Genomic DNA, 57,671 nt, shown 5'->3' with positions numbered 1-57,671 from the left:
TGTCGTGAACAGCCGCTCGGCCTCGATATTGGTCAGCACCGCCGTCGGCTCGTCGAGGATCAGGATGCGGGCATCGTTATAAAGCGCCTTGAGGATTTCCACCCGCTGCTGCTCGCCGACCGACAAGTCGCCAAGACGGGCATCCGGATCGACCGTGAGGCCGAAGCGCTCGGAAATCGCCAGGAGCTTCTTGCGCGCCGCCGATGTTGCCGAACGCCAGGACCACAGTCCCTCCGTGCCGGTCATGACATTTTCAAGCACCGTCAGATTGGGCGCCAGCGAGAAATGCTGGTGCACCATGCCGACCCCGGCGCGGATCGCTGCGCGTGGTTTTCCCGGCGGCACCTCCGCGCCCTCGATCAGAATTCGGCCGGCATCCGGCATGTAGTGGCCGAAAAGAATGCTCATCAGCGTGGTCTTGCCCGCACCATTTTCGCCGAGCAGGGCCACGATCTCGCCCTTCGCGAGCGCCATGGAAATATCGTCATTAGCGAGATTGTCGCCAAAGCGTTTGCTGACACCGATAATTTCCAGAACGGGCCCGGTCATGACGGCAATCCCGCCACCGGAAACCGGTGCTGCCATCGCCCCTCGGCCTCCAGGCGTGCGGCGAGCGACAGCAGGCGTGGCTCGTGGCTCATCGGCGCCATAAGCTGCACCGGCAGCGGCATGGCCTGTTGATCCTGTCCGAAAGGGAGCGTCAAAGCAGGAAAACCCGAAATATTGGCGAGGCAGGCAAGCGGCGCGAATGCCGCCATGCGTTCGAGATGCAGATCCGTGTCGGCATGATCGGATGGAAAGGAGCCGATCGCAAGCGGCGCGGAAGCAAGCATCGGCATCACGATGCAATCGACCCTGTCGAACAGCGCCCAGAGACGATGGCTCACCAGAACGGCATCGTTCAGCGTGTTCCAGAGCTTGGCGGCCGAAAGCGCCCGTCCTCGCGCCGCGAAAGCCTGCGTGAGAGACTCGGCCCTGCTTTCCTCAAGAGCCGCCATCTCGATGAGCGCGGCGAGGTTGACGGAAACGATATCGGCAAAGGCGCGGCCGCTGGCGGCGACGCTCCACTCGAACTCGGCCCGGGCCAGTGGAACGACCTCGTGTCCGTCGCTCTCGAGCGCACGCGCCGCGTCCTCGACGGCGGCGAGCCGATCGCTCTCGGTCGGATAGGCCGGCCCGGTATCGGTTAGCAGGCCGATGCGCAGACGGCCGTTGTCGATATCGGCAGGGGAGGGATCCGCAACAGGTCCGCGCGCATGACCGCTCAGCCTGTTGAAGATCAGCGCCGTATCGCGCACCGAACGGCAGACCGCCAATTCGCTCGCGATGCCGGCGAGGTGGTTGCCGAAGGATGGCCCGCCTGGCATGGCGCCGCGCGTCGGCTTCAGTCCGACAAGGCCACAACAGGCGGCCGGCACACGGATCGAGCCGCCGGCGTCGGTGGCATGGGCAATCGCGACGATCCCGGCCGCGACCGCTGCGGCCGCACCGCCGGAGGAACCGCCGGCGGTGCGGGCCGGATCGAGCGGATTGCGGCAGATGAGGCCGGTCGCCGGTTCGCTGGCGAGCGAAAGGCCGAATTCCGGGCTCGTCGTCAGACCGAACAGGCAGAAGCCGGCATCGCGGAACCGGGAAGCGAGATCGGAATCAGCTTGGCCGCCCTTTCGTTCGAAGAGGCGGGAACCAGCCGTCACCGGCAGCCCGGCAAAGGGACCGCCAAGATCTTTCGCCAAGGTCGGCACGCCAGCAAAGGGTCGGGCGGCAAAGTCGCCGGGCGCGCTCTGCCGCTCGCGCTCGCTGGCGTGTGCAGCGGCGCGACCCATGGCGGCATCGAGATAGGCGATCGCTCCAAGCGACTCATGCCGTGCAGCTCTCTTGAGAGAGGTCTGCATCGCTTCCGCAGCGCTCAGGCTGCCATGCCTTATCGCTGCCGCCAGTTCCGTCGCGTCGCCCTGCATGAGCCGATTACTTCGGCTCGTCCATCATCTTCGGAACCTCGAAGGTGCCGGCCTTGATCTCGGCGCGCTTGGCTTCCATCGCGGCCTCCGCTTCGGCGGGCGCGACGCCCTTGACGAAGACGATATCGCTGCCGCCTTCCTTCATCAGGCCGTAGGACGTGTAGTTCCGGCCGACCGGTTTTCCGGCGGCGACATCGGCGATCGCGGCATTCAGGATCGGGCGGAAGTACCACATGGCGTTGGCGAACACCGTATCCGGATAGCGCGGCGTGTAATCGATCAGCGAGCCGATCGACTTGATGCCGCGTTCCTTGGCGGCGTCGGCCGTGCCGATACGCTCGCCGAACAGGATGTCGGCGCCGGCGTCGATCTGGGCAAGACCGGCTTCGCGGGCCTTCGGCGGATCGAAGAAGGTGCCGATGAACGAGACGAGGTGTTTTGCATCCGGGTTGACGGCCTTGACCCCCGCGGCGAAGGCGTTGATCAGCATGTTGACCTCGGGGATCGGAATGGCGCCGACCGAACCGACGACATTCGACTTGGTCATCTTGCCCGCCAGCATGCCGGCCAGATAGGCGCCGTCATAGTTCCAGGTGCCGAAGACACCGAAATTGTCGCCGGCCTGCTCGCCGCTCGAACCCAGCACGAAAGCCGTATCGGGATAGTCGGCCGCGACCTGCCGGGCCTCCTTCTCCACGGCATAGGCCTCGCCGATGATCAGCTTGTTGCCCTGTTCGGCATATTCGCGCATGGCGCGGGGATAATCGGTGCCGGAGACGCCTTCGGAGAAGACATATTCGATGACGCCGTCCTTGGCCGCGTCCTGAAGGGCCTTGTGAAGACAGGAATTCCAGGCATTTTCGACCGGCGAGGCATGAATGCCCGCAACTTTCAACGGGGCAGCAGCCCTTGCGAGCGGGGCGAGGCCGCTGACGCCAAGCGCAATGCCCGATGCGATGACTGCCCGGCGTGAAATCAGGATGTCTTTGGTCATTGATTGCTCCCCTTTTTTTACCATTTGGTTCAAAAATCATAGCAACGCCCAAAAATGTGTCAAGCAAGGATTGAGCTTAAAAATCAGGCTGATCGACCGCCACGACCTGGCTGAAAGAACGAGATATGGCAGGGCTGCACGCCCGGCGCCGCCGAGCTCCTGGGGCCGAATCTGCAGGGCTTGGCGCGACGACTCCGGCAGGCTATGCATAGAACTATTGGGTTGGGGAAATTGAAATGGGTGAAGAAGAACACGCCTCGCGGCGGCCGATCGCGAGCCGGTCGTCGTCCTGGCCGATCGCGCTCGTCCGCCGCCTTCTCGTGCTGTTCGTCCGGATCATGGTCGGCGCCCGAAGCGAGTGGCGGGGCTGTACGCCCGACCCCCGCCGCCGCATCTATTTCGCCAATCACAACAGCCATGTCGATACCGTTGCCGTCATGGCTGCCCTGCCGTGGCCGGTGCGGCGGCTGACCCACCCGGTTGCGGCGCGCGATTACTGGGGAACGAGCGCTTTTCGGCGTTTCATTGCCGAGAAAGGCCTGCGCGCCGTCCTGATAGACCGCAAGCCTCTGCCCGACAGCAATCCGCTAGAGCCGGTCGAGCGCCTGCTCGAGGAGGGGCGCTCGGTCCTGATCTTCCCGGAAGGCACGAGAAGCGCCAGCGAGGATATCGCTCCTTTCCGCAGTGGCATCTATCGCCTTGCCTGCCGTTTCCCCGATGTCGATCTCGTGCCGATCCACCTCGACAATCTTCAGCGCATCCTGCCGAAGGGAAGCTGGCTCATCGTACCGATCACCTGCACGGCGCGCTTCGGCAAGCCGCTGCGCGTCGAACCGGGCGAAGGAAAGGACGCGTTCCTGGCCCGCGCCCGTGCGGCAGTCATCGAGCTAGCGGACGGAAAGCACATCGCATGACCAGCTTTTTCTCCATCGTGCTTGCCGCAATCCTCGGCCTGCTGGCGGTCGCCTCGGCCATCGGCTTCATCCTTCAACGGCGCGCGACCGAGCCCGGCTCCGTCGCGACCGTCCACAATCTCAATGCCCGAATCCGCTCCTGGTGGATCATGGTGGCGATATTCGGCGGCGCGATCCTGCTCGGCGATACCGCGGTGGTCGTCCTCTTCGCATTCCTGTCCTTCATGGCGCTTCGCGAATTCTGGACGCTGACGCCATCGCGACGCGGCGACCATCTGGCGCTGTTCCTGTCCTTCTTCGTCGTCCTGCCGGTGCACTACGTGCTGCTCGGGACACTCTGGTACGGCCTCTTTGCGATCTTCATTCCCGTCTATGCCTTCCTGATCCTGCCGGCGGTGGCGACTTTGACGGGCGACGTCAACGAATTCCTGGCGCGCACCGCCAGGGTGCAATGGGGATTGATGCTGACGGTCTATTCGATCAGCCATGCTCCCGCACTTCTGATGCTGCAGACCGGCACGCCCTCGGCCCTCCTCCTCGTCTATCTCGTCATCGTCGTGCAGCTCAGCGACGTCTTCCAATATGTCTGGGGCAAGCTTCTGGGAAAACACCGCTTCTCGCCGAACATCAGCCCCTCGAAGACGCTCGAAGGCCTCTTTGGCGGCGGCGCCTCGGCCATCCTTGTCGGAACGCTGCTCTATCGCCTGACGCCGTTCTCGCCTCTGCAAGCCGCAGCCATCAGCACCGTCATCGTCGTCGCGGGCTTCTTCGGCGGTTTCGTGCTCTCGGCGATCAAGCGCGACCTCAACGCCAAGGACTGGGGCTATGTGATCGAGGGTCACGGCGGCGTGCTCGACCGCCTGGACTCCATCACCTTTGCCGCGCCACTGTTCTTCCACATCGTCCGCTACTGGTACACCGTCTGAGGCGAATATCCGGAGGCTGCGGCCGATCGTTCAATGCCGACCGATGTCTTCCAGGCTCTCGAACAGCCGGCGCTGAACATCCCGCTCCTGCCTGCCGATGGCCGTCATCAACTGGCCCATCGTTCCCCGCAGGCCGTGCAATTCGTCCACCAGCTCCATGACGATATCGACGCCGGCTTCGTTGACGCCCATGTTTCCCATGAGGTCCAGGATTAGCCGGGCACGCGCGACGTCGGCGTCGCGAAATTGCCGTTGCCCGCCCGATGTCTCGGGGATCAGCCAACCCTGTTCGATCCAGAGGTCGAGCTGGTCGATGTCGATTTTCAAGTAAAGACGGAATTCGAGATCATCCATGATCAGGTCTCCATGTTCTTCCTCGGATCGTGTGGATTTGCCGCCGCCCATTCCTTCACCAGTAACGTCAACCGTTCGTCGGGATTGTCGGGCAGCACGATCTTCAAAGTGACATAGACGTCGCCGTGACCGCCGCCACGTTTGGCAGCACCTTTGCCCTTGAGACGCAGGACCTTGCCTGTATTCGAGTGCGGGGGCAGTGTCAGGTTGACCGGTCCCGAAGGCGTGGGCGCCCGGACCTTGCCGCCGAGCACGGCTTCATCGAGCGAAATCGGCAATTCCAAGCGGATATCGTCGCCATCGCGGGTGAAGAAGCGGTGAGGGCTCACGCGGATTTCGATGAGCGCATCGCCCGGCGGCCCGCCGCCAATGCCCGGCTCGCCCTTGCCGCGCAGCCGCAAGGTCTGGCCGTCGCGGGTGCCGGGCGGGATCTGCACGTCGAGCTGCGGCCCGCCCGGCAGCTTGATCTCGGTTCTGGTGCCGTTGACGGCCTCGAGAAAGTCGACCTCCAACGAGAAACGCCGGTCCTGGCCTTGGCTGCGCATCCTGCCGCTGCCGGAACGGCGCGAAAAGAAATTGGCAAAGGAATCGCTGGCATCGCCGAAATCGGCAAAGCCGGAACTGTTGTGATAGGGATTGTCGGCGCCGCTCGCCGAGGCATAGTCGCGGTAATAGCTGCGCTGCGCCCGTTCGGCGCCCGTCATGTCGATCTCGCCGCGGTCGAAGCGGCCACGCTTTTCCTCATCGCTCAAGATCTCGTAAGCGGTCGAAATTACCTTGAACCGTTCCTCCGCGTGTTTGTCGCCAGGGTTGAGGTCGGGGTGCAGTTTCTTGGCGAGCTTGCGGAAGGCGCTTTGAATGTCTTTTTGCGTCGCATCCCGCTTCACGCCCAGAAGCTCATAGGGATCCTGGCTCATGCATATCTCCAGTCAGGGCAGTCGATACTGCCGGTTGGCTTGGGAAAGATATAGGTTCTCAAACCGCCGCCGGGGAGGGGAGGCGGCGGAAGGTCAGAGTGACGCCTCGTCTTCCGCTTGAGACGTCAAGCGTTCGGCGTGATCGGGCCGCCGGTCGATGAGAACCGAGCATCCGGCGTGACGCACGACCTTCTCGACGATCGAGGAGAAGACGTAGTCGGTAATATCGCTGACATGCGATGACAGCAGGATGAGATCGGCCGAGGTCTCCCTGGCGACTGCGACCAGCGCGGAAGCGGCAACACCGATACGGACCTCGATCCTTGCCGGAATGCCGAGCTCCTTGCAGAGGGCTGCCAGTTTCTTTTCGGCATCGACGATGGCGGTCGTTTCGAATGGCTCGGGAAGCTCCGTCAGGTGACGATGCGGGATATTCTCGATGACATGCGTGACAACGATGCTGCCGCCGTCATCCACAAGTGCTGCAGCCCGGCGCAGAAGACGGTTTGCCGTTTGCCGGGAACCCATGCCGATGCCGCAGATGATCGTCCGATACATTGATTCGATATCCCCCAATGCGAAAGCTCGTACCCATCGTAGCCGCCGTCGACCGTCCCTGCTTTGACCGATATCAAGCAGAAATGCCGCGATATCGCAACGTCGCCCCCAGGACGTGGTCCTCTGTTCAGGATGAGCTTCGGGGCGGAACGTCGCAGTTGACGGCCCGGCCATCGGCAATAGCTTTAGCGGCATGTCGTCCATCATTGAGGTTCACATGCCGAATATCGCAATTATCGGATCGGGCGCGATGGGAAGCGCCGTCGCCAAACGGCTGATCGACCATGGCGCCGTGGTGCTGACTTATCTCGAGGGCAGGAGCGAGCCGACGATAGCGCGGGCAAAGGCGGCCGGCATGGTGCCGGTCGGCCGCCAGGAACTGGCGAAGGCCGAACTGATCCTGTCGATCGTTCCGCCGGCGGAAGCGCTCAATGTTGCCGAATTCGTCGCGGAGATATCGTCGGGGCTATCGGCGCCCGCGCCCTTCATCGACCTCAACGCCATTGCGCCGAAAACCATGCAGGCGCTGGCGGCACGGTTCGCAGGCAGCGGCGCGGAGGTGCTCGATGGCGCCATCATCGGCGGGCCACCGGTTGCCGGAAGATCAGGTCCGACCGTCTATGTCAGCGGCGATGGTGCTGAGCGAAGCAGGCTGCTCGAAGATTGCGGCTTGCGGATCCGCAGGCTCGACGGGCCGCTCGGCGCGGCTTCGGCGCTGAAGATGTGTTATGCCGGCATCAACAAGGGATTTATCGGCCTCGGCGCTTCGATGCTGCTTGCCGCATCCCGCTCAGGCGCTGCCGAAAGCCTGAAGGCCGAACTCGCCGAAAGCCTCCCCGACGTCGACCGCAAGCTGTCGAAATCGATTCCCGACATGTATCCGAAAGCCTATCGCTGGGTCGCCGAAATGCAGGAGATCGCGGACTTCCTCGGAGAGGATGATCCGGCGGCAACGATCTTCCGGGGCATGGCGAGTGTTTTCTCCAGGCTGGCGGAGGATGTGGAGGGCAGCCGCGCGCTCGTCGCACAGTTGGACGACATCCTCGCGCCTCCGGAAACAGGCAGCTGACAACATCGCTTTTCGCCGCCGGCGTGCGGCCGGTTCAACCGACGCCTATATCTTCGCGAAATCCTCGACCTGTGCCCTGATCGCGACTTCGGTCGGCAGCCGCTCCATCGAGCTTGCGCCGTAAAAACCGTTGCAGTCCTTGCAACGGGCGAGCACATAGGCCGCATCCGCGGGCATGGCGATCGGCCCGCCGTGGCAAAGCACGATGACGTCGTCGCGTACCGATCTTGCGGCATCCGACCACGCGGTGATCTTTTCCACGCAGCCGTCGAGCGTCAGCGCCGTTTCGGCGCCGATCGCGCCCCCGGTGGTCAAGCCGAGATGGCAGACGACGATGTCGGCACCCGCCTTGGTCATGGCAACCGCGTCGTCGCTGCTGAAGACGTAAGGGGTCGTCAGCATGTCCTTGGCGTGAGCGCGGGCGATGATGTCGATCTCCAGATCGAAACCCATGCCGGTCTCCTCGAGATTGGCGCGGAAGGTGCCGTCGATCAGCCCGACCGTGGGAAAGTTCTGGATGCCGGCAAAACCCATTGCCTTCAGCTCGTCGAGGAAGTGATCGGGCAGCATGAAGGGATCGGTGCCGTTGACGCCGGCAAGCACCGGCGTATGGCGCACGACCGGCAGCACTTCGCGGCCCATCTCCTTGACGATCTCGTTGGCATTGCCATAGGCGAGCAGACCGGCGAGCGAGCCGCGCCCGGCCATGCGGTAACGGCCGGAATTATAGATCACGATCAGGTCGATGCCGCCGGCTTCCTCGCTCTTGGCGGAAAGGCCGGTGCCGGCGCCGCCGCCGATGATCGGCCGGCCTTCGGCGATCTTGCGGCGAAGCTTCTTCAATATGTCGTTTCTGTCGATACGGGTCAAAACTCTCTCCTCAGGCATGGATCTCGTGGAAGCTCGCGACGAGCGCGGCGGCAAATTCCGGGCTGTTGATATGGGCATCGATCTCGACGAGACGCTTGTTCGGCGCATCGCGCCAACCGGTGCGGATGGCGGAAAACAGCGCCGCGTCGGCCTCGGGATCGTGGAACGGCTGGCCGGCGGCGTCGATTGCCGAAACGCCCTGAAGCGGCAGCAGGAAGCGGACCGGGCCTTGCATCCGGTTGAGCCGTTCGACGATGAAGGCGCCGATCCGGCTGTTTTCTTCCGGCGTGGTGCGCATCAGTGTCACCTGCGCATTGTGGACGTGGAGCTTGCGGTCGCGGAAGGCTGCCGGCACCGTTTCCCGCGCTCCGAAATTCACCATGTCGACGGCGCCGACCGAGCCGACATAGGGCAGGCCGGTGCGGATGATGGCGCCGAAGCGATCCTCTGTCGCCGGAAAGACACCGCCGACAAGGAGATCGGGAACCTCCGTCGTCGTCACATCGATCACGCCCTGCAGCAGGCCGGAATCGGCAAGCTTCTCCATCGACTGGCCGCCGACGCCTGTGGCATGAAAGACGTAGATTTCATGCGTCTCGCCGAGCATCTCGCGAACCTGGGTGACGCAGGAAGTGGTGACGCCGAACATGGTCATGCCGATGCCCGGCCGGTCGTCCATCGAGGCGGGAATGGGGTTGCGGGCCATGCCGGCCGCCGCATTGGCGGCATTGCCGATCACCTTGCGCGAGATCGCGTTCAGGCCGGCGACGTCGACGACCGAATACATCATCGTGAGGTCGTTCGGTCCGACATAGGGCGCCACATTGCCTGAAGCGACCGTCGAAACCATCAGTTTCGGCAGGCCGATGGGGAGCGCCCGCATCGCCTCCGTGACAAGCGCGGTGTTGCCGGTTCCGCCGAGGCCGAGCACGGCGCCGATATCGTCACGCGATTTCAGGAACGCCGTCAGCGCCTTGGCCATGGCAGAGACCGCCGTTCCGCGATCGGTCTGCCCGAGCACGGCCGCGGCACCCCCAGGATAAAATTCGGTGACGTCGCGTGCACGGATATCGGCGCCGGCGCCGTCCCCGAGCGTACCGACATCAACCAGTAAGGCATCGGCTCCAGCCGCAAGAACCACCTCCTTGGCGTAGCTCAGTTCTGCTCCCTTGGTGTCGCACGTGCCGACGATATAGACCTTTCCCATTGGTTTTCCTCCTCTTTTTGAGCCGTTTTCCGCTTATTTTCTATAAAGTTCCTGTTTTTGTATTTTCCATATTGTATATTCTTTAGCATATTGCATACTTAAATCACGAACGCCAGACGGAAATGGAGACCATGAACGCACCGCGCCACCTCACCCTTCGCGAGCGGATCTACGAGGAAATCGTTCGCCTGATCGTCTCCGGCGAACTGCCGAGCGGCGTCTCGATCGATGAAAAGGAATTGACGGAGCGCCTGCAGGTCAGCCGCACGCCGTTTCGCGAGGCGATCGGCACGCTTGCCAAGGAAGGGCTGATCGAGATCAAGCCTTATCGCGGCTTCTTCGTGCGCAGCTTCACGCCGAAGGAGATCGACGACCTCTATAATCTGCGCAAGACGCTCGAATGTTTCGCCGTCGAGCTCGCCGTTCCCGAGATGAGCGACCGGCATATCGCGAACTTCGAGCGCATCCTGGACGAGGCGGTGGCGGCACTGCGCCGCGGCGACATGGCGACTTACGGCATCCGCGACAAGGAATTCCACGAGACCATCGCCGAGCTTTCGGGAAGCGCGCCGCTGGTCGAAACGCTGGCGCGGCTCGCGCTGCAAATCCAGATCTGCCGCTCGATCGCCAATGAGAGCCGCGACCTCGCCGAAAGGGCGGCCGAGGAGCGCGATCAGATCCTGCAGGCTTTCAGGGCGCGCGACATTACTCGCGCCAAGGCCCTGATGCACGCGCATATCAGCGACGTCCAGCAGGCCGTCATGGCGCGCTTTCAAAAGGGTTAGCCGAATGCAGTGAAGGAGAGGGAGGTCTCCTTTTCAACAGTCAAAAAACGTGGCCGAGGAGAGGCCCGGAGGAGGGAGCAATGCTGAAGTTTCTTGCCCGCACAACGGCGCTGGCGGCGATGATCGCCGTAAGCTTGCCGGCGCATGCCGAAACCCTGAAAATGTGGGGTCCCGAGCAGATCACCGAACCGCTGGTCGCACAGCTCTGGAACGGCATCAAGGCCGATTTCGAGAAGGCCAATCCCGGTGTAACAGTCGAATTCATACCGCCGACCGGCACGATCAGCAACGGCGCGGTGCAGGCGGTCATCCAGTCGGATGCCGGCCCTGACGTCATCCTCACCAACTCCGGCATCGGCCGTATCAGCGTCGTCAAGAACGCCAAGCAGGTCATGCCGCTCACCGAGCAATATAAAAAACGCGGCTGGAAGAATGAGATCTATCCCTGGCTCTACACCGAGCTGAAGGGCCAGTTCGGCGGCGAAATCTACGAAGTTCCCGATGGGCTCGATGCTCTCGGCATCTGGTACCACAAGGATCTTTTCGAACAAGCGGGCTGGAAGATCCCGGCAACCTGGGCCGAGTTCGAGACGCTGATGAAATCAATCGACGCGGCCGGCCTGCAACCGATCGCCATCGGTCCGCGCACAACAGGCAGCGCCGGTCATCTCTTCGGCAACCTGCTGCAATCGGCAAGCGGCAAGGAGGTGATCGGCAAGGCGCTGCGCCGCGAGATCGCCTGGGACGATCCATCGGTCGCCGCCGGCGCCGTCCGGCTACAGAAGCTGGTCGAGGCTGGCTACATCAAGAAGGAGATGGCCGGTCTCGATCTCGACGGCGCCTCGCGCCTCTGGTTCAACAAGCGCGCGGCCATGTTCGTTGCCGGCCCCTGGTTCACCGCCAATGCCCGCAAAGCCGGTTATGACCTCACTAACGCAGGGTATGCGCCCATGCCTTCCGACATCAACGGTGCTGATATCCCGACCGGTGGCGTAGGCTGGAGCTGGCTGGTCCCGGTCAACTCAAAGCAGCCGGAGCTTGCGATGAAGTGGATCGACTTCATGCTGTCGGATGCGGTGATGAAAAAACGCGCGCAGGATCCGGCAAGCACGATGATCTATCCGCGTGAAATCCCCGGTGTCGAGCCGCCGACACCCGTGCTGAAGGACATCTTCGCGGCCGCGGCCGGCGGCGTCGGTTACAATCCGAGCGTCTATCTGCCAGGCCCCGTGCTCGACACCTACTTCCAGGTCATCCAGGGCCTCATCTCCGGCCAGATCGGCGGCGAGGACGGCATGAAGCAGATCCAGGCGAAAATGGCAGAGGCGAAATAGTGGTCATTCCAGAAACGCCCGGAAGCAAGGTCATGGCTCCTCTCAGCACTGCCCCTGCCGTGGCGGGACATACGGGCGGCAACCCCGCCCGTATGTCGAGACCACGAACGGCCGGTTCGACCTCAGCCGATGGCGATGCCCGCACCGCATTCTGGCTGATGGCGCCGGCGCTGGCACTTTATGCGGTCTTCACGCTGCTGCCGATCGCCGCCACCTTCTGGCTGAGCTTCAACAGCTCGGCCGGCTTCAATACATCAGCAAGCTTCGTCGGCGTCGATAATTACGCCAAGGCGGCCCAGGACCCGATCGTCTGGAAGAGCCTCGTCCATACCTTCCTCTGGCTGGCCTATCATGTGGTGATGGCGGGCGGGCTCGGCCTTCTGCTGGCGCTTGCCGTCAGCAGGCTGAGAGTGACGCAAGTCTTCTTCCGCACCGCTTTCTTCCTGCCGCATCTGGTCTCGCTCGCCGTGGTCGGCGTCATCTGGGCCAATATCTACGATCCGTTTTTCGGCCTGCTGAACACGGCCCTGACGCAGATCGGGCTCGGCGCCTTCACGCAAGGCTGGCTTTCCGATCCTGCGCTGGTGCTGTTCTCCGTCAATGTCGCAAGCTCGTGGCAGGGTTTCGGCCTTTACATGCTGCTCTTCATCGCCGGCCTGCAGAATATCGACCACTCGCTGTACGACGCGGCCGAAGTGGACGGCGCCAACGCCTTCCAGAAGCTGATCTATGTCACGCTGCCGGGGCTTCGCGAGGTGACCACCTTCGTCGTCTCGCTGGCGATGATCAACGGCCTGAAGGGCTTCGCCACGGTCTTCGTCATGACCAATGGCGGCCCGTTCTATCAGAGCGAGCTGATCACGACCTACATCTACCGGCTTGCCTTCCAGTCCCAGGATCACGGGCTTGCGGCGGTGCTCTGCATCCTGCTCAGCCTGCTTGCGATCGCCATCACCATCGTCTTCAACCGCTGGCGCGCGAGGCTTTCCCAATGAGTGTGCGCAATCGGGAATGGCCGGTGGCGCTGGCGCTGACCCCGGTCTTGATCCTGATCCTCGCCCCCTTCGTCTGGCTCTTGATTTCGAGCTTCAAGAGCGAGGCCGAGATCGGCCAGGCCGATCCCTTCACCTGGCCCGCCGACCTGATGTGGCGGAATTATCTCGACGCCTGGCAGATCGGCGGCTTCGGCGATCTCGTCGGCAACAGCCTCATCAACCTCGCCGGCGTCGTCGCCCTGTCGCTCATCACCTGCGCGCCGGCCGGCTATGCCCTTGCCAAGATCCGTTTTCCCGGCCGGGAATGGCTGTTCTATGCCTTCATCCTCGGGCTGACCGTGCCGGTCCAGGCGATCGTCATCCCGCTCTACCAGGTGCTCTTCGGGCTGAACCTCGTCAACACGCTTGCTGGTATCGTGCTGGTGCAGGTCAGCAACGGCATTCCCTTCGGCATCTTCCTGATGCGGAGCTTCTTCATCGGCGTGCCCGACGATTTGATCGAGGCCGCCAAGATCGACGGCGCGTCGCATTTCCAGATTCTCACCAAGGTCTTTCTGCCGATCTCGACGCCCGCCGTGCAGGCGCTCGTCATCATCAGCGCGCTCTCCACCTGGAACGATTTCTTCCTGCCGCTGATCGTGCTGATCAGCCCTGAGGTACAGACGCTGCCGCTCGGGCTGGTCCGTTTCGCCAGCACCTATGCTTCCGATTACCGCCTGGTCTTCTCGGGCACCGTCATTTCGTTCCTGCCGATCATTCTTTTCTACATCCTGATGCAGCGCCGCTTCACCGAGGGGCTGACGCAGGGAGCAATCAAGGGCTGACCATGTCGCATCACGTCCAGCGGGAAATCCGCTACAATTTCGAATTCGATCACCGTATCAAGGCCTGCTTCATCGGCGCCGGCGGCCATGCCTACCGCAATGTCTATCCGGCGCTGCGTTATGCGCCGGTGGAACTTGCCGGCATCTGCGATCTCGATCTCGGCCGCGCCGAGAAATTCGCAAAACTCTTCGGCGCCGGCAAAGCCTATACCGATCATCGCGAGATGCTGGAGCGGGAAAAGCCCGAACTGGTCTTTCTCGTCACCGCCTATCATCCAGACGGCCGTGTCCAGGCGACCGACCTGGCGCTCGACGCGCTGGCGGCAGGCGCGCATGTCTGGATGGAAAAGCCGACGGCGGCAAGCATCGGCGATATCGACAGGCTGCAGGCGGCAAGTGCGGCGGCCGGCCGCATGGTGATGACCGGCCTCAAGAAGACTTTCTTTCCGACGATCGAGAAACTCAAGGATTTGATCGGCTCGCCCAGCTTCGGCAGGCTGACCTCGATCAATGTCCGCTATCCCCAGAGCCTGCCGAGCCCGGAAGACCGCGCCGATCTCGTCAAGATGCAGAGCTTCCTCGATCATATCTACCATCCGGGCGCGATCCTCAATTTTCTCGGCGGCGAGATCGAGCGCGCGGGCTACGAATGGGAGGCGCTGACGGGCGCAAGCGTCACCAGCCTGCGCTTCCGCTCCGGCGCGATCGGCACGCTGCATCTTGCCGCCGGCCAATCGGGCGGCAGCATCTTCGAGCGGGTCGAAATCATCGGCGAGGGCGCCAACGCCATCGTCGAAAACGGCAGCCGTCTGACCTATTTCCGCAAGGCGGACCTGCCGTCCTATGGCCGCGCCGCAAGCTTCATCCAGCCGGACGAGAATGCCGCGCTGTTCTATGAGCCGGAGCATTCGCTCGGCCAGCTCTACAACAACAACCTCTTCTATCTCGGCTATGTGCCCGAGATCCTGCATCTGACGGATGCGATCCTTGCCGGCACGCCGATCACGAGGGGCACGCTCGAAATCGCCCGAGAGATCATGAAGCTCTTTGAATTCTACAGACGCACGGATGCCGGCGTCACCACCAATCTCTGACCGGAGGCACAGTCTTGAGCGAGACCGACATCATTTTCAGGAAAGCCGGCGGCGAATTCATGCCGACCAGCTGGGGCGAACTCAACTGGAAGATCACCGGCGACGGCACGCCCGGCGCCGAGATGACCTTCGGCACCTGCCGCATCAATCCCGGCGAGCGCAACCAGCTGCACTCGCATCCCGACTGCGAGGAGATCCTCTACGTCGTTTCCGGCAGTTGCGAACACAAGCTCGGTGATGCCCTTTATCGGCTCGAACCTGGCGACGCCATCCGCATCCCCCGCAATATCCGGCACTGGGCGCGCGCGCTCGGCAACGAACCGCTCTTCGCCCTGATCATGTTCTCCTCCGGCACCCGGACGGCGGTCAATCATGAAGGCGAGGGCGCGGCCTGAACGCCGTCTGAAAGGGAAGACATCATGGCGTCGATCGCGCTTCACAACATCCGCAAATCCTACGGCACTCTACCTGTCATCCACGGCGTCGACGTCGACATCGAGGATGGCGAATTCATCGTGCTGGTCGGGCCGTCCGGCTGCGGCAAGTCCACACTGCTGCGCATGATCGCCGGCCTGGAGACGATCTCGGACGGACGGCTTTCGATCGGCGGCCGAATGGTCAACGACCTGCCGTCGAAGGAGCGGGACGTCGCCATGGTGTTCCAGAGCTATGCGCTCTATCCGCATCTGACGGTGGCCGAGAATATGGGCTTTTCCCTGAGGCTGCGCGGCACGGCCAAGGAGGAGATCGGCCTCCGCGTGCAGTCCGCCGCCAAGATCCTGGCGCTGGAACCCTATCTCGACCGCCATCCGCGTCATCTCTCGGGCGGCCAGCGCCAGCGCGTCGCCATGGGCCGCGCGATCGTGCGCGATCCGAAGGTGTTCCTCTTCGACGAACCGCTTTCCAATCTCGACGCCAAGCTGCGCGTGGCGATGCGTGCCGAGATCAAGGAGCTGCACCAGAGGCTGAAGATTACTACCGTCTACGTCACCCATGACCAGACCGAGGCGATGACAATGGCCGACCGCATCGTCGTGATGCGCGACGGCATCGTCGAGCAGATCGGAACGCCGCTGGAGATCTATGATCGCCCGGCAACCACCTTCGTCGCCGGCTTCATCGGCATGCCGGCGATGAACCTGCTCAAGGGCCGTATCCAGGCCGACGCCCCTTCGATCTTCCGCACCGAAAGCGGCATCGCCATGCCGCTGTCCCTGCGTCCCGGCACGGCCGATCCCGGTGAAGAGTTGATCTACGGCATCAGGCCGGAACAGTTCGTCATCGCCGAGGAGGGGACGCCGGCAAAGATCGTGGTCGTCGAACCGACGGGGGCAGAAACGCAGGTCGTCGCCCGGATCGGCGAAGAAAACGTCAATATGCTGTTTCGCGAGCGCATTGCTGTCAGGCCTGGCGACACCATCCGTTTCACCTTGCGGGCGGCCGGTGAACATCTGTTTTCGGCCGCGACACGCAGGCGTCTTCCCGAAGCGGACGTTTTCCTCAAGCTTGCCAAGGCTCTGACGATTGCGTGAGGCCGCTCCAAACCTGTGACAAAACCGCCTCGCCTCTGCTATGTCAGGAAAAACGCGGCGCCCCCAACGGCGCCGCGCTCTGTCTGACCAATCCCAGGAGTTTTGAAGATGAGCGGTTCTCCCGACTATACGCCCCCGAAGGTCTGGACCTGGAACAAGGCCAATGGCGGCCAGTTCGCCAGCATCAACCGCCCGATCGCAGGGCCGACCCATGACAAGGAGCTTCCGATCGGCCGCCATCCGCTGCAGCTCTATTCGCTCGGCACGCCGAACGGCCAGAAGGTCACCATCATGCTCGAAGAGTTGCTGGCGCTCGGTCATAGCGGCGCGGAATATGATGCCTGGCTGATCAGGATCGGCGATGGCGACCAGTTCGGCAGCGGCTTCGTCGCCGTCAATCCCAACTCGAAAATCCCGGCGCTGATGGACCGCAGCGGTTCGAAGCCGATCCGTGTCTTCGAGTCCGGCGCCATCCTCACCTATCTCGCCGAAAAATTCGGCGCCCTCCTGCCGACCGAGCCGGCCGAACGCGCCGAATGCCTGTCCTGGCTGTTCTGGCAGATGGGAAGCGCACCCTATCTCGGCGGCGGCTTCGGCCATTTCTACGCTTACGCGCCTGTCAAAATCGAATATGCGATCGACCGCTTCGCCATGGAGGTGAAGCGTCAACTCGACGTGCTCGATCGTCGCCTTGCCGAAAGCGAGTATCTGGCGGGCAGCCAATATACGATCGCCGACATCGCCGTCTGGCCCTGGTATGGCGGCCTGGTGAAGGGCTGGACCTACGGGGCGGCCGAGTTCCTGCAGGTCGAAGACTATAAGAACGTGCTGCGCTGGGCCGACGCTGTCCACAGCCGGCCGGCGGTGCAGCGCGGCCGGATGGTCAACCGCCTCTCCGGCGAACCGTCGAGCCAGCTGCATGAACGTCACGACGCCAGCGACTTCGAAACCAGGACGCAGGACAAGCTGGCTGCTGCCGAGTAAGCAAGCGGCCTCAGCCTGTTGCAGAAAAAAATGAGGCTCCGCCGCCTTTACGGCGGCGGAGCGTTTACAGGCTGCCCGAACTCAGTTCTTGACCGTGTCTTCCAGGAAGAAGCGGCCGAGGGGGTTCTGGTAGAAGTTCTCGATATTCTTGCGCGAGACGTTGATATAGGGGCTGTAATAGAGGTCGATCCAGTTGACGTCGTCCTTGGCCATCTTCTGCAGGTCGACATACATCTCTTCGCGCTTCTTCGGATCGAGCTCCAGACGCGCCTTGGCGACCAATTCCTTCACCGCCTCGTTCTTGTAGTTGGTGGCATAGTTGTTGTTGGAATCATGGCCGAGAACGAAGGTGGTCTTCTGGTCCGGGTCGAGAATGTCGTTGGTCCAGTAGTTCACCGAAACGTCGTAATCGCCGGCAACGATCATGTCCCATTCCTGGCTCGGGTCGACCTTCTGCAGATTGGCGGTGATGCCGGCCTTCTGCAGCTGCTGCTGGACCAGCACGGCCGTCTGCTCGTCGACTTCGTCGCCGGCGCGGACCAGGTAGTTCAGCGTCAGGTCGGAGGCGCCGGCGGCCGCCAGCAGCTCCTTTGCCTTCGCCGGATCGTAAGGCCGCTGCAGATTATCGGCGTAATAGTAGAGCGCGCCCTTCGGAATATAGGAATTGGCGACCGTGCCCTGGCCGAAGGTGACGGTATCGACGATCGCTTTCTTGTCGATCGCCAGATCCAGCGCCTGGCGGACTTCCTTCTTGGCGAGCGCGCCGTGCGCGTGGTTGATCAGCAGATGATCCTCGCGGGTCGAGGCGTCGATATCGACATTGAGGTTCGGATCCTTCTTCAGTTCCTCGACGCGGGAGAAGGGCACGAAAATCGCCGTGTCCAGCTCGCCGGCCTGAACGTTCAGCATGCGGGTGTTGTCGTCGGGCACCGAGATCCACTCGACGCCGTCGAGCTTGACGCGATCGGCCTGCCAGAAGTTCGGGTTCTTCTTCAGGATGACACGATCGCCGCGCCGCCATTCGTCGACCGTGAAGGCGCCGGATGCGATCGGTTTTTCGCCATAGGCATCGGGACCAAGCGTTTCCATGCCCTTTTTGGAGATGACCGAGGCATTCGGCAGCGCCAGCGTCGAAAGGAACGGCGCCGATGGGTTCTTGAGTTTGATCGTCAGCGTGTGCGCGTCGGTCGCCACCGCCGTGTCGATCACCTTGTAGGAATCGCTCCACAGCGAGGCGGCGTCATCGCGGATGCGCAGCAGGCTGTAAGCCGCGTCTTCCGCCGTCAACGGCGAACCGTCGGAGAATTTCGCATCGCGGATCTTGAAGGTATAGGTCAGCCCGTCATCCGATGTGGTCCAGCTTTCGGCAAGGCCCGGCTCCAGTTTCGTACCCGTCTTGTCGACGCGGATCAGCACGTCGTAGACGTTGGAGAACACCCAGTTGTCGATGTTCTGGGCAGTCTTGATCGGATCGAACGTCGTCGAATCCTCGCGGCGGCCGATGGTGAGTACGCCGGCCGCCTCGGCATAGCTTGCGCTGAGGGTCAGGCCGGCGAGCAAGGCTGCAAGCCCGATTGATTTCCACCTGTTTGTCATGAATTCGTTCCCTTTGTGGTTATGGCACGCGTTTGATTGATTGAATCGGCATCGATTGCGGATTGTCGCCGATGCCCTGCAGCAGCGGCTTTTCAGGATCGATGTCGGGGATGGCGGCGATCAGCGCCGCCGTATAGGCATGTTTCGGCCGCGCGAAAACCTCTTCGGAGCGGCCCTCTTCGACGATCTCGCCGCGATACATCACCACGACGCGTTCGCAGAGATTGCGGACGATCGCCAGATCATGAGCGATGAACAGCAGCGTGAGGTTCATCTTCGCCGTGAGCTCGCGGAAGAGTTCGATGATCTGCGCCTGGATGGTGACGTCGAGGGCGGCGACGCATTCGTCGGCGATGATCATCTTCGGATCGACGGCGAGCGCGCGGGCGATCCCGGCGCGCTGGCACTGGCCGCCGCTCATGCTGCGCGGTTTGCGGCCGGCGAATTCGCGTTCGAGACCGACGAGATCGAGCAGCGCGTCGATGCGCGCCGGAATATCGGCCTTGGCGACCTTGCCCTGCACCTTCAGCACCTCGGCCAGCATCTGGCCGATCGTCAGCCGTGGATTGAGCGCATTATAGGGATCCTGGAACACCATCGCCGTTTCCCGCCTGAGCTTTGCCAAGCCCGCGCTTTTCTGCAGCGTAAGATCGACGCCGTCGAAGGTAACGTGACCCGAGGAAAGCGGCGTGAGGCCGAGCACGGCGCGGGCAAGCGTGCTCTTGCCGCTGCCGGATTCGCCGACGATGCCGACCGTCTCGCCCGGCATGATTTGCAGGCTGACGCCGGCAACAGCGCTGACCGTCTTGGCGCCACCCTTGAGCAGGCTGCCACCCGCCCTGAAGCGCACATGCAGATCGTCGATTTCGAGCAATGGCTTCGCCGGCGGGACCGCCTCGGCAGGCTCGAGCAGCGGTGCGGCTGCCTCGCCCGGCAGGGAAGGGTGGCTGTTGATCAGGTTGATCGTATAGGGATGCTGCGGCCGCGCCAGGATTGCCCGCTTCGGCCCCTCTTCGATGAGCTTGCCGCCGCGCAGCACGGCGATGCGGTCGCAGGTCTGGGCGACGATGCCGAGATCGTGGGTGATCAGAATGATCGACAGGCCGCGCTGGTCGCGAATGTCGATCAACAGCCGCAGGATCTGCGCCTGGATGGTCACGTCGAGTGCCGTGGTCGGCTCGTCGGCGATCAGGATTTTCGGATTGCAGGAAAGGGCCACGCCGATCATCGCCCGCTGCCGCATGCCGCCGGAAAATTCGTGCGGATAGCTGTCGTACTGACGCCTTGGGTCGGGAAAACCGACCTGCGCTAGGATGTCCGTCGCTGCCACGCGGGCCTCGCGGGCGCCGAGCCCCTGATGATAGCGGATGCCCTCGGCGATCTGGTCGCCGATGCGCATCACCGGATCGAGATGGCTGGTCGGGTTCTGGAAGATCATGCCGATCTCGCCGCCGCGCACTTTCAGCATCTCGCCATCGTCGACCCGCATGAGATCGCGCCCTTCGAGCAGCACGCTACCGCTTTCGATCTTCAGCAGCGAGGAGGGCAGCAGGCGCACCAGAGAACGGCAGAACAGGCTCTTGCCCGAGCCGCTTTCGCCGACGAGACCGAGGATCTCGCCGCGGCCGAGATCGAGTGAGATCGCATCGATGAGCGTGCGCGGGCCGGAATCGACATAGGCCTTGACTGTGAGATCGCGGACGGAGAGCACGGAGCCGCTCATTCATGCACCCCGAGCAATTCGCCGAGCGCGTCGCCCAGCATGCTGAAGCCGAAGGCCAGGCAGACGATGGAGAGGCCGGGAAACAGGGTGATCCACCAGGCTGTGGTGATGAAGCTCTGGCCTTCGGCGACCATGACGCCCCATTCGGCGATCGGCGGCTGAACGCCGAGGCCGAGATAGCTGACGGCAGCACCGCTGAGCAGCACCAGCGTCGCGTCGGACATCGAAAAGACGATCGAGCCGGCAATCGCGTTCGGCAACAAATGGCGGAACATGATGCGCCGGCGGCTGAAGCCGAGGCTGACGGCGGCAACGGCGTAATCGCTGCCCTTGAGCACCAGCATCTGCGCCCGGATCAGCCGCGCGTAGGAAACCCAGCCGACCAGCGCCATGGCGATATAGAAACTGCCGAGGCCCGGGCCGAGGATCGCGATGATCGACAGCATCAGCACCAGGAAGGGGAAGGCGAGAATGATATCGACGAGGCGCATGAACAGCGCATCGACGATGCCGCCGAAGAAGCCGGCAATGGTGCCGACCGTCGTTCCGATCAGGAAGGGGAAGATGACGCCGATCAGCGCCATCTGCAGGTCGAGACGCACGCCCCAGATGACGCGAGAGAGAATATCGCGGCCGAAATTGTCCGTGCCGAAGGGATGCAACAGGGAAGGCGCCTGCAGGCGCACGTCCGCATTCTGCAGGATCGGGTCGTAGGGCGCGATAAGAGGCGCACCGATCGCCAGCAGGACGAAGAACAGCAGCAGGCCGGCACCGACGGCAAGCATCAGCCGCCGGCCGAAGAACCGTCGCCAGCCTGAGGTTGCGGGGACGATCGCCTCGATGCTCATAGCCTCACCCTCGGATCGACGGCGACGGTGACGATGTCGGCGATGAAGTTGATCAGCACGGTGGCGCAGGCAAAGACCATGGCGACGCCCTGGACCACCATATAGTCGCGCGAGAAGATCGCCCTGACGAGCAGCTGCCCCATGCCGGGCAGCGCAAAGACGGTCTCGACCACAACAGTGCTGCCGATCAGCCAGCCGATGTTGACGGCAAGCAGGTTGATCGTCGGCACCAGCGAATTCGGCAATACGTGCCGCCAGAAGACGATGTTTTCGGGCATGCCGCGGGCGCGCGCCGCCGTCGCGACATCCGATTTCAGGGCTTCGATCATCGCCGCCCGCAGGCTGCGCGTCAGCACGGTCGAGAGCGACAGCGCCACCGTCAGGCTCGGCAGCACGAGATGAGACAATTTTTCACCGATCGTCGCGCCATAGCCGGAAACCGGCAGCACGCCGAGTTCGACGCTGAACAGGATGATCAGCATCAGCCCCAGCCAGAAGGGCGGAAAGCCGATGCCGAAGGTCGAGACGATGCGCACCGCATGGTCCGGCGCCCGGCCGGCATTACGCGCGGCGATCGCCGCCATCGGCACCGCGATCAGCACCGACAGCACGACGCTCGCGGCGACGAGGGCAAGCGTCGGCTCGATACGGGTGACGATCAGCTTCAGCACGTCGATCTTGTAGAGGATCGACTTGCCCATCTCGCCATTGGCGAGGTTTTTGAGAAAATAGACATATTGCAGCCACATCGGCTGATCGAGGCCGTATTGAGCGCGGATGCTGGCAAGGGCAGCCGGTGTGGCGCGCGTGCCGAGGATGTTGCGTGCGGGATCGCCAGGGATCAACCGTACCAGAATGAAGGTGATGACGCTGATACCGAAGATGACCGGCAGGAATTGCAGCGGCCGTGTAAGAACGAATTTATAGCGATGCATGACGGCGATCGCCCCTCTGTTCTCGTCGGCTTCGCTTCGCTTTGTCCTGCATCAGTGCGCCTTGTTCCGGGCGAGAAAATCGAGAAGTGCTGGATAATAATCCTGCGGGTTCTCATAGAACGGCATGTGGCTGGCATTGGCAAAGACCTTGAGTTCGGCATTCGGCAGCGCAAGCTTCATCCTGAGCGCGCAAGCCGGCGTCAGCTCATCATGCTCTCCCGTGGTGATGAGCACCGGCAGCGTCAGCCGCGGAAGATCGGGAATGCGGTTCCAGTCCTTGAGGTTACCGATATAGAGAAACTCGTTCGGTCCCTGCATCGTCGCGTAGGGCGCCATGTTCCAGTCGTCGAGCGAGCGGCGCACCGGCGCCGGCCATTCCGGCAGACGGCAGACATGGCGGTAATTGAGGATCGTGACTGCGGCGAGATATTCCGGGTGATTGTAGGTGCCTTGCGCCTCGTGCTTCTGCATCATCGAGACGGTTTCGGGACCGAGCGCTGCCCGCAGCCGTTCCAGTTCCGAGATCAGATGCGGCATATCGGCGACGGTATCTTCGAGGATCAGCGTCTTGAGGTTTTCGGGATAGGTCAGCGCGTAATCGATCGCCAGCCATCCGCCCCAGGAGTGACCGAGCATGTGGACCTTGCCGAGCCCGAGCGCCTTGCGCACCGTCTCGGTCTCCTCGACATAGCGGCCGATCGTCCAAAGCGAGAGATCGTCCGGCCGGTCGGAGGCGCCGGTGCCGAGCTGGTCGAAGGCGACGACGCGGTAGCCCTTGTCGATCAGGCAGGAATGGGCCTCGCGCAGGTAGTCGCAAGGCAGGCCCGGTCCGCCGTTCAGGCAGAAAACCGTCTCATCGCCGGTCCCGAAGCTATAGGCAACGACGCGGTAGCCATCGACATCGATCTCGAATCGCGCGTCCGGCTGCATTTCACGCCACATTGATTGCTCCAGCAGAAAATATCCCTTGCTCAATATTTGGGCGTGGTTAATTTTTTACCGCAAATCGCGTTCCGTGCCAGCTATAAGAAGTGATAGGGTGGGGCGCCACGCCGAACCGGGAGCCGCCCATGCTTGACGACATCGGAACGATCAGACGGCAGTTCACGGCGCATGAAACGCTGGACGGCTGCATCGACCAGGCCTTCGAGGCGATGAAGCAGCTGGGCTTCGAAGCCCTGATCTATGATTATACGCCGGTGCCCTACGACCTCGACGGCGCGATCATGATCCCGTCGCTGCTGAAACTCCGGAACATCGCCGACGACATGCACGACTACTGGTTCGATCGCGGCTATTTCCGTATCGATCCGGTGCAGCAGGTGGCGTTGCGCAGCACGGCGCCGTTCTTCTGGAATTACGACACCGATGCCGACACACTGATCAAGCGTTTCATGAGCGACGATACGGCGCCCGTGGCGCGCTACCTCAACGAACGCGACATGTCGACCGGCGTCACCGTGCCGGTCCATATGCCGCGCGGCGACTATGCGACCGTCACCGGCATCCGCTTCGGCCGGAACGACGATTTCGAACGGCATGCGCTGCGTTATATCGCCGACTTCAACCTGCTCGCCCATGTCTTCCACGAGACGGCTTATTCGCTTTTCGACAAAGCGGCGAAGAGCGTCGGAACGGTCCGCCTGACCGAACGCGAGCGCGAGTGCCTGCGCCATTCCGCGGAAGGTTATTCCGCCAAGGAAATCTCCCGCATCATCGGCCGTTCGGTGCCGACCGTCGTCATGCACCTAAACGCCGCGGCAAAGAAACTCGGCGCCCGCAACCGCACCCAGGCCGTGGTGCGCGCCACCCACTACCGCCTGCTCGAAGACAGGCCGAGCCATGCCTGGCCACCCTATAACTTGTGATAGCTGCCTTCGCCGCTGCCGCCGCGTTATTGGTTTCCGAGATGCCCGCGCATGGTTATGCGCAGATTCAAAGTGTTAGAGCGTCCCTAGCGCGTCTTTATAGACGCGCGGCGCTCTAAGAGATGGAGACGCCGGTGGCCGAAATCGTGACCAACGAAGCCTATTTGCCCTTTCGCGATTATCGCACCTGGTATCGCATCACCGGTTCGCTGACGAGCGGCAAACTGCCCCTCGTCGTCGCCCACGGCGGGCCCGGCTGCACGCATGACTATGTCGACTCCTTCAAGGATATCGCCGCGCTCGACGGCCGCCCGGTCATCCATTACGACCAGCTCGGCAACGGCAATTCCACCCGGCTTCCGGAAAAGGGCCCGGATTTCTGGACGGTCGGCCTGTTTCTCGAAGAGCTGGACGCGCTGCTTGCCCATCTCGGCATTCAGAATCATTATGCCTTCCTCGGCCAGTCCTGGGGCGGCATGCTCGGCGCCGAACATGCGGTGCGCCGGCCGCCGGGCCTGAAGGCGCTTGTCATCGCCAACTCCCCGGCCAACATGCACACCTGGGTTTCGGAGGCGAACCGGCTGCGGCAGGAACTGCCGAAGGAGGTGCAGGACACGCTGCTGAAGCACGAGCTGGCAGGAAGCCTCACCGACCCGGACTATATCGCCGCCTCCCGCGTCTTTTATGACCGCCATGTCTGCCGCGTGGCGCCGTGGCCGCCTGAAGTGGCGCGGACCTTCGCGATCATGGACGAGGACAACACCGTTTACCGCAACATGAACGGCCCGACCGAATTTCACGTCATCGGCACGATGAAGGACTGGACGATCGAGAACAGGCTCGACCGCATCGAAGCCCCGACGCTGCTGATCTCGGGAAAATACGACGAGGCGACACCGCTGGTGGTCAGGCCCTACCTCGAACGGGTTCCCGGCTGCGAATGGGTGCTGTTCGAAAATTCCAGTCATATGCCGCATGTCGAGGAAAAGCAGCGTTGCCTGGCGACCGTTTCCACTTTCCTGTCACGGCACGACTGAGAATTCACCCATAAGGGCAATTCCGTTTCTTGCCGCGGGAGTGACGCGTGAGATAGTCTCCGTCGCATTCGAAAGCGAATGGAACGCACCGATGAACGATCAACCGCAGACAGAAAGCGCGACAATCCTCGCAACGAGCGCGGGGCGTGGTTGGCGCGGTCTGGAGGCTGAGCTGTTGTGCATTCCGCCCGGCCGCACGCATATTTCAGGGACCCCTTTCATCGCCTCGGAATCCATGTCGGCCCGCCGGTCTGGGCCCAATGCCGCTGTGACGGGCGGGAACATCGCCGCCTGCAGAAACATGGCGATATCGATGTGGTGCCAGCCGGCCTGGATGGCGCCTGGGAGGACGACCGCGAATGCGTGATCCTGCGGCTGATGATCAGCAAGGATCTTTTCCATCGGGCTGCCATCGACCTCGGACGCGATCCCGCGGCGGCGATGGCGCCGAAATTTCAGCTCCGCGACCCGCGGCTCGAGGCAATCGCCTGGGCCTTGAAAGCGGAGCTTGAAGCGGATGTGCCGTCTGACCATCTCTATGCCGATACGCTGGCGACCGCCCTTGCACTCCGTCTGGTCGAGGCGGGCAACGGCAGCTCTCGCCCGGCAGATATCGGCAGGGCGTTTTCGTCCCGCCAGAAACGGATGCTTGTGGACTACATCGAGGACAATCTCGATATGCCGCTTTCGCTTGCCGAACTTGCCCGTGTTGCCGGGCTCAGTCTCTCGCATCTGAAGACCCAGTTTCGCGGCAGTTTCGGCATGCCGCCGCATCAATATGTGATGCACCGCCGGATATCGCGCGCCGAGGCACTGATCAGAAATTCCAGCCTGCCGCTGAGCCAGATTGCACTCGAAGCCGGCTTCGCGCATCAGAGCCATATGGCAAACAGCATGAAGCGGCTGCTTGGCATCAGCCCCGGCACCATCGCCCGTCTGCGCAACTGACGAAAAATGGCCGATCCCGCAACGGACCGGCCGAATGCGCAGGCCGCCTGCACAGCATCAAGGCATTCTCTTTCCGCTGCAAACAAGCGAAGGAGAAACCATGTTTGTGATCTTCGGCGCCACCGGCAAGGTCGGTAGGGCAACGATAAAAAGGCTTTCAGCCGAGGCCGTGCCTGTCAGGGCGGTGCTCCGTGATCCCGCCAAGACTGCACCGCTTGCGGCACTCGGATGCGAGATCGCCATTGCCGAGATCGGCGATATCGATGCCATGACCAGCGCGATGACAGATGCGACGGCCGTCCAGCTCATCTGCCCGATCGACCCGCATGCTGCCGATGCCAGCCGCCAGATGCTCAGATCGATCGAATGCATGGCGGAGGCGATCGATACCGCCCGGCCGCCGCGCGTCCTGGCGATCTCGGATTACGGCGCACATCTGACCATCGATACCGGCATTACCATCCTGTTCCGTGCGATGGAGGAGCGGTTTCGGCAATGCAGCACCAGCATGGTCTTTCTACGTTCCGCCGAGCATATGGAAAACTGGAGGCGCTACCTGAAGATCGCCGGCGAGACCGGCATAATGCCGAGCATGCACCAGCCGCTGTCGCGACCTTTCCCGACCGTCTCCGCCGCCGATATCGGCGCTATGGCCGCCGACCTTCTGCTGGCAGACTGGGATCACGGACCTTCGCCGCGGATTGTCCATGGCGAAGGGCCACGCGAATACACGGCACTCGAGATCGCTGCGGCCTTGGGGCGGTTGTTGAACCGGCGCGTCGCCGCGCGGGAACTGCCGCGCGCAGATTGGCCGGCAACGCTGATACGCGCAGGGCTTTCCGACAGTTACGCCGATCTGATCGTGAGGCTCGCCGATGTCCACAACAAGGGCCTGATCGGAGCGGAAGCCGGTGTCGGCGAAATCCGCCGCGGCCGCACGGAACTTGTCCCTGCCCTTGATTCATTTCATCCTGATGCCCAGCGGGCTGTGTCGTGAGTCCTGCCAGGAATGGCAGGTTCTGGTGACCTCTATCGGCGAACCAGCCATTTCTTGGCAACGCGGCAAGCCATCGTATAGGCCGGGTCAAAGACGTTGCCGACGTCGTAACGCACGACCTGTCCGAGCAGATGGCTGGCCGCTATCCTGTCCAGGCCGTAATCCGACGCCAGCCAGGTCAGCATTTCGCTGGTGGCATGCTGGAGCGCCTGATCGAGGGGCCTCGCGTTGCCGATGGTGAAGATGTCTTCAGCGGTTTCCCCGCGCGGCCAGACCAATCCGGCCCGCTTTTCCACCGTCAGCCGCACCGTGACGTCGAACGTCGTCTCGACGCCGGTTCCGACGATCTCGCCATCTCCCTGCACGGCATGGCAATCGCCGAGAAAGAACAGGGCGCCGGGAGCCGAGACCGGAAAGCGAACCGTGGTGCCGGGACCGAACAGCCGATAGTCCATGTTGCCGCCATATTCGCCACTCGTTGCGGTCGAGATCGCCTGGCCGAGGCTCGGCGCAACGCCGAAACAGCCGATCATCGGGGCAAGCGGCAGAACGAAATCTTCAAGGCCGGCAGCCGGCTCGGACAGCCGGACGGTCAAGGCCTCGCGGTCGATCGCCCAGATGGCGATATCACGCGGCGGCAGGTCGCGAACAGCTTCGGGATCGACGACATTGGCGGCGACGACGCTGCGGGTGAACCCCGTGTCCCTGGTCGGGATCATGCCGATGATCTCGACTTTCAGCGCATCTCCCGGTTCGGCCCCTTCCACGAAAATCGGGCCGTTCATCGGGTTGCCGCGGGGCGCCCGCTTGACGCCGTCCTTGTCATGGCCGGCAGCATCGAGCGTCTCGGTCACGACGGTGTCGCCGTCGGCGATGTGCAAGGCCGGCGGAAGGGAACCGATGACATTGTGAAAGCTCGTCGGAATGAAGCGGTGAGTGGTCATGAGATACGGCTCTCGCTCGTTTCGAATGTCATGAGCCCGCGGCTGAACTGCCCGGCGGAGAGAGTTCGAGACTAGATCAGAGATGAGATTGCCTGCAATGCCAATATCCGCAGATCGCCCGAAATACCGTTCGGCCGCAATTGCGGCGGCCGATGGGCAGGCTGTCAAATCAACTCATCTTGGCGCACCGGACAGGCTTCGCGGGCGGATTTCCTGTCCTGAGGAGTTGATCACGCCTCGATCGATGTCGAGGCGTGACGGATCGACGTTCAGAATTTGAAGCTGGTGCCGATCGTTACCTTTTGCTGATTGACTTCGAAATCGCCGAGCACCGCGCCTAAATCCTTACGTCCGAAGTCGTCATAGCGATATTCGGCGCGCATGATGATATTGTCGGTTAAGGCGTGCTCCACACCGCCACCGGCGGTCCAGCCGATCAGGATGTCGTCCTTCTTGCCAACTCCCGGCACGTCGACTTCTCCACCGGCCGCCGTCAAGCCGCCGGTTCCGTAGATCAGCGTGCGGTCCAAGGCATATCCCACGCGGCCGCGCGCCGAGCCGTCCCATTTGAGGGAAACGTCGTCTCCATCCTTCCAATTGTAGTTGAAGTCATTCTCGATACCGAAAATGAAAGGGCCATGCTGGAAATTATATCCGCCATAAATGCCCGTGGACCCTCCATCAAGATCCTGCTCGGAGCCGTTGAGGTAGGTCGCATGGGTGGCGGCATATCCGCCCTGAAGCCCGAGATAAAATCCCGACCAGTCGAAGGCCGACGGACTCTGTCCCTGTTGAACGTAAGCGGGATCTTGAACCACCACATCGGCGGCAAAGGCCGGCACCGCCGAGAAAGCCATGGCGGCCAGCGCAATTGTCTTTGTGTACATTAAAGTGCCTCGTCATTTTCGATGATCGGAGAAGGCTTCAGCAAATCGGCAGTCAGCCGCAACCGAGGCATTATGCTGCGGCTCGGCGTTGCTGTTTGCGTTTTAATGTTGAGATATGTTGTGGCCCGGCATCCTGGACATGCGTGTGAAGGATCGCGCGGGGCGGCTTCAGGAGTGGGTACCCAGCGCTGGTGGCAACCACGCAAGGAAAAAGTCTAAGCCATTATAATCTAAATATGTTCTTGTTGTTCCATAACATGCATTACGCCAGAAAATGATGCGACAGGGTATATTATATATCCCGTGGCGGCCGTCATTTTCGACCGCCAAGCGATCTCCCGTCCCAAGGGATGGAAGGGAACGAATTTCCGATGGCCTGGTTAGGCCTTCGAGCGGCCCTTTCAAGAGCCGGGACAAGGACCTGAGGAGCATGTTGTGAATGTTCTAAGTTTCAGCAGAGCCAGAAACAATCGCGACGGTCCTGATGCCGGTTTCGTGACCACGGACACTGACAACCGCCGGCTCTACAGGTTTGCCCTGCAATTCGATATGGACGACAAGACCTGGGCGACCGAGATCTGGGCCTATTCTTCCAAAGATGCCGAAGACCGCGTCGCCGCAATGCGCAGATCATTGACGATGTGCGGCCAACTCTATGGCGAAGTGGAAGCTTAAAGTTCCGAGAGACCGACAGCGATCGTGCTTGCTACTTTTCGGGCCGTACTCCTTTGCCCGCACTTGGGGAGGTCCCCTCGTCCGGAATACAGTGGCGCCCTCCCCTGCTTAGAGGTTAGTTTCGCCCTTTCGATGACTTCGCCAGCATCTCGCTCAGCGTGGCCGCGGAGAGCATGGCTTCCGCCAAAAGTTTCTTGAGCTTCTGGTTCTCTTCTTCCAGTGCTCTCACCCTTCTGGCTTCGAGACCGGCGCTTCCGAACTGCAGGGATTGCCACCGATAGAAGGTCGGCTCGCTGATGCCGTGCTTGTGGCAGACATCTGCCACCGTCACGCCGGCCTGGTGCTCCTTCAGAATGATCGTAATCTGGTCGTCGTCGAATTTCCTCTTGCCCATCACCGCTTCAGTCCTCACGAAATGCTCTGTTGAAGCTGTCGAGAAGTGGTCTGACAGCATAGAGCGCCACGCTGCTTTTGCCTGTTTCGATCAGTGTTTGTGCGGGCATGCCCGCGACCAGTTCGACATCACGCATTTTCGCCAGCCGCTCGTCCGTTACACGGATCGTCGCGGCAAAATAGGGCTGGCCGTTTTGCGGATCGGTGAGACGGTCCGCTGATACATATTCGACCCGGCCTTTCAGCAGTGGAACGCGCCGCTGATTGTATGGCAGGAGGTGGACCTGTGCCTCGAGCCCCGCATGGACGAGATTGATATCTTCCGGTCTGACATGGGCAGACACGATAAGCCGATCGGCGCGTGGCAGAAGATCGACGAGCGGCTCGCCCGCGCCGATGACCCCACCTGATGTATGGATGCGCAGGTTCATGATCGTTCCGTCTTCGGGAGCACGGATATCGGTCCTTGAAAGCTGGTCGTCGATCGCCCGCAGGCGCTCGCGCAGCTGCATGATCCGGCTTTCCGTGTCCCGCATGCCCTGGGCGACTTCGCTCAACCGGTCGCTCTCGAGCTTTGCAAGATCGGCCTGGGCCTCGCTGATCACCTGGTAGGCGCGGGAAACCTGCGCCTCCACTTGCCCTTGCTGGCCATCCAGGTCTGCTTTTTCGCGCTGGAGGTTGAGAAGCCTGCTCCTTCTTTCCAGCCCTTTGGCGGTGAGGTCCGTGACCTGATCCAGTTCTTGGCTCGATATTGCGGCTCTGTCGGCCAGCGCCGCCTTCTGCGCGCCAAGTCCGACGATTTCCTGCCGCACCTGCGCGATTTTTTCATTGGCGATCTGAATTTCAGCCTGCATGACCCGGCGACGGGCTTCGAAGATTTTCTGTTGCCCACTGAGAATCGCGCTGACCGAGGGGTATCGGTCCATGGCTGCCCTGAGATCCTCGGGATAGGCGACATGGTCGCCGCCCGTCTGCTCGGCAAGCAGGCGGGCGCGGCTTCCTTCGGCATCCCAAAGTTGCCCTTGGATGCTGTCGCGTTCCGAACGAAACTTCGTGTCGTCGAGTTCGATCACGATCTGTCCGGCCATGACCGCGTCGCCGTTTTTGACGAGGATCCGTCGGACAATTCCGCCCTCCAGATGCTGAATGGTCTTGCGGCTGGACTCCGGCTCGATAACGCCGGAGGCAACTGCAGCGCTTTTCAGCGGCGCCAGAACCGACCAGATCCCCAATCCGACGATGAAAATCAGGATCAACAGGTTCCCCGTCCAGACGACACCTCTGAGCCCCGGCATGGGCGAAGGGGGGGCGGGTCCGCGCTGTTTCTGTTCGATCACCGGCGCATAGACCGTCTGTTGTCTGGCTGCCGTCGGCCGCTGAGCGAACCGCTGGTCCATCCTGGACGGATTTGAAAATTTCGCCGGCGTTGCATCCAGTGGAACAAGGGTCATGGCTGCGTCCCTCCCTACGTTCCTGTTCGAGACGGTGGTTGAAGATAGGTTTCATAAATCCGCTCGCTGTCGCCAAAAGCGGCCACCGTCCCGTTACGCATGATGGCAATCTTGTTGGTGACCGGCAGGATCCCCATCCGGTGGGTTATGACAACGACGATCATCCCCCTGGATTTCATGCGCTCGATTGCCGCAAACAGCATGCGTTCGCCCTCATAATCCAAGCTCGAATTCGGATCGTCGAGAACGATAAGAGACGGATTTCCATAGGCAGCCCGTGCCAGTCCCAGCTGTTGGCGCTGCGCCCGAAGGAGCAGGTTTCCACCGTCACCGATATCGGTCTCGTAGCCCTGCGGCAGCCGCATGATCGCCTCGTGCAACCCAACCAGCTTGGCCGCGTCGATCGCTTTGCCGGGATCGCCTCCGTCCAGCCGGCCGATCACATCCTTGATTGCGCCGCCGAAGAGCTCGATGTCCTGTGGCAGATACCCGACATGGCGGGTCCCGCCGCACAGACGCAGAGCCGAGATATCGACCCCACCGAGGAGAGCATATCCGCTCGTTGCCGGTACGACGCCTGCTATGACGCGACCAAGCGTCGATTTTCCCGATCCCGACGGACCAATGAGTGCTACGCAATCGCCTGGCGCGAGGCGCAATGTGATATCGGTCAATATCGGCCGATCGGCGAATGGCTTGAAATAGCTGACGTTATCGAGAAGGAGGCCATTGGTCTCCGGCAGGGGCACCATTCGCGCATCGCAGTCCGATGCGACTGTTATCAGCATTCTGTTCAGGCGATGGAAGGCATTGCGCGCAAACAGAAAGGAGCGCCATGCACCTATTGCGCCCTCGATCGGTGCGAGCCCGCGCCCGAGCAGCAGGCTGGCAACGAAGATGATTCCGGGACTGCCGCTGTTTGCGAGCACCAGCCATGTCGCGGATCCCATCATGAAGATCTGTGCAAGCGTGCGGATCGATTTGGAGAAACCAAGAATGATCTCGGTGCGATGCATGGCAATGTCTTGCGCCCTTCTTGCCATTTCCGCGTCGCGATAGACGATCAGCGCTGCGCCGTCCTGCATGCCCATTGCCCTGATGACCTCGATGTTCTTGAGGGCGGTCGCAAATCGCAGATAGCTCCTCGAAAGGGCAAGATTGGCGTGGGCAAGCGGTTCTCGGGTCGCCAGTTCCGTCATGAACGCAAACAGCAGAAGTGCAAGGGCGCTCAGAAGGCCGATGGTCCCAAGCAGCGGATGAACGAGAAAGAGCAGGAGCAGGAATATCGGCGCCCAGGGAACGTCAAAAAAAAGCGAGCTGGCCGGTGAATCGAGGAATTGGCGCAATGCCGCCAGATCCCTGTAGCATTCCGTGGCAGCTCCCGTATCGGCGCGGGCGGCATATTCGAACGAGGCGGTGAGCACCATGGGGCGTAGCCTGTGGTCCAGCCAACTGCCGATGCGCGAAAGAGCTGCCCTGCGCACGATATCCAGCGTGGACCCGACCACAACGGCAATGGCGATGATCATCGTCAGCATCACGAGCGTGTCGACGCTTCGGCTCGACATGACCCTGTCATAGATCTGCAGGAGATAGATGGACGGCGCCAGAAGAAAGAGATTGTAGCCGCAACTATAGAGGAAGACCAAGCCGAAGGCTCCGGCACAAGCGCGCAGCGCAACAACAAGCTGTGTCGGCGGGCGCGGTGGCTTTATGGAAATCGTTGTCATTATCAGATCTCGCTGCACTTGATACTGACAAGAAGAGGCTGCCGGCTGGTCGAGTGATCCCTGAGGGTCGCCAGCCGAAGCCGGCGACCCTCATAGGCCTGAATGCATCAGCCAAGATGGCTGACATCGATATGGCCGAAGGCGTTTATGAAGTGATCGAGAGAATTGTTCACCGTCGTCGTTTCGGGATCCGAGTGAACCAGAGCCGACGAGATATCGCCCCCCAGAGCGTTGTTTCCGTTGCCGCCGTTGCCGCCGACGCCTGCCAGGATGTTGGCATGCTGATCGGCCACGAGCTGAGTGTATTGCGTGGCGGTCGTCGCCGCAGCCACCGAAGCCGTGTCATGCCCGCTCGTGTTGCCTTGATCGCCGTTGGAGTGGGCGTTTCCGCCAGCGCCGCCGGCGCCGCTGGTCAGCGAAGCCAGGAAGCCGTTCTGGGCCTGGCTCAAGCCACCGGCTCCACCACCGCCGGCGTCCCAATCTGCCGTCTGCCAAACGTGATCGCCGTTGTGCAGATGGGTGGATGCGCCATCGACCGTTTGCACGGGCGTGACATAGGCAACCGGATTGTAGTTGATGTTCCCATCATTATGGCCATCACCGCCGTTGCCGGCATTCGCGTCACCCGCATTCGGGTGGTTGAGGTGAATCGTGTCGGATATTTGTGGAATAGGCATTGATGTCACTCCTTTTACTTCGTTTCATCCGCGTTCGTTTTACGGTGTCCCCCTACGGCGTGCATTCCAGCATTTTCACCGCAGCCAATACAACCGCGGCCGAATATTGCCTGCGATTTAATCTCTAGCCTATCTAGATATTCGGAGACATTCCTTCGGATGTATACTTGGAGTTCCGGAGTGTTGCTTGGATTAGCGTTTGATGATTTGGCGTAGGTCGCATGGTCATGATTATGTCTTCGAACCTCGTCGAAGCGATGCCAGGGCCCCTAATCCAAAGGGGGATCGGTGCTCGCAAACTCGCACAACGGCCGTTGCGGTGATGACATCCAAATGGCTACGGAACTAGCCAACAGGATGTAGACGAATTGCAGGCTCTGCTTTTCCTGCGTTCAGATGCACAATGCCGGAACTATTCAGGCTGCACAGTGCCGCATGGTCGGCGGACGCGCGGTCGACCGCGAATGGAGACGGTAATGGCGGAAACTCGTCCCTTATTGGAAGACCAGCCCAAGACGGGCACCGATCAACACCTCGCCCCCAATGTGGCCGCAGGGCATCTGGCGCTGGTGCCGACCTGGCTTCCATTGGATGTCGCTTCCGGTCCGAGCCATAATTCAGCCGGCAGCGGTGGTGACGGGATCAGCGAAGGCGTGATCAGCAGCAATGCGTTGGCGGTCTTCATGCCGTCCAATGCCGCTATTGCCGGACCTCATTCGGGTGCCGACGCTTTCCAGGGCAACGATGCGCTCATCAATCAGCATCCCACCGAAATGGCTGGCATAGGCGGGAATGGCGGAAGCGGCAATGTTGCCAGCGGCGACGGCGCCAGCCATGCCGGCACAGGCGGGAATGGGACCTTCTACGGTGGGATGGTCAGCACCGAAGTCGCGCTGTTTGCCCCCGTCAATACTGCCGTGGCTGCAGGCCCCGGCGCGCAGGCTCACGCGGATCAATCAAACAACGCACTGTTCCTGCAGGGCGCAACCCAGATGGGCGGCATGGGCGGTTCGGGCGGAGACCATAACGTCGCAAGCCATGGCCAGTCGATGAGCCCGGGAACTGCGCTCACCTTGACTGGCGACTTTTATGCAGGCCACGGCGGCGATGGATATTTCGTCGGCAGCATGGTCGACGTGAGCATAGCCATCTTCTCACCGATCAACATCGCCATCGGCGCCGCAGGCGGCTCCGCGGAGGCTCATCAGACAAACAATGTCATTTTCGACCAGGGCACCGTGCAGATCGCAGGCATCGGCGGCAATGGCGGTGGCTTCAACCTGTCCTCAGACACGATTTTTACCGGCAACCACGCCGGCGGCGGTGGCGGCGTCGGATCGTCAACCGGCAGCATGGTCGACGTCAATTTCGGTTATTTCCATCCCATCAACATTGCCGTCCCCGCCGGCGGAACGGCGGACGCCCAACAGACCGATCATGTTCTCTATGATCAGCATGCGCTTCAGTTGGCCGGCATCGCAGGCCATGGCGGAGACGGCAACCTCACGGATGCCCATTCGGCCCTCGTCGACGACATTCTGAGCTTCATGCATAGCTGAAGCGCGTCACTTCAAACGTGATTGAAGCGACGTGCCTTGACTATTTGTCCTTATGCATGTCGTTATCCCCGAACCCCTGCATATTGCCGGACGACATGCATTGGAGCGCCGTGCAGACGCACAAAGAACGCTCTAACATCTTTAATCCTCGCATCGTGCTTTCCGAATCGATTCCGATTTTCGGGCCGATGCGCTAGCGGATAAATCCCATTTGCATTGCAGAGGTCCAATTGCACGTTCTTCGTGCCATTTTTCAAACCATATGTTGAACCACGTCTCCGCCAGGCATCGGTCGGTGCGGGCGCAGTAGCGTCCGAAAACCATGCCAACTGGTATTAATGCGTCGATGGGCTGAAGTTTTTCAGTAATCATAACGGGTAGTCTGCAATCTCCTGCTTCTTTTGCTTTTCACGATTATCGTTTTGCTGTCGAAGTCTGCGGATTCCCTGAATTGAAAGATGGAAACGCAGCTGAGCCGAACGCCATCCCGTTATACTAAACATCTCTTTCTCAATAGCTCCGTGGCGGATCGATTGTCTTTTCAGTGCCTTTGGAAGATTTGCTGACCCGCTTGCCGTACGTTAATTTGGCGATGGTTGAAAAATATACAGCGACAAGTCGAAATGGAGCGTGCTCATGAACAAGCTCTGAAATGTGCTCTGCAGGCCCAGTTATCTATCGATGAAATCTTATAGACTATAATAATTATCATGAGAGATCCCGATTATTGATATCGAGAATATATTCTTTTTTTGTCATGACATGAGACGACAACAGGAATACTATGAAAAACTGTTGGGTTGCAAATATTCTGGGGAGCACGCAGGTGTCCAACAGTGCTAGAACTGCGCGCCGTACCGGGCGCAATGCACCAACTGTTATCGTTATCGAGCATTCCACACTGGCGCGTACGACCGTGGTGAAGCTTCTTGAGGGTGAACTCGCCGGGTGGAATTTTATCGATATGATCTCGATCGAGAGTCTCGATAGAGCTCTTGGAACCGAGGTGCGTTTGGTTGCATTGGATCTGGCCGGCAGAGGTGTCGAGAGCATCAGCCTGCGTGATGACCTCGCGGCAATTGCCACGCGTTTTCCTGAGGCTCCCATTACGTTGCTCTCGGACACGGATGACGTCAACATAGCCCGTCAGGCCCTCAAGATGGGTATACGCGGCTTTTTCTCGACTTCACTGCCCATTGATATCGCCCTTGCCGGCCTTCGTCTCGTTCTGGCGGGAGGAACATTCTATCCGCAGCTGTTGGGAGCTGTTGCAAATGGCTTGAACGAGCCTGGCCCGGCCAGAACCGAGGCCGAAAGGAGCTTGGATGATAGAACGCAGTATCTGGCGATTGCCGATTTCACCCCCCGGGAGGCGGATGTCCTCGCAGAGTTGCAATCCGGCTGCTCGAATAAGGTCATTGCAGGAAAACTCAATTTGTCAGGGCATACGGTGAAAATGCATTTGCAACATATAATGCGTAAGTTGCAGGCGCAGAACCGCACGGAAGTGGTTGCCCGTTTAATTCAAAGAGCCGCCGGCGGGCAGGACGCCTCGCCGAGCCAGGATCCTGGATTGCTCTAAAGCGCGGCGCGATCTTTCAGATTCGCTCCTCGCGCTTTTAGTCTTTGTTTTTATCCCATGCCTTTATCGTAAAGACCGCTGCACACTTTCGCGCGACGATGACAGCATCGCCGCGACCGGCAGGCGGATGAAGCGCGAAGTGTAGCGCAGCGGGCGCTGATTCCCGATCTCTCGACGAAGATGTTCATTTCGGGCTTGCCTGTTTGCACACGCCTGTCGAACTTCGCTCGCCACACTAAGTTCCCCAAATGGACGGGGCAAAAATACCGTGATGCGGGATCCTCGAATCGAAGAAGCGTTTTCGCGAGGGTATCCGGCGGCGAACTTGACGGCTTCGCCGCGTGCCAACCTCACAATCTAGGATCCCGGTCGCCGCTTGTCCTGCATTCTTTTGCCTCGCCCGGAAGCTTGGTCAAGGTGCAGTCGGGACGATGGAACCGAACGATGGATATGACGCGCATCCGAGATCACATGGTGGAGCACCACGTTACGCGTCGTGGCATTCGCGATCGAGGTGTCACCGAGGCGATGCGCACGGTGCCGCGCGAAAAATTCGTCTCTCCGGGCTGTGAGGAGTTCGCCTATGAGGATACACCGCTGTCGATCGGCGAGGGCCAGACGATTTCGCAGCCGTTTATTGTAGCCCTGATGCTCGAAAAGGCCCGCCTGGATGCGGGTGACAAGGTGCTGGAGGTCGGAACGGGATCCGGCTACACCTCAGCCCTTATGAGCCGTATAGCAAGGCGGGTCTATTCCATCGAGCGCCATGAGAGGCTGGCGCTTCAGGCCAAGGAAAGGTTCGAGAAGCTCGGATATCATAACATTGACGTTCGCGTGGGCGATGGCAGCAAGGGCTGGCCGGAAGCCGCCCCATTCGACGCCATTATCGTTTCTGCAAGCGCACCCGCAGTGCCGTCCGCCTTGAAGGCGCAATTGGACCTCGGAGGGCGGCTCGTCATCCCGGTCGGCCGCAGCGAGCAGCGGCTGAAACGCGTCACGCGCACCGGCGCCGCCGCGTTCGAGGAGGAGGATCTCGGCGGGGTTCTCTTCGTTCCCCTGATCGGCGAAGACGCCTGGACTGCCGCACATCCGATGTACACGGCGACGGCCCCGCCATCGCCGGAAACTTCTGCGTCCGGCCCAGGCTCTCCGCGAAATGCAGAGGGAGAGGGCATGGAAAAAATACAGCTGCCCGGAGGCGTGCTCGATCATACCGCATTCCAGCGACGCTTCTGGGCAATTCAACGCATTGCCTGGATCATCTTCACGCTTCTTCTCGTGGCCTGTCTGCTGGGCTTGCTTGGAAGAGGCGGTCCGTTTTCACGGCAAACCATCGCGTTTCCTGAAGGCGCCGTGGACTTTCCCGTCCTCTCCCGCTGGAAGGCCCCGGAGATTATGACGGTGAACTTCGCGCCGTCATCCGAAGACCGGGTCTTCACGATCGATGCCGCCTTTCTTCAGAGCTTTTCGATAGAGGGCGTCGACCCGCCTGAGAAGGCGACTTTCGTGCGCCAGGGCCGGATAGGCTACGTATTCCCAGGCAATCCGGCAGGGTCGACGCAGATCGTATTCCGTCTGCAGACGCAACTCTCCGGCCTTTGCCGCACCACCATCGGCATCGACGCGGAGACACGCGCGCAATCCACGTTCATTTTCCCATGAGGGCGGCGCCATGGATGCCGTTTTACGCGGACTGGCGATCTATTTCTCGCTGTTCCCGATCATCCGCCTCTCAGGAAGACGGACGCCCGCCCAGATGACGCCGTTCGACCTGGTCATCGTAGTCGATCTCTTCAAGCGGTATAGCGACGAAGGGGACAATCCCGGGCTGAAGGCATGGGCCGCAAGCACACGCCCTGTCCTGGAACATCATCTCCAGATGGCCAAAGACCTCAACAAAATAGGCTTGGGTGCGAGGAGAACGCGTTCAGAAGGACAGGTCGAGCACCCTGCCCTCGAACAGACGGTCGCGTGAGCCTTCGAGATGCGCCTTCATCAGCCTTTGCGCATCGTCGGCCCGGCCATCGGCGATCGCCTTGTAGATGGCGTTATGCTCTTCATAGACCTGTTCCAGCCCCTGGCGCGGGCCGAGCAGGGAGAGGCCATGGAGATGCATGCCGACGGCGATATGGGCTTTCAGCGCATCGATCGAGGCCGTGTAATAATGATTGTTGGCAGCCTCCGTCACCGCGCGGTGGAAGATGAAATCGGCATCGGTGCGGTGAAGCTGATGGCTGGTCGCTTCGCGCAAATCGGCAAGGGCGCTGGCGATCTTCTGGATCGCCTGCTCATTGCGGCGTTTGGCGGCAAAATAGGCGGCGGCCGGCTCGATGGTCAGGCGGAATTCGTAGCAGCGCTGAATGTCGGCGATCGTCTTAACAGGCGAATAGGCAAGCTGCGTCGTCGGCGATCCATGCGCGCTGACGAAGGTGCCGGCGCCCTGCCGGGCATAGACCATGCCCTGATCGCGCAGGCGGGCCAGTGCATCACGGACGATCGGCCGGGAAACACCCAGCATCGAGGCAAGTTCATGTTCGCCGGGAAGGCGTGAATCCGGCGGATAATTTCCGCCGCGAATCCGCTCGAGCAGCTGGTCGAAGACGCGATCGACCAGCTTGACGGCCTTGCCGCGTTCGGGCTTGCCCGCCGGGCCGGCTTCCGCGTTCAAAGATTCGCCATTCACTTCAACCACGTCATTCTCCCCGACGGTATTGTACTATGCCGCCTGATTCCGAGAAACCAGTCTTAGCAAACTATCGGGATGGCCGAAGCCCCCCGACTTGACAGCACACCGAAATTGCCGCCCGTCGCCGGCCATAACATCGAACCATGGAATACCGGCCTCGATCTCGCCCTTCGGCGCCAGCACCCTGATGCCCAGCGCCTGAAACACGGCAAGGGCAGTATCGCCACCACCGACCATCAGCATATCGGGCCTCGTATCATCGATGACCGCTTTGACGCCTGCCGCGAAGCGGCTGGCGACGAGGCCCGCGTCAGCCGTCATGTCGCCGGTGCAGCGCAGCAGGACCGGCAGTGCCAGCCCCTCCCCGCATCCGATCTCGCCGATCGGAGCATCCACCACCATGCGCAGGGCGCCCGAGGCTTCGAGCCGGTTCATCTGGACGACGGTGATCGGGTCGCGAGAGCCGAAGGCAAACAGCGTCCGCGGGCTTGCTGCAAATTCCAGGACGGGCTGCCCCGCTTCGCCAAGCCGGCGGGCAAATGCCGCGCCGAGGCCGCGCGCACCGACCGCAAGGGTCCTCATCCAGTCGTGACCGTCGACGATCTGGTCGAGGTCAAGATCGTCCTCCGCATCGGCAACGACAACATTATCGCCATCGCGCCCGAACAGGTCGGCGATCGGCAATGGCTTCGGAACCCCGCGCCCGACGACGCAGCCCCGGTAGGTCACGCGCTCCTGATCGGGAATGGCGGGCGCCACCAGGATGGTTTTCAGGCCGAGCGCCTCGGCGAGCGCCAGGCTTTCCGCCGCGACATTGCCCTTCAGCCGGGAATCAATCTTCTTCATCACCACCGACGGCTTCTCGCCGCGAAGCACCTCCGTCGCCGCACGGACCGTTTCGACGGCTTCGCGTTTGCCAAACGCGCGCGAGGCGGTGTTGACGACGACGACATCGCAGCCGGTTGCGATCGCATCCTGTGCCGCCCCGACGTCGACGGCGACCGCAACCGAAAGGCCCGCCGCAACGAAGGGCGTACCGGTATCGAGTGCGCCCGTCAGATCGTCGGCGATAATGGCGGCCTTCAGCGTCATGCGATCTGCTCTGTATTGACAGCGTGGCAGGCAACGAGATGGCCGGGTCTCGCTTCCTTCCAGGCGGGAATAACCTTGCTGCAGACGTCCATGGCGATCGGGCAGCGCGTGTGGAAACGGCAGCCCGACGGCGGGTTCAGCGGGCTCGGCACGTCGCCCTGCAGGATCTGGCGCTGGCGGGTGCGCTCGTGCTCCGGATCCGTCTCCGGGACGGCCGAGAGCAGCGCCCTGGTATAGGGGTGCAGCGGATTGTCGAACAGCTCCTCACGGGCGGCCAGTTCGGCGAGCCGCCCGAGATACATGACGCCGACACGGGTGCTGATATGGCGCACCACCGCCAGGTCATGAGCGATGAACAGATAGGTCAGCCCGTATTTCTCCTGCAGATCGAGCAGCAGGTTGATGATCTGCGCCTGGATCGATACGTCGAGTGCGGAGATCGCCTCGTCGCAGACGATGAATTTCGGCTGGCAGGCGAGAGCCCGGGCGATGACGACGCGCTGACGCTGGCCGCCGGAAAGCTCGTGCGGGTAACGCTGGGCAAATCGGGTCGGCAGGCCGACATCGGTGAGCAGCGTCGCCACCCTCTCCTTCAGCTCGGCCTTGGTGCAGAGCTTGTGGAACAGGATCGGCTCGCCAATCGCCTCGCCCACCGTCATGCGCGGATTGAGCGTCGAATAGGGGTCCTGGAAGACGATCTGCAGGTCGCGGCGGAAAGGCCGCATCTGCTTTTCATCGAGCGTCGCGAGATCCTGGCCCTTGTAGACGACCTTGCCGCTGGTTGCCTTATAGAGGTTGAGAATGGTGAAACCGGTCGTCGATTTGCCGCAGCCGGATTCGCCGACGAGGCTCAGCGTCTCGCCTTCCATGATGTCGAGATTGACATTGTCGAGCGCATAGACGGTCGCTGAGCGCTCGCCGAAGGCGCCGAGCTTGACGTGGAAATGCTTGACCAGGTTCTCGACCTTGAGCAGCGGTTGAACCTCCATCACGCGGCCTCCTGCATTCTCTGGGCGACGAAACAGGCCGTGCGGTGATTGCCGCTGCCGCCAAGCGGTTCGAGCCGTGGCACCTTCTCGTGACAGACCGCCTCGGCGAGCGGGCAGCGCGGCGCGAACGGGCAGCCCTTCGGCCGGCGCCCGGGCTCCGGCGGCGTACCGCCGATCGAACTCAGCCGGCTTGCCGGCGGATCGGATAGTTTCGGGATCGAGGAGAGCAGGCCGCGCGTATAGGGATGGCTCGGGCGGGCATAGAGCTCGTCGACCGGCGCGTCCTCGACCACCGTGCCGGCATAGAGCACGGCGACGCGATCGACGAGGCCGGCGATCAGCGCCAGGTCATGGGTGATCCAGACGACGGACATGCCGAGCTTGGCTCTGAGATCCTTCACCAGGTCGACGATCTGGGCCTGAATGGTGACGTCAAGCGCCGTCGTCGGTTCATCGGCGATCAGGAGCTTCGGATTGCAGGCAAGGCCGATGGCAATCATCACGCGCTGGCGCATGCCGCCCGATAGTTCATGCGGAAAAGCCTGCAGCCGCTCTTCCGGGCCGGGAATGCCGACGAGGCGCAGCAGTTCGACGGCGCGGGCGCGGGCTTGCGCCTTCTTCATGCCGCGGTGGTAGATCAGCGGCTCGCAGATCTGGTCGCCGACACGCATGACGGGATTGAGCGAGGTCATCGGATCCTGGAAGACGAAGCCGATATCGCCGCCGCGCACCTTGCGCAGCTCGGCATTCGACATCGTCTGCAGATCGCGGCCGTCGAAGGTCGCCGTGCCCTTGGCGACCTTGATCTTGTTGGGCAAGAGCCGCATCAGGCTCAGCATGGTGAGGCTCTTGCCGCAGCCGGATTCGCCGACGACACCGAGGGTCTCACCCCTGTCGACATGCAGATCGATGCCGTCGACGACGACGGCGGGGCCGTTGCGGCCGTCGATCTCGACGGTGAGGCCTCTGACATCGAGCAGGCGTTCTTTGCTTTGCGTGTCCATCATTTGCTGCCCCGCGGATTGAGCGCGTCGTTGAGGCCGTCGCCGAGGAAGCTGAAGGCAACCGAGGCCAGGCCGAGCACGGCCGCCGGAGCGGCGAGAAGATGCGGATAATGCTGCCAGACACGAAGCCCGTCCGAGATCATGTTGCCCCAGCTCGGCGTCGGCGGATTAACCCCGACACCCAAGAAGCTGAAGGCGCTTTCCAGCACCATCGCCGTGCCGAGACCGGCGCTGACCGAGACGATCAGCGGACCAAGCGCATTCGGCACGACATAACGCTTGATGATGACCCAGTTCGAAAGGCCGAGCGCCTGGGCGGCGGTGATATAGGGGCGGCTGCGGATCGACAGCACCTGGGCGCGCACGAGACGGGCGTATGGCGGCCAGGAGATCAGCGCCATCGAGCCGAAGACAAGGATGAAGTCCACCCATATGGTCTGGCGGTAGAAGGGATTGAGGGTCTCGAGATAACGAGCCTCCATCCATCGGGTGATCGGCGATTTCAGCGAAGCGTTGATAACGACGACGAGCAGCAAGTTCGGAACCGACATCGTCACATCGGTCAGCCACATGATGGCCCGGTCGAACGGATTACCAAAGAAACCGGCAACGGCGCCGAGCGTCAGGCCGATCAGCACCGCGAAAAAGGTGACGATGACGGCGACGAGAAAGGCAGTCCGCGTGCCGAAGACCACCCGGCTGAAGACATCGCGGCCGAGATCGTCGGTTCCGAAGAGGTGGCTCATCGACGGCAGCGCGTTGCGGGCGTTGAGATCCTGGCTCAAATAGTCATAGGGCGTGAGGTAAGGACCGAAGACCGCCGTGAAAGCGAGGATCAGCACGACGACGAGACCGAAGATGGCAAGCTTGTTGCGCTTCAGCCGATACCAGGCATCACGCCACAGGCTGACCGGCTGTTCCTCGACGGCTTCGGTGGTGGAAAGAGGGATTGCGGACATGGTCAGCGGCTCCGTCTTGAATCATTGGCACGCGGGTCGAGCAGCGGATAGAGCACGTCGACCAGCAGGTTCGACACCATCACCAGGAACGACCCGATCAGCGTGATGGCCAGGATGACCGGATAATCGGAATTGATCAGCGCCTGCACCGTCAGCCGGCCGAGGCCCGGCAGGCCGAACACCAGCTCGACGAAGATCGCGCCGTTGACGATGGTGATCATGATCAGGCCGAGCTGCGTCACGACAGGCGTCAGCACCGGCCGCAGGATGTGGCGCAACGCCACGACGATCTCAGGCACGCCCTTGGCGCGGGCGGTCCGGACGAAATCCTCCGACAGCACCTCGATGACGGCCGCACGGGTCTGGCGCACGATCAAAGCGATCGGCTGGAATGAAAGCACGAGCAGCGGCAAGAGGATGCGGAGATCGAGGATGCCGCCCCAGCCATAGGGCACGCTCGCGCCAGGCAGCAGCACGATGAGGCCGACCATCAGCAGCGGCCCGGCGACATAGGCCGGGATCGCCCAGAGGAAGAGCGCGGAGCCCAGAATGGCATAATCGAGCCGCGAATTCTGGTTCAGCGCGGCGATCATGCCGAGCGGGATCGCGACGACGGCCGTCAGAATGATGGAACAGAGGGCAAGCTGAAAGGAGACGGGGGCAGCAGCCGAGACCATCGCCCAGACGGCGCGGCCCGAAGTCAGCGAATTGCCGAACTGACCGTGCAGCAGATTCCAGATGTAAAGGCCGAACTGCTCGATGAAAGGTCTGTTGAGGCCCGCACTTTCGCGGATCGCCTCGATGCGCTGCGGATTATAGGCGACGTCGCCCGGCGCGCGCAGGAAGATCAGCTTGATCGGATCGCCGGCGCCGTAGAAGGCCAGCGCGTAGACGGCCAGCATCACCACCAGAACGGACGGAATCCAGATGGCGAACCGGGTTAGCACGTAGCGCAGCAAGGCCACCTCCCACCTGTTGTCGACGCGGTCCCTCCTCAAGCCAGGCAGATCGCATCTCTTCTTCTTGAAATTTGCGCGAAGACCTTGCGGCCTTCGCGCAGCCATTGCCAGGAATGATAGTTCCAAATCAGCCGATCGAAATGTTCCAGGGTTCGACGATCTGCCAGTCGAGGTTCTTGTCCAGACCCTTGACCTCCTTGGTGGCCCAGCGCGACATCGCCTGAGAGTACCACGGAATGAAGGCCCAATCGTCGCGGAACGCCTTCTGGGCCTGCTGGGCGAGCGCGATGCGCTGCGGATCATCCGCAGCTTTGCTCGTCGCCTCGGCAAGCGCGCTGTCGACCTTGTCGTTCTTGTATCCGCCGAGCTTGTTCTGCGCATTCGACGAGGTCGATGCGATGCTGCCCGCCAGATACGACACGGCATCGGGGACACGGGTGCCAACATCGTCGCGGAAAATCTGGACCGAGTTCTGGTCCGGGCCGGCATAGGCGTCCTGCTGCGGCTTCATGTCGACGGCTGTTATGCCGAGATTCTGGCGCCACTGCTCGGCGATGAACTGGGCGGCAGCCTGAATGGCCGGTCCCGAGATACCGACGAACAGGATCTTCGGCAGCCGCTCAGGCCCGCCGTAGCTGGATTCGGCCAGCAGCTTCTTTGCGGCTGCCGGATCGTAGGGGTAAGGCTCGAAGCCGGAATTTTCGGCGCCTGGAACCGCGTTGAGAATCTGATCGGCCTTCTTGTGCGGCCCGTCGGGATAAGACGCCTTGAACAGGCCGTCACGGTCGACCGCCATGATCAGCGCCTGGCGCACCTTCGGATCGTCCATCGGCGCGCGGGAGATGTTAAACCAGAAGTGCTGGCTGGTCGGGATCAGCGGGCCGGCCGAGAATTCCGGACCGAGATCCTGGATGATCGTCGAGGTGACGAGCTCGGTATGGGCGTTGAACTCTCCGGATTTGATCAGCGATGTCGCCGTCACATTGTCCTCGATCGAGGTGACTTCGATGCGGGCGAGCTTCGGCTTCGGCCCGAAGAAATTCTCGTTCGGCTCGAAGGTGAGCTTGCCGGCGTCGATATCGAGGCTCGTCAGCTTGAAGGGACCGGAGAAGACCGGCTTGCTGTCCGGCTTGTACCAGTCGATGATCTCCTCGCCGTCGCTGCCGCGCGACTGCGACGCCTTGGTGATCGGCGCGATGTGGTTTGCCAGGCGCATGAAAAAGATCGGATCGGCGGCGGCCAGCGTCACGACGACGGTGCCCTCGTCGGGTGTTGCGACACCCGTCAGCTCGTTGCCGGAGCCGGCAGCGATTTCGGCATAACCCTTGACCTTGCTCAGCACCTGATCGGCGCGCTGGCTCTTGGTATTCGGCATCGAGGCGACTTCCCACGATCCCTTGACGTCGGCCGAAGTGATCTTGCTGCCATCGGAGAAGACGGCCTTCGGGTCGATCTTGAAGGTCCAGACGGTGTTGTCGGCCGATTCCCAGCTGGTGAAGACGTAAGGCTTGATATTGCCCTGGCTGTCGAAATACATCGGCGACGCCCACCAAATCGAATTCCAGCGGAACGTTCTGCCGCCGCCGCGCAGCGGCGACCAATCCTGGTCGAAGGCCGGATGTGCGACCTTCAGCACCTGGCCTTCATCGGCCATAACAATGCGGGCATTCATCCCGAATACAGTCAGGCCGACACCGGCCGCAAGCCCGAGCTTCAGCGCATTGCGGCGCGATAGATTGGTTTTATCCGATTGATCAAAAGACATGGCATTCCCTCCCACGGTGAATTCGGCAGCGTTCTCCCTGCGCCTCCCGGGCGCAGCACAATCCGTTCCGTATCGTTCTCTCGTTATTGTAAATATGTCAACAAAAAATCGCTGTTTTCGCTCCAACAAAATTCATACTTAAAAATATCACAGCAATAACAGATAGATAATTTTTCAACCCCACAGGAAAGCATTTTGTCTTCTTGACAAAAGCGCGGCGATGGAAAAGTTCTTAGCACCCCATCGCAAACAGACGACGACAATCGGATGCGCAACCGGACGGTTCGACCGCGGATCGGCAAGACAGGACGCGCCGAAGGAGGACAGGATGAGCCATCACAGGATCACAGGCGTCTTCAGCGCGGCCGCCACCCCGCTGACGGCTGACAATACCCCGGATTTCGCCCTTTTCACCGATCATTGCCGACAATTGCTGGCCGAGGGATGCCACGGCGTGGCATTGCTCGGCACCACGGGCGAGGCCAATTCCTTCTCCGGCGCCGAGCGTCGCGCCATTCTGGAAGCGGCTGTGAAGGCCGGCATTCCCGCCGACAGGCTTCTGCCGGGCACCGGCGTCGTCGCCATTCCCGAGACCGTGGAACTGACCCGGCACGCGCTGTCGCTCGGCGTCACCAAGGTGGTGATGCTGCCGCCCTTCTATTACAAGGGTGTATCCGACGACGGCCTCTTCGCCGCCTATTCGCAGGTGCTGGAAAAGGTCGCCGATACGCGCCTGCAGGTCATCCTCTATCATATTCCGCAGGTCTCGGGCGTGCCGCTGTCCGTTCCGCTGATCGGCCGGCTGATTGCCGCCTTCCCGGAAACGGTGGTCGGCATCAAGGAATCTGCCGGCGATTTCAATAACATGCAGGCGATCATCGCCGCCTACCCCGGCTTTTCGGTGCTGGCTGGCGCCGATCCCCTGCTGCTTCCACTGCTGCAGGCCGGCGGCGCAGGCTGCATCACCGCCACTTCCAATATCGTGGCGGATTCGCTCCGCACCGTCTACGACCATGTCCATGACGCGGCGCGCGCCGGCGAAGTCGAAGCGGCGCAGGCGCGTATCAACGCCTATCGCACACTGTCCAACTCTTACGTCCAGATCCCGACCATCAAGGCAATGGTCGGGCTGAAGACCGGCAATCCCGCCTGGAAGCGCACGCGCGCGCCTTTGCTGCCGCTCGGCGAGGCGGATTATGCCGCACTCGCCGAAAGCTACGCCAAGCTGCCTTGAGGAGATCCGCCATGAGTTTTACCGGCCTGCCTTCGGAAGCCGTGCCCGCCCTGATGACCGGGATCATTAGCCCTCATCCCGCCGTCGACGGCCGTGCGGATGCCTATCTGCCCTCGCCCTGCATCCAGAACCATGCAGCCAATCTCGCCTTTCTGCCCGATGGCACGCTGAGCTGCGTCTGGTTCGGCGGCACGATGGAAGGCATGGGCGATATTTCGATTTACATGTCGCGGCTGACACCGGGCGCGACGCGCTGGTCCGAGCCGGAGAAGATGAGCGACGATCCGGACAAATCCGAGCAAAATCCGTTGATTTTCAATGCTCCGGACGGAAAGATATGGCTGCTCTATACCTCGCAGACCTCGGGCAATCAGGACGGTTCCGTTGTCAAATGCCGGATATCGGATGATGGCGGCAAAAGCTTCGGCCCGGTGCAGATCCTCTGCGACAGCCCCGGCACCTTCGTTCGCCAGCAGATCGTCGTCAACGGCAGGGGCGACTGGCTGTTGCCGGTCTTCCGCTGTGTCGGCCTCAACGGCCAGCGCTGGAGCGGCGACGCCGATACCGCAGCGGTGCTGATGTCGCGCGACGGCGGCGCGAGCTGGCAGATGCGCGATATTCCGGACAGCATCGGCGCCGTGCACATGAACATCCTGCCGCTCGGCGGCAGCGAGATGATCGCCTTCTACCGCAACCGCTTCGCCGAGAGCATTCTTTCCAGCCGATCGTCCGATGGCGGCGAGACGTGGAGCGTGCCCGAACCCACCGAACTGCCGAACAACAACTCCTCGATCCAGGCAACGATCCTGAATGATGGAGCAATCGCAATGGTTTACAACCATTCGAATGCCGGCATGTCGGATGCGCGGCGCCAGTCTCTCTATGACGAAATCGAAGGTGACGAGGCGGGAGAAACCGCCATTGCCGCCGATATCGGCCATAAAGCGATCTGGGGCGTTCCGCGGGCGCCGCTCAGCCTTGCGATCTCCAGGGATGGCGGCAAGAGCTTTCCGCACCGCATCGATCTCGATACCGGCAACGGCTTCTGCCTCAGCAACAATTCGAAGGACTCGCTGAACCGCGAATTCTCCTATCCCTCGATCATCCCGGGCCGCGACGGCGTGCTCCATATCGCCTATACCTACTACCGGCGCGCCATCAAATATGTGCGCCTTGCCCCACAATCGCTGCCCTGATCGAAGCGGCAGACGGAAGTTTGTAAACCTGCATCCGATCGTGCGCGAAAGGATGCAGGACCACCGCCGTTGGGCCGGTTCAATGGTGATGAAATTGACAAGAGACGCCGACGGGCAGATGGCGGCCGCTTCTTCGCGCCCGAAAAGTATTCCCGTCGCTAAAAATCATTTAGCGTTTTGATATTATTGTAAATAACTGCACGATAGCGCCGATTTTGAAGTCGTGTCAGGCCCATGCCGGGCGATAAAAATTTCCGCGCCATGGAATGCCGGCTTGACATTGACATTACAACTTTACAATAAAGAAGGCGACACTAATTGCCGCAAGATCTTGCAGGGAGGACTGGTTCATGGCCAGCTTGGATTCGCCGATCACGATCGTTCGGCCGCATCTGATCGAATTCGGCATCGGCACTGCGGGAAAGCTTGGCGCATGGGCTGCCGGAAAGGACTATCGACGCACGCTTGTCATCTCCGATGCTTTCAACGCTTCGCGCATCGACGTGCTGGAGCTGAAGGGCGAGGTGACGGTTTTCTCCGAAGTGACGCCCGAGCCGGATACCGCCAATCTCGATAAAGTGCTGGCGGCGGCGAACGCGGCCGAAGCAGAACTGATCGTCGGCTTCGGCGGCGGCAGCGCCATGGACCTGGCAAAACTTGCCGCCGTTCTTGCCGGCTCCGCCCAGACGCTGCGTGAGGTCGTCGGCCCGAACAAGGTGCACGGGCCGCGCAAGGCAGCACTCGCCCAGGTGCCGACGACTTCGGGCACCGGCAGCGAGGCGGGCATCCGCGCGCTGGTCACCGATCCCCAGACGATGGCCAAGCTTGCCGTCGAAAGCCTGCATATGCTGGCCGACATCGCCGTTATCGATCCGGCGCTCACCTTCACGGTGCCGGCGCGCACGACGGCCGCCACCGGCGTCGACGCGATGGCTCACTGCGTCGAGGCCTTCACCAACCGCAAGGCCCATCCGATGGTCGACATCTATGCGATCGAGGGAACGCGGCTGGTCGGCAAATATCTCGCCCGCGCCGTCAAGGACGGCAGCGACGCCGAGGCCCGCGCCGGCCTGTCGCTCGCCTCGCTTTACGGCGGCTTCTGCCTCGGCCCGGTCAATACCGCCGGCGGCCATGCGCTCGCCTATCCGCTCGGTACGCGCTGGCATGTGGCGCATGGCGCGGCGAATGCGCTGATCTTCCCACATGTGCTGGCCTTCAACACGCCGTCGGCCCCGGAAAAGACGACGGCGGTGATGCAGGCGCTCGGGCGTCAAACGTCGGGAAATACGGCATCCGTCTTCGATGCGGCTTATGCTTTCTGCGCCGAACTCGGCATCGAGATGAAGCTGTCCGCGCTCGGCGTGCCGGAAAACGATCTCGACGCCATGGCCGACGACGCCTTTGCCATCCGCCGCCTGCTCGACAACAATCCGCGTGATCTCACGCGCGCCGACATTCGCTCGATTTACGCAGCCGCCTTTTAGAGTTTGATGCCGAAACGCGTGAGCGGTTTCGGATGACATCATGCTCCGGATTTAAAGCAAGACGGTTTTCAGAAGGGACTTGACGATGGACAGGAATGCGAAAGTCGCGGTGACGCTCGGTGATCCCTCTGGCGTCGGTCCCGAGGTGATCGTCAAGGCCTTGGCGGCGCTTCCGAGCGAGGAGCGCCGCGATTTCGTCATTGTCGGCAATGCCGAAGCGCTGGAACGCGCCGACCGCGTCAGCGGTACCGGGCTGAAATTCGGGCCTGCCGATGCCGGCGGCGATGGCAGGATCGCCGTCGACGAAGTCCCGCTTGGCGCCGCCCTGCCCGAGATCGGCAAGGTCAGCCCCGTCGCCGGCGACGCCTCGGTGCGCTATATCACCCGCGCCGTCGATCTTGCCATGTCGGGTCAGGCCGATGTCATCGTCACCGCGCCGATCAACAAGGAGGCGATGAACCTCGCCGGCCATCACCATGACGGCCATACCGGGCTTCTTGCCCATCTCACCGGCTCGAAGAGCTCCTTCATGCTGCTTGCCTCCGAGCGGCTGAACACCATCCATGTCTCCACCCATATCTCGCTGAAGGGGGCGATCGAACGCGCCAGGACCGAGCGGGTGCTGGCGACTATCGAAGCCGGCCACCGGCACTTCCTGCGCCTCGGCAAGACCGCACGCATCGCCGTTGCCGGCCTCAATCCGCATTGCGGCGAAAACGGCCTGTTCGGCACCGAGGACATGGAATTCCTGGCGCCCGCCGTCGAACAGGCACAGGCCAGGGGTATCAACGTCGTCGGGCCGATCTCGGCCGATACAGTGTTCGCCCGCGCCTATAACGGCGCCTTCGATCTGGTCATTGCCCAATATCACGACCAGGGTCATATCCCGATCAAGCTCGTCGCCTTCGAGACGGCGGTCAACGTCTCGCTCGGCCTGCCGATCGACCGCGTCTCGGTCGATCACGGCACCGCTTTCGACATTGCCGGCACCGGCAAAGCCAACCACGTCAACATGCTGTCGGCCATCGCCTATGCCCGGCTGATGGCCCGCTCGCCACGGCAGAGGGTGTGATCAGAAGAGATCTGTTGACGTCGTCGATCACCTGCTCAAGGCACTGAAGCAGCGCACTTTTTCGCCGGCGGGAAGGGCCTCTCGGCCATACGGCACAAGCGTAATCCGGTGCTGTCGAGAACCTGCTGCCTGGCCCGCATGGTCCGCTCCTACGCCCTGCCTGCCATAGAAAACGTCGCCCTATGGCACGAGCGCGATATCTCCCACTCCCTCGGTCGAACGCATGATCGGCCCAGACGCCACGCTCACCTTCGATTTCGCCCTCTCGCGGCTGGCCGACGTCATCGAAAAGCTGCTGGTCTATCCTGAGAACATGGAGAAGAACCTCAACAAACTCCGCGGCCGGCGCTTCCCGCGAAGACGCCTACTGCAGCCTGCCGCGCAAAATGATATGAATTGTTTGGCCGACTATTGACACTTCATGACAATTAGAAATTCTCAGCAAGAAGTTGCATTTATTCGGGGCGTGGGGCAGTTTTGATGGTCCGTAAAGCGAATTCCTCATATGGCTAGAACTCTTTTTAGGATTCTGCATCTCAATTTGAGGGTAGGCACTGGTGTTCGCGTTCTCGACGCCGATGGACGGCAAAATCAGCCGATCGAGCAAATTCGTCTTTACTGAATGGGATTCTTCGGCGACCAGTGACCTTGAGGCCGTATGTCTTCGACAGCTACTTAATCATCACCACGGTGATAATTTTCAATCTAATTGTCAGCAGTCGGTAAATTTTTCGTTCTTAGAGCAATTAAATAAAAAGTAAAATTCGGCGGGGCGGCATGAGATTGATTCCTGGTAAGAAAACGCTATGGGCGATATTTATATATTTAGTTATTTCAAATATTTTCGTATTTTACTTCATATATTCTGTTTCGTCGTTTGATAGGGCGTTTTCTTTTCCGTCTAAAGGAAACGAGCTTGAATACATAAAGTCCTGGATAATTTTCACGCTTATCCTGAATGCTTATGTTCTGTTGCCGATATTAATATATCAGATTGCCTTTATATTGGTAAATATCAATAAGAATTCCCGCTGAACTAATAAATCACAACATTGCCGGAGATAGTTATGGGCCTGGATTCCGAGCGCTGCAGCAATATAATGAAGGATATTCAAGTAACATTTTGATTCAATTCATTCGACATAGGCAACACGAGCTGGCGGTGCCGGCCGGCTACGGTGAAGGCGTTGCCGATGCCATCGTGGCGGCAGGCGAGAAACACGGCATCTCAGCCTATGGTGTCGAAGCGCTCGGCGTTATGCGCATCGAAAAGGGCCACGTCACCCATGCCGAGATCAACGGAATTGGCCAAAGCCGGCTTTACCAACAGTTCGATCCGCAAGGCCGGCTTCCGCCAATGGTTCGTCGCCGGCAACGAGCCGCTTTCCCCCGCCAGCCGTGCCGCTCTTGCGGCAGCACTCGCGGGAAAAGCCTTCGTCATGGACCAGAGCCACGGTCACGTCCGCATCGGCATATCAGGACGATCTTCGCGCGTGCTTCTTTCAAAGGGCACCGCCGTCGATCTCGATCCCGCCGTCTTCCCGGAAGGCAGTTCGGCGATGACCATGATCGGCCACATCTCCGTCCAGATCGTCCGCGCCGGCGATGACAGCTTCGAACTTACCGTCCTACGCAGTTTTGCGGAAAGCCTCTGGGATGAGCTTAGGCATATGGCGGCGAGCGCTGAGAAGGACGGTGGCGCGTGAGGGCCGTGCCGGCATGAAGATCGACGATTGAGCGAGATTAGCTGGAAGGTTCAACTTTCCGGCAGAAACTAAATTTGGGCCGGGAAGATCGAGTTCACGGATCACTGGCAAAACCCTGCCGTTTCGGCGAAGGTCCGAGGAGAACTGGGGCGAAACCTGCTACGCAGAAACAAAAGCTGCAGGCATCACGGTCGGCTTCATGGGCTCGTCCGGCAAAGATCTGACCGGCTACGTTGACGGCCTCGTTGTCGGCGACACGATTGCGACGTGGCGCGTCGATGGACGCCTGCCTTATTCTTTGATCGGTGGCTCAAATGCTTACTTCGGGTGGACTGAATTTAGCGCGAAGGAACTGCTGAACAGGCGGTCCATGGCCGCGAAATTGCCATCACTGCCTCCGATGGCAAGCAGGTCGTTGTCAGCCTGAAGGGCGCTGCCGAGGCGGTTCCATTTTCAATGCATGCTTTGCCAACGCGGCACAGGCTTCCACAAGCAGTTCGTCAGCTTCGCCCGTTCCCAAAACCTTTCAGTCGTCCCTGCTCCAGGTCGATGGTAAAAAGTGATCAACGGTGCTTGCTCTTTTGGGGGCCGTACGGAGAAAGAGCTAGCGATTTCGTCATGGAGGCTGACGGCTATTTAGCTTTGCTGTCCAACGAGAGCGGGACAGCAGCCACCGGCTATTGGAACGGTGAGCGCAACGCCATGCACACAGTGATCTTGGTGAAAGAAAAACGGAAATTGCTGGACGGGTTCAAAGGCTTGAGCGCGAATCCATGCATCTCCATCTTCTTAAGCAAGCGTGGGAGTGATCGAGTGGCTCTAAAAAGATGTATATTGTAGGCCTGCCGCGCAAAATAACCTGAATTGTTTGGCCGACTATTGACACTTTATGAAAAGTAGAATTATTCAGCAGGAAGTTGCATTTATTCGGGGTGGGATCGTAGGGGGCAGTTCTGATGGTCGGTAAAGCGGTTCCTCGTATGCATAGGACCCTTTGTTTTTACACTACTATCGCGGCCAAATGATCGTAGTGGGAGTAAAACGGCAAATACTGACAGACTTGTGACGGAGTTATAGGAGAAAGATGTACTTGACGTTGACAACTTTGAGTCGTCGATTCGTGGTGAACACAATACTATCAGTCTCATTATCTATGGGGATACTGCAATGCTCCTCTGTAATCGCGCTTGCAGATCAAGGTAAATCTCCGCCTCGAAACGATGAACTTAAAAAAATGCTCGATAGCGGGCGATGCGATCAAGTCTGGCAAGAAGTTTGGAAAGTAGCTCGTACAGGAAACTCTGAAACACTCGCGTCAATAGCGCTTTTGCTTATAGCTTATCGAGGGCTTGTGCCGCCATCTTATTTTTCGCTCAGTAAAAGCGCTGTCGCAGAATACTCAGTCAACAATTTCGTTGCACTTATATTGTACGGGCGCAATGACGAAGATGCTAGTCAGATGTTGCGCAGATCCGGAATACTTGACGATGACCAAATGAATTCAGTCAGCGCTGATGACATAAAGCATATCCGCGAAGTGAACAAATGCTTCAAGTCAAAAGAAAACACTCTCGATTTATGCTTCGATAAAGCGATAAAATTAAAGATAATTCCTTCTTTTGAGCAGTACATTGCCTTAATGGATCGTGCACCTAGGCCCGCATTCTGTCTTCCAGGAAAAAATGGTCCATAATATACAATATGGATATTAAATTAAATATAAACACAGAGGAAGATAGATGTCAGGTAGAAATTTAACGGTAAACGAGATCGAATTGGCACGAAGCATTTTTGGTTCTCTGATCGATTACTCGACCGTGAAGGTTTATAATGAGAATTGGCGAATGTTGGGATTATTTGATCTTGGCATTGATCGGCCTCATGCGCCTAACGGAAGCATCTATTTTCCGACGGTAAAGGGGCAGGTAGCTTCCGATCGGTACTCAAAGGATTTTGCGTTAGAAAAAGATCCGGAGCTGCGCGCTACCTTCATCCATGAAATGGCGCATGTTTGGCAACATCAGCGCGGCATAAACCTTCCTATAAGAATTGCGGAAGAAGCCAAAAAGTATGGAAAGGAAGAAGCCTATAATTACGACAATATATTTTCGGGAAAATTTTACCCTAATCTACCCAGTGACCAGCGATATTTAAAGCTTCCCCTTGAGGCTCAGGCTCATTTTCTCGAAAATTTATACCAGATACTCGATCACGTGGCAGGCGGAGGAACTTCGTCGAGACTCGATCAATTTCGAAGCGTTGCGCCCCCTCAAATACTTCAAAATTGGAACTCGGCGTTCAACTACGGCGGTGAGCTAGACCAGCGGCAAGGCGGGGCTTCACCTCTTCAATATGCGCCTTCAGGTCCTAGCGAATCACGAGACCCGTTTTCATCGATTTTAAACAGCCCGAGCACACCCACCCCACAGGCGCCTGATCTTCCTATTGACCCCATCAATTTTAACCCCTTAACCGCCCCCTCGCCACTGACGTCCGTAACTCCACTTAAACCTGCATCGTTGTCGGATTTTCGGAACGACTGGGATGCCTCTTACTCTGGCGAAGCAGGGCAATACTCCGCATCGTCTGGTCGGGGCGGATCGGGCGACATCTATGGCGGCTCATCGTGGGGAGGATCTTCTTCTGGCCAATCCTCTGGAGGCGGTAGTGCGTCTGGGGGCGGCGCTGGCTCGTCCTCTGGTGGATCGTCCACGGGGGGCGGCCGGCGATCAGGAGGTTTTGCATCCACTCCTCAGTATGGTCCAACGCCTAGTTCCCGCCCAAGCGATTATTCGAACTGGAACGGGCCAGATGAGGGCGTTCGAGCAAATAATGCCAGCTCAGTGCGAGGATCCGGCAGCGGCGGCAAAGGCGGCAGCAGAGGAGTGGTTGATCCGAACGGGCCGGGCAACTCGAAGGGGCCCAAGGGAACCAACAACGGAACAAATCCCAACAAGGGGAATAATCCCGGAAACCTCCGCGATGCCCTTGGATCAGGTGCATATTATCCCGTCCTCCTAGATATTTCAGGCGACGGGCTTAAAATCGAATCTATCGATTCTTCCTCTCGATTCATCGATCTCGAAGGTAACGGCTATCAGTCTCGAACAGCGTGGGTGGCCCAAGGCACCGGCGTTCTCGTGCTTGACGCCGATGGCGATGGCAAGATCAGCCGTTCGAGCGAGTTTGTCTTTACCGAGTGGGATTCCTCGGCCGCCAGTGACCTTGAGGCGCTAAAGCATGTCTTCGACACGAACGGCAACGGCAAGCTGGACGCAGGCGATGCTCAATGGTCGAAGTTCCGCGTAGAGGTCAACGGCCAGCTTGTAACGCTCGACAGCCTCGGCATCACTTCGATCGACCTGACGCCGAAGGGCAGTGGCCAGACCTTTAATGACGGCTCTGCCATTACGGGTACAACGACATTCACCCGAGCCGACGGCACGACGGGAACTGTTGGGGACGCGCAATTAGTTGCTAATAATTCCGCCTACATTGTTCGGACGACCAGCACGACGAAAGCCGACAGCTCGATCGAGAAGACGATCCTTGCCTACAATAAGGACGGCAGTCTGGCCTTCCGCAACGTCGTGACCACAAGTGCTGATGGAAAAAGCGTTCAGACGCAGTTCGACGACGACGGCAACGGCACCTTCGACCGCTCGCAGACAAATATGCTGACCGCCGATGCATCAGGCCTGCAGACGAAGACTGTGTCCAACTTCAATGCCGACGGGTCGCTTTCCGACCGTACCACGACAGTCACAAGCGCCGATCATCTGACGGTGACGACCACGCTCGATCAGGACGGTGATGGCATTGCCGACCAACGGCAGACTTTCGTCAAAAGCGCCGATGGTTCGACCACCACGACCACGCAACAACTCAGCGTTAATGGTACGGTCCTTTTCGGGACAGCTGTCAATGGCTCGGCCGACGGACTGACGAAGACGACCAGCCTCGATCGCGACGGCAACGGCGCTTATGACAACATCGTCACCGAGACAACGACGGTCGCTGCGGACGGCACTCGCAAGAAGACGACCAAAGAGACAAGCGCCAACGGCAAGAACCTCTCCATCGTCTACACAACAACCAGCGCTGATGGGCGCACCATCACCGTAGAGACGGACGCGGACGGCAACGGCCCGACCGAAACCAAAACCGTCACCACCTCCACCACGGCAGCCTCAGGCGACGTGACGCTGGACACGATCGTCTACAACACCAACGCGTCCTTCATTAAGCGCTCGAAATCCACCACAGTCACCACCGCCAACGGATTGTCGAAGACGACGACGAGCGACTTAAACGCCGACAACGTCATTGATTTCACCGATACCGATGTGACAGTGATCGA

At 60.7% G+C, this 57,671-nt stretch carries 49 protein-coding genes and 7 pseudogenes (1 of these 56 running past the window's edge); 30 read left to right on the top strand and 26 right to left on the bottom strand.

Going from position 1 to position 57,671, the window contains the following annotated elements:
• The 3 genes in view from GGD57_RS18940 to GGD57_RS18930 are tightly spaced (at most 7 nt apart) and all read right to left on the bottom strand, a layout consistent with a single transcriptional unit that may run on beyond the window.
• Positions 1–549, bottom strand: the start of a protein-coding gene (locus GGD57_RS18940; protein WP_184471941.1) for an ABC transporter ATP-binding protein. 984 nt of this gene lie to the left of the window's left edge; 549 of the gene's 1,533 nt are visible here — the first part of the coding sequence; its start codon is at positions 547–549; its stop codon lies off the left edge, out of view.
• The gene (locus GGD57_RS18935) at positions 546–1,958 is read right to left on the bottom strand and encodes an amidase (RefSeq protein ID WP_184471836.1); all 1,413 of its coding nucleotides are present in this window, start codon (positions 1,956–1,958) and stop codon (positions 546–548) included. Before GGD57_RS18935 ends, GGD57_RS18940 begins: the two co-directional genes overlap by 4 nt.
• A gap of 7 nt (positions 1,959–1,965) precedes the next feature.
• Positions 1,966–2,952 (bottom strand): BMP family protein, encoded by a 987-nt coding sequence (locus GGD57_RS18930; protein ID WP_184471835.1) that lies wholly within the window; start codon positions 2,950–2,952, stop codon positions 1,966–1,968.
• Positions 2,953–3,188: 236 nt separating this feature from the next.
• Here GGD57_RS18930 and GGD57_RS18925 point away from each other — a divergent pair, with 236 nt between their 5' ends.
• Both GGD57_RS18925 and GGD57_RS18920 read left to right on the top strand, forming a co-directional pair.
• Complete coding sequence (locus GGD57_RS18925) at positions 3,189–3,866, top strand: lysophospholipid acyltransferase family protein (RefSeq protein ID WP_246713698.1); 678 nt, start codon at positions 3,189–3,191, stop codon at positions 3,864–3,866.
• Complete coding sequence (locus tag GGD57_RS18920) at positions 3,863–4,792, top strand: phosphatidate cytidylyltransferase (protein WP_184471834.1); 930 nt, start codon at positions 3,863–3,865, stop codon at positions 4,790–4,792. The genes GGD57_RS18925 and GGD57_RS18920 overlap by 4 nt, the downstream gene beginning before the upstream one ends.
• Before the next feature lie 30 nt (positions 4,793–4,822).
• Here the strand turns inward: GGD57_RS18920 and GGD57_RS18915 are convergent, their stop codons facing one another.
• The 3 genes from GGD57_RS18915 to GGD57_RS18905 all read right to left on the bottom strand — a co-directional run bounded on the left by GGD57_RS18915 (position 4,823) and on the right by GGD57_RS18905 (position 6,621).
• Positions 4,823–5,146: a chaperone modulator CbpM gene (locus GGD57_RS18915; protein WP_184471833.1), complete on the bottom strand. Its 324-nt coding sequence runs from the start codon at positions 5,144–5,146 to the stop codon at positions 4,823–4,825.
• Positions 5,147–5,148: 2 nt separating this feature from the next.
• The gene (locus GGD57_RS18910) at positions 5,149–6,063 is read right to left on the bottom strand and encodes a DnaJ C-terminal domain-containing protein (RefSeq protein WP_184471832.1); all 915 of its coding nucleotides are present in this window, start codon (positions 6,061–6,063) and stop codon (positions 5,149–5,151) included.
• Between the two features lie 93 nt (positions 6,064–6,156).
• Positions 6,157–6,621 (bottom strand): universal stress protein, encoded by a 465-nt coding sequence (locus tag GGD57_RS18905; protein WP_184471831.1) that lies wholly within the window; start codon positions 6,619–6,621, stop codon positions 6,157–6,159.
• Positions 6,622–6,838: 217 nt separating this feature from the next.
• On the opposite strand from GGD57_RS18905, the gene GGD57_RS18900 reads away from it, so the two are divergent.
• Complete coding sequence (locus GGD57_RS18900) at positions 6,839–7,690, top strand: NAD(P)-dependent oxidoreductase (protein ID WP_184471830.1); 852 nt, start codon at positions 6,839–6,841, stop codon at positions 7,688–7,690.
• Between the two features lie 45 nt (positions 7,691–7,735).
• Here GGD57_RS18900 and GGD57_RS18895 read toward each other — a convergent pair whose 3' ends face one another.
• Entirely contained in the window at positions 7,736–8,560 is an 825-nt protein-coding gene (locus GGD57_RS18895; RefSeq protein ID WP_210303952.1) for a phosphoenolpyruvate hydrolase family protein, read from the bottom strand.
• A 10-nt stretch (positions 8,561–8,570) separates the two neighbouring features.
• The gene (locus GGD57_RS18890; RefSeq protein ID WP_184471828.1) at positions 8,571–9,767 is read right to left on the bottom strand and encodes a Tm-1-like ATP-binding domain-containing protein; all 1,197 of its coding nucleotides are present in this window, start codon (positions 9,765–9,767) and stop codon (positions 8,571–8,573) included.
• A gap of 131 nt (positions 9,768–9,898) precedes the next feature.
• On the opposite strand from GGD57_RS18890, the gene GGD57_RS18885 reads away from it, so the two are divergent.
• The 8 genes from GGD57_RS18885 to yghU all read left to right on the top strand — a co-directional run bounded on the left by GGD57_RS18885 (position 9,899) and on the right by yghU (position 17,315).
• Positions 9,899–10,552: a GntR family transcriptional regulator gene (locus tag GGD57_RS18885; RefSeq protein WP_184471827.1), complete on the top strand. Its 654-nt coding sequence runs from the start codon at positions 9,899–9,901 to the stop codon at positions 10,550–10,552.
• An 80-nt stretch (positions 10,553–10,632) separates the two neighbouring features.
• Positions 10,633–11,886: an ABC transporter substrate-binding protein gene (locus GGD57_RS18880; protein ID WP_184471826.1), complete on the top strand. Its 1,254-nt coding sequence runs from the start codon at positions 10,633–10,635 to the stop codon at positions 11,884–11,886.
• A 32-nt stretch (positions 11,887–11,918) separates the two neighbouring features.
• The gene (locus tag GGD57_RS18875) at positions 11,919–12,881 is read left to right on the top strand and encodes a carbohydrate ABC transporter permease (protein ID WP_210303951.1); all 963 of its coding nucleotides are present in this window, start codon (positions 11,919–11,921) and stop codon (positions 12,879–12,881) included.
• Complete coding sequence (locus GGD57_RS18870; RefSeq protein WP_184471824.1) at positions 12,878–13,705, top strand: carbohydrate ABC transporter permease; 828 nt, start codon at positions 12,878–12,880, stop codon at positions 13,703–13,705. Before GGD57_RS18875 ends, GGD57_RS18870 begins: the two co-directional genes overlap by 4 nt.
• Before the next feature lie 2 nt (positions 13,706–13,707).
• Positions 13,708–14,799 carry a Gfo/Idh/MocA family protein gene (locus tag GGD57_RS18865; protein WP_184471823.1) on the top strand — a complete coding sequence of 364 codons (1,092 nt, stop codon included), beginning with the start codon at positions 13,708–13,710 and terminating at the stop codon, positions 14,797–14,799.
• Positions 14,800–14,813: 14 nt separating this feature from the next.
• Positions 14,814–15,194, top strand: coding sequence for a cupin domain-containing protein (locus GGD57_RS18860; RefSeq protein WP_088682596.1), 381 nt, complete (start codon positions 14,814–14,816; stop codon positions 15,192–15,194).
• Positions 15,195–15,218: 24 nt separating this feature from the next.
• The gene (locus tag GGD57_RS18855; RefSeq protein ID WP_184471822.1) at positions 15,219–16,331 is read left to right on the top strand and encodes an ABC transporter ATP-binding protein; all 1,113 of its coding nucleotides are present in this window, start codon (positions 15,219–15,221) and stop codon (positions 16,329–16,331) included.
• 108 nt (positions 16,332–16,439) lie between these two features.
• A complete protein-coding gene (yghU, locus tag GGD57_RS18850) occupies positions 16,440–17,315 on the top strand; it encodes a glutathione-dependent disulfide-bond oxidoreductase (protein WP_184471821.1) in 876 nt (291 codons plus the stop codon).
• An 81-nt stretch (positions 17,316–17,396) separates the two neighbouring features.
• Here the strand turns inward: yghU and GGD57_RS18845 are convergent, their stop codons facing one another.
• Genes GGD57_RS18845 through GGD57_RS18825 form a run of 5 tightly spaced genes read right to left on the bottom strand, consistent with a single transcriptional unit; the run spans position 17,397 to position 23,359 of the window.
• Positions 17,397–18,911 carry an ABC transporter substrate-binding protein gene (locus GGD57_RS18845; RefSeq protein WP_184471820.1) on the bottom strand — a complete coding sequence of 505 codons (1,515 nt, stop codon included), beginning with the start codon at positions 18,909–18,911 and terminating at the stop codon, positions 17,397–17,399.
• A gap of 19 nt (positions 18,912–18,930) precedes the next feature.
• Positions 18,931–20,634 (bottom strand): dipeptide ABC transporter ATP-binding protein, encoded by a 1,704-nt coding sequence (locus GGD57_RS18840; protein WP_184471819.1) that lies wholly within the window; start codon positions 20,632–20,634, stop codon positions 18,931–18,933.
• Positions 20,631–21,482, bottom strand: a complete 852-nt coding sequence (locus tag GGD57_RS18835) for an ABC transporter permease (RefSeq protein WP_184471818.1) — start codon at positions 21,480–21,482, stop codon at positions 20,631–20,633. Before GGD57_RS18835 ends, GGD57_RS18840 begins: the two co-directional genes overlap by 4 nt.
• On the bottom strand, positions 21,479–22,417 hold the full coding sequence (locus GGD57_RS18830) for an ABC transporter permease (protein ID WP_184471817.1): 939 nt from the start codon (positions 22,415–22,417) through the stop codon (positions 21,479–21,481). Before GGD57_RS18830 ends, GGD57_RS18835 begins: the two co-directional genes overlap by 4 nt.
• 51 nt (positions 22,418–22,468) lie before the next feature.
• Positions 22,469–23,359: a proline iminopeptidase-family hydrolase gene (locus GGD57_RS18825; protein WP_184471816.1), complete on the bottom strand. Its 891-nt coding sequence runs from the start codon at positions 23,357–23,359 to the stop codon at positions 22,469–22,471.
• Positions 23,360–23,487: 128 nt separating this feature from the next.
• Between GGD57_RS18825 and GGD57_RS18820 the strand changes: the two genes are divergently transcribed.
• The 4 genes and pseudogenes from GGD57_RS18820 (at position 23,488) to GGD57_RS18805 (ending at position 27,267) form a co-directional block, all read left to right on the top strand.
• Entirely contained in the window at positions 23,488–24,285 is a 798-nt protein-coding gene (locus GGD57_RS18820; protein ID WP_184471815.1) for a helix-turn-helix transcriptional regulator, read from the top strand.
• Between the two features lie 134 nt (positions 24,286–24,419).
• The gene (locus GGD57_RS18815) at positions 24,420–25,322 is read left to right on the top strand and encodes a proline iminopeptidase-family hydrolase (protein WP_184471814.1); all 903 of its coding nucleotides are present in this window, start codon (positions 24,420–24,422) and stop codon (positions 25,320–25,322) included.
• Between the two features lie 91 nt (positions 25,323–25,413).
• A pseudogene (locus tag GGD57_RS18810) lies at positions 25,414–26,270 on the top strand (helix-turn-helix transcriptional regulator).
• Positions 26,271–26,370: 100 nt separating this feature from the next.
• The gene (locus GGD57_RS18805) at positions 26,371–27,267 is read left to right on the top strand and encodes an NAD(P)H-binding protein (RefSeq protein WP_184471813.1); all 897 of its coding nucleotides are present in this window, start codon (positions 26,371–26,373) and stop codon (positions 27,265–27,267) included.
• A gap of 32 nt (positions 27,268–27,299) precedes the next feature.
• Here GGD57_RS18805 and GGD57_RS18800 read toward each other — a convergent pair whose 3' ends face one another.
• Positions 27,300–28,211, bottom strand: coding sequence for an acetamidase/formamidase family protein (locus GGD57_RS18800; RefSeq protein WP_184471812.1), 912 nt, complete (start codon positions 28,209–28,211; stop codon positions 27,300–27,302).
• Positions 28,212–28,480: 269 nt separating this feature from the next.
• Positions 28,481–29,098, bottom strand: coding sequence for an outer membrane protein (locus tag GGD57_RS18795; protein WP_184471811.1), 618 nt, complete (start codon positions 29,096–29,098; stop codon positions 28,481–28,483).
• 495 nt (positions 29,099–29,593) lie between these two features.
• Here GGD57_RS18795 and GGD57_RS18790 point away from each other — a divergent pair, with 495 nt between their 5' ends.
• Complete coding sequence (locus GGD57_RS18790; protein WP_246713697.1) at positions 29,594–29,773, top strand: hypothetical protein; 180 nt, start codon at positions 29,594–29,596, stop codon at positions 29,771–29,773.
• A 115-nt stretch (positions 29,774–29,888) separates the two neighbouring features.
• Here the strand turns inward: GGD57_RS18790 and GGD57_RS18785 are convergent, their stop codons facing one another.
• The 4 genes from GGD57_RS18785 to GGD57_RS18770 all read right to left on the bottom strand — a co-directional run bounded on the left by GGD57_RS18785 (position 29,889) and on the right by GGD57_RS18770 (position 34,024).
• Positions 29,889–30,185 carry a transposase gene (locus GGD57_RS18785; protein WP_184471809.1) on the bottom strand — a complete coding sequence of 99 codons (297 nt, stop codon included), beginning with the start codon at positions 30,183–30,185 and terminating at the stop codon, positions 29,889–29,891.
• On the bottom strand, positions 30,175–31,617 hold the full coding sequence (locus tag GGD57_RS18780) for an HlyD family type I secretion periplasmic adaptor subunit (RefSeq protein WP_184471808.1): 1,443 nt from the start codon (positions 31,615–31,617) through the stop codon (positions 30,175–30,177). The genes GGD57_RS18785 and GGD57_RS18780 overlap by 11 nt, the downstream gene beginning before the upstream one ends.
• Before the next feature lie 14 nt (positions 31,618–31,631).
• Positions 31,632–33,347: a type I secretion system permease/ATPase gene (locus tag GGD57_RS18775; protein ID WP_184471807.1), complete on the bottom strand. Its 1,716-nt coding sequence runs from the start codon at positions 33,345–33,347 to the stop codon at positions 31,632–31,634.
• A gap of 107 nt (positions 33,348–33,454) precedes the next feature.
• On the bottom strand, positions 33,455–34,024 hold the full coding sequence (locus GGD57_RS18770) for a PE-PGRS family protein (protein WP_184471806.1): 570 nt from the start codon (positions 34,022–34,024) through the stop codon (positions 33,455–33,457).
• 476 nt (positions 34,025–34,500) lie between these two features.
• Here GGD57_RS18770 and GGD57_RS18765 point away from each other — a divergent pair, with 476 nt between their 5' ends.
• From GGD57_RS18765 to GGD57_RS29270, 5 genes and pseudogenes are all read left to right on the top strand, one after another.
• On the top strand, positions 34,501–35,583 hold the full coding sequence (locus GGD57_RS18765) for a hypothetical protein (RefSeq protein WP_184471805.1): 1,083 nt from the start codon (positions 34,501–34,503) through the stop codon (positions 35,581–35,583).
• Positions 35,584–36,367: 784 nt separating this feature from the next.
• The gene (locus GGD57_RS18760; RefSeq protein WP_184471804.1) at positions 36,368–37,165 is read left to right on the top strand and encodes a response regulator transcription factor; all 798 of its coding nucleotides are present in this window, start codon (positions 36,368–36,370) and stop codon (positions 37,163–37,165) included.
• 444 nt (positions 37,166–37,609) lie between these two features.
• Positions 37,610–38,827 carry a protein-L-isoaspartate(D-aspartate) O-methyltransferase gene (locus GGD57_RS18755; RefSeq protein WP_184471803.1) on the top strand — a complete coding sequence of 406 codons (1,218 nt, stop codon included), beginning with the start codon at positions 37,610–37,612 and terminating at the stop codon, positions 38,825–38,827.
• Positions 38,828–38,837: 10 nt separating this feature from the next.
• Positions 38,838–38,951, top strand: a pseudogene (locus GGD57_RS29540) (DUF421 domain-containing protein); the annotation flags it as partial.
• Positions 38,949–39,065 (top strand): annotated as a pseudogene (locus GGD57_RS29270) (DUF4142 domain-containing protein); the annotation flags it as partial. The pseudogenes GGD57_RS29540 and GGD57_RS29270, both read left to right, overlap by 3 nt.
• Positions 39,066–39,092: 27 nt before the next feature.
• On the opposite strand, the gene GGD57_RS18745 reads toward GGD57_RS29270, so the two are convergent.
• The 7 genes from GGD57_RS18745 to GGD57_RS18715 form a co-directional block, all read right to left on the bottom strand.
• Positions 39,093–39,857, bottom strand: coding sequence for a FadR/GntR family transcriptional regulator (locus tag GGD57_RS18745; RefSeq protein WP_085739132.1), 765 nt, complete (start codon positions 39,855–39,857; stop codon positions 39,093–39,095).
• A 24-nt stretch (positions 39,858–39,881) separates the two neighbouring features.
• Entirely contained in the window at positions 39,882–40,943 is a 1,062-nt protein-coding gene (locus GGD57_RS18740) for a four-carbon acid sugar kinase family protein (protein WP_184471802.1), read from the bottom strand.
• Entirely contained in the window at positions 40,940–41,932 is a 993-nt protein-coding gene (locus tag GGD57_RS18735; protein ID WP_184471939.1) for an ABC transporter ATP-binding protein, read from the bottom strand. The genes GGD57_RS18740 and GGD57_RS18735 overlap by 4 nt, the downstream gene beginning before the upstream one ends.
• A complete protein-coding gene (locus GGD57_RS18730; protein WP_184471801.1) occupies positions 41,932–42,939 on the bottom strand; it encodes an ABC transporter ATP-binding protein in 1,008 nt (335 codons plus the stop codon). Before GGD57_RS18730 ends, GGD57_RS18735 begins: the two co-directional genes overlap by 1 nt.
• On the bottom strand, positions 42,936–43,895 hold the full coding sequence (locus GGD57_RS18725; protein WP_184471800.1) for an ABC transporter permease: 960 nt from the start codon (positions 43,893–43,895) through the stop codon (positions 42,936–42,938). Before GGD57_RS18725 ends, GGD57_RS18730 begins: the two co-directional genes overlap by 4 nt.
• 2 nt (positions 43,896–43,897) lie before the next feature.
• Positions 43,898–44,854 carry an ABC transporter permease gene (locus GGD57_RS18720; RefSeq protein ID WP_184471799.1) on the bottom strand — a complete coding sequence of 319 codons (957 nt, stop codon included), beginning with the start codon at positions 44,852–44,854 and terminating at the stop codon, positions 43,898–43,900.
• A gap of 127 nt (positions 44,855–44,981) precedes the next feature.
• Complete coding sequence (locus GGD57_RS18715) at positions 44,982–46,619, bottom strand: ABC transporter substrate-binding protein (RefSeq protein WP_184471798.1); 1,638 nt, start codon at positions 46,617–46,619, stop codon at positions 44,982–44,984.
• A 328-nt stretch (positions 46,620–46,947) separates the two neighbouring features.
• On the opposite strand from GGD57_RS18715, the gene GGD57_RS18710 reads away from it, so the two are divergent.
• The 9 genes and pseudogenes from GGD57_RS18710 to GGD57_RS29265 all read left to right on the top strand — a co-directional run.
• On the top strand, positions 46,948–47,853 hold the full coding sequence (locus GGD57_RS18710; RefSeq protein WP_184471797.1) for a dihydrodipicolinate synthase family protein: 906 nt from the start codon (positions 46,948–46,950) through the stop codon (positions 47,851–47,853).
• Positions 47,854–47,864: 11 nt separating this feature from the next.
• Positions 47,865–49,049 (top strand): sialidase family protein, encoded by a 1,185-nt coding sequence (locus GGD57_RS18705; RefSeq protein WP_184471796.1) that lies wholly within the window; start codon positions 47,865–47,867, stop codon positions 49,047–49,049.
• Positions 49,050–49,399: 350 nt separating this feature from the next.
• Entirely contained in the window at positions 49,400–50,533 is a 1,134-nt protein-coding gene (locus tag GGD57_RS18700; RefSeq protein ID WP_184471795.1) for an iron-containing alcohol dehydrogenase, read from the top strand.
• A gap of 85 nt (positions 50,534–50,618) precedes the next feature.
• On the top strand, positions 50,619–51,605 hold the full coding sequence (gene pdxA, locus GGD57_RS18695) for a 4-hydroxythreonine-4-phosphate dehydrogenase PdxA (RefSeq protein ID WP_184471794.1): 987 nt from the start codon (positions 50,619–50,621) through the stop codon (positions 51,603–51,605).
• A gap of 45 nt (positions 51,606–51,650) precedes the next feature.
• Positions 51,651–51,975, top strand: a pseudogene (locus GGD57_RS18690) (adenylosuccinate lyase); the annotation flags it as partial.
• Positions 51,976–52,755: 780 nt separating this feature from the next.
• Positions 52,756–52,908, top strand: a pseudogene (locus tag GGD57_RS18685) (hypothetical protein); the annotation flags it as partial.
• Positions 52,907–53,311 (top strand): annotated as a pseudogene (locus GGD57_RS18680) (sarcosine oxidase subunit gamma); the annotation flags it as partial. The pseudogenes GGD57_RS18685 and GGD57_RS18680, both read left to right, overlap by 2 nt.
• Before the next feature lie 1,090 nt (positions 53,312–54,401).
• Positions 54,402–55,004: a hypothetical protein gene (locus GGD57_RS18675; protein WP_184471793.1), complete on the top strand. Its 603-nt coding sequence runs from the start codon at positions 54,402–54,404 to the stop codon at positions 55,002–55,004.
• A gap of 46 nt (positions 55,005–55,050) precedes the next feature.
• Positions 55,051–57,671 (top strand): annotated as a pseudogene (locus tag GGD57_RS29265) (hypothetical protein); the annotation flags it as partial.

This window comes from Rhizobium esperanzae, assembly GCF_014197615.1.
Taxonomy (GTDB): Bacteria; Pseudomonadota; Alphaproteobacteria; order Rhizobiales; family Rhizobiaceae; genus Rhizobium; species Rhizobium esperanzae_A.
The sequence above is the reverse complement of the archived record's forward strand: the minus strand, read 5'-3'. Positions and strand labels throughout refer to the sequence as shown.

Excerpts from the sequence above, each read along its gene's own strand:
- GGD57_RS18935 (WP_184471836.1), bottom strand. The coding sequence starts at position 1,958 with ATGCAGGGCGACGCGACGGAACTGGCGGCAGCGATAAGGCATGGCAGC.
- GGD57_RS18930 (WP_184471835.1), bottom strand. The coding sequence starts at position 2,952 with ATGACCAAAGACATCCTGATTTCACGCCGGGCAGTCATCGCATCGGGC.
- GGD57_RS18925 (WP_246713698.1), top strand. The coding sequence starts at position 3,189 with ATGGGTGAAGAAGAACACGCCTCGCGGCGGCCGATCGCGAGCCGGTCG.
- GGD57_RS18920 (WP_184471834.1), top strand. The coding sequence starts at position 3,863 with ATGACCAGCTTTTTCTCCATCGTGCTTGCCGCAATCCTCGGCCTGCTG.
- GGD57_RS18915 (WP_184471833.1), bottom strand. The coding sequence starts at position 5,146 with ATGGATGATCTCGAATTCCGTCTTTACTTGAAAATCGACATCGACCAG.
- GGD57_RS18910 (WP_184471832.1), bottom strand. The coding sequence starts at position 6,063 with ATGAGCCAGGATCCCTATGAGCTTCTGGGCGTGAAGCGGGATGCGACG.
- GGD57_RS18905 (WP_184471831.1), bottom strand. The coding sequence starts at position 6,621 with ATGTATCGGACGATCATCTGCGGCATCGGCATGGGTTCCCGGCAAACG.
- GGD57_RS18900 (WP_184471830.1), top strand. The coding sequence starts at position 6,839 with ATGCCGAATATCGCAATTATCGGATCGGGCGCGATGGGAAGCGCCGTC.
- GGD57_RS18890 (WP_184471828.1), bottom strand. The coding sequence starts at position 9,767 with ATGGGAAAGGTCTATATCGTCGGCACGTGCGACACCAAGGGAGCAGAA.
- GGD57_RS18885 (WP_184471827.1), top strand. The coding sequence starts at position 9,899 with ATGAACGCACCGCGCCACCTCACCCTTCGCGAGCGGATCTACGAGGAA.
- GGD57_RS18880 (WP_184471826.1), top strand. The coding sequence starts at position 10,633 with ATGCTGAAGTTTCTTGCCCGCACAACGGCGCTGGCGGCGATGATCGCC.
- GGD57_RS18875 (WP_210303951.1), top strand. The coding sequence starts at position 11,919 with ATGGCTCCTCTCAGCACTGCCCCTGCCGTGGCGGGACATACGGGCGGC.
- GGD57_RS18870 (WP_184471824.1), top strand. The coding sequence starts at position 12,878 with ATGAGTGTGCGCAATCGGGAATGGCCGGTGGCGCTGGCGCTGACCCCG.
- GGD57_RS18865 (WP_184471823.1), top strand. The coding sequence starts at position 13,708 with ATGTCGCATCACGTCCAGCGGGAAATCCGCTACAATTTCGAATTCGAT.
- GGD57_RS18855 (WP_184471822.1), top strand. The coding sequence starts at position 15,219 with ATGGCGTCGATCGCGCTTCACAACATCCGCAAATCCTACGGCACTCTA.
- yghU (WP_184471821.1), top strand. The coding sequence starts at position 16,440 with ATGAGCGGTTCTCCCGACTATACGCCCCCGAAGGTCTGGACCTGGAAC.
- GGD57_RS18845 (WP_184471820.1), bottom strand. The coding sequence starts at position 18,911 with ATGACAAACAGGTGGAAATCAATCGGGCTTGCAGCCTTGCTCGCCGGC.
- GGD57_RS18840 (WP_184471819.1), bottom strand. The coding sequence starts at position 20,634 with ATGAGCGGCTCCGTGCTCTCCGTCCGCGATCTCACAGTCAAGGCCTAT.
- GGD57_RS18835 (WP_184471818.1), bottom strand. The coding sequence starts at position 21,482 with ATGAGCATCGAGGCGATCGTCCCCGCAACCTCAGGCTGGCGACGGTTC.
- GGD57_RS18830 (WP_184471817.1), bottom strand. The coding sequence starts at position 22,417 with ATGCATCGCTATAAATTCGTTCTTACACGGCCGCTGCAATTCCTGCCG.
- GGD57_RS18825 (WP_184471816.1), bottom strand. The coding sequence starts at position 23,359 with ATGTGGCGTGAAATGCAGCCGGACGCGCGATTCGAGATCGATGTCGAT.
- GGD57_RS18820 (WP_184471815.1), top strand. The coding sequence starts at position 23,488 with ATGCTTGACGACATCGGAACGATCAGACGGCAGTTCACGGCGCATGAA.
- GGD57_RS18805 (WP_184471813.1), top strand. The coding sequence starts at position 26,371 with ATGTTTGTGATCTTCGGCGCCACCGGCAAGGTCGGTAGGGCAACGATA.
- GGD57_RS18800 (WP_184471812.1), bottom strand. The coding sequence starts at position 28,211 with ATGACCACTCACCGCTTCATTCCGACGAGCTTTCACAATGTCATCGGT.
- GGD57_RS18795 (WP_184471811.1), bottom strand. The coding sequence starts at position 29,098 with ATGTACACAAAGACAATTGCGCTGGCCGCCATGGCTTTCTCGGCGGTG.
- GGD57_RS18780 (WP_184471808.1), bottom strand. The coding sequence starts at position 31,617 with ATGACCCTTGTTCCACTGGATGCAACGCCGGCGAAATTTTCAAATCCG.
- GGD57_RS18775 (WP_184471807.1), bottom strand. The coding sequence starts at position 33,347 with ATGACAACGATTTCCATAAAGCCACCGCGCCCGCCGACACAGCTTGTT.
- GGD57_RS18770 (WP_184471806.1), bottom strand. The coding sequence starts at position 34,024 with ATGCCTATTCCACAAATATCCGACACGATTCACCTCAACCACCCGAAT.
- GGD57_RS18765 (WP_184471805.1), top strand. The coding sequence starts at position 34,501 with ATGGCGGAAACTCGTCCCTTATTGGAAGACCAGCCCAAGACGGGCACC.
- GGD57_RS18760 (WP_184471804.1), top strand. The coding sequence starts at position 36,368 with ATGAAAAACTGTTGGGTTGCAAATATTCTGGGGAGCACGCAGGTGTCC.
- GGD57_RS18755 (WP_184471803.1), top strand. The coding sequence starts at position 37,610 with ATGGATATGACGCGCATCCGAGATCACATGGTGGAGCACCACGTTACG.
- GGD57_RS18740 (WP_184471802.1), bottom strand. The coding sequence starts at position 40,943 with ATGACGCTGAAGGCCGCCATTATCGCCGACGATCTGACGGGCGCACTC.
- GGD57_RS18735 (WP_184471939.1), bottom strand. The coding sequence starts at position 41,932 with ATGGAGGTTCAACCGCTGCTCAAGGTCGAGAACCTGGTCAAGCATTTC.
- GGD57_RS18730 (WP_184471801.1), bottom strand. The coding sequence starts at position 42,939 with ATGATGGACACGCAAAGCAAAGAACGCCTGCTCGATGTCAGAGGCCTC.
- GGD57_RS18725 (WP_184471800.1), bottom strand. The coding sequence starts at position 43,895 with ATGTCCGCAATCCCTCTTTCCACCACCGAAGCCGTCGAGGAACAGCCG.
- GGD57_RS18715 (WP_184471798.1), bottom strand. The coding sequence starts at position 46,619 with ATGTCTTTTGATCAATCGGATAAAACCAATCTATCGCGCCGCAATGCG.
- GGD57_RS18710 (WP_184471797.1), top strand. The coding sequence starts at position 46,948 with ATGAGCCATCACAGGATCACAGGCGTCTTCAGCGCGGCCGCCACCCCG.
- GGD57_RS18705 (WP_184471796.1), top strand. The coding sequence starts at position 47,865 with ATGAGTTTTACCGGCCTGCCTTCGGAAGCCGTGCCCGCCCTGATGACC.
- GGD57_RS18700 (WP_184471795.1), top strand. The coding sequence starts at position 49,400 with ATGGCCAGCTTGGATTCGCCGATCACGATCGTTCGGCCGCATCTGATC.
- pdxA (WP_184471794.1), top strand. The coding sequence starts at position 50,619 with ATGGACAGGAATGCGAAAGTCGCGGTGACGCTCGGTGATCCCTCTGGC.